Below are 57671 nucleotides of genomic sequence, written 5' to 3'. Positions count from 1 at the left end.
GTATAACAAACGATTAATCAAGGTTTCGGCATGTGGTAAATGTTCGGAACATTCAGATAATGATTTGGTGAGTCAAATATTTACTCAAGACGTCAATGAGGAAAAAGGAAAACATGATCCTGAGACTGCGGCGAGTATTCAAGTGTTGATCCAAGGATTAAAAGGAACAACGGCCAATTAAAAAAAGAAGAACTGTAGGGACTACAGGGATAGCCTAGGGCATATAAGATAGATATAGCGTTTAGTCGATCATTTGTCTTTTTCTAGGAAATTTCTAGTTAAATAGAGATAGTTCACTAATTATTAGTTGATGAAAAATAAAAAATCGAACTTTATTCTACTCGTTTAAACAAGAAATTGTTTAAGATAGAACGGAATAAAGTTTTTTGTTCGTTAAAAAAGTATAGTACAATAAATAAGAAGAGAAGATGAAAAAGGGGAAAGCTATGAATAACTACAGAGCACTTGTTTTCTTTGATTTGGATGGAACGTTATTAGATGCTGAATCAACTATATCTAAGGAAAATCACCAAGCAATTTTGCAATTGAAGAAAAACGATATCCTGCCATTGATTGCTAGTGGCCGATCTCCAAAGGAAATCCAACAAATCACAAAAGGCGTAGCAATCGATTCTTATGTAAGTTTAAATGGACAGTTTAATGTTGTTGAAAATGAAGTTGTTTCAAAACATGCAATACCATTGAAACAGATTCAAGAATTGATGGCGCTTTCTGAATCATTTGGTCATTCCTTGGCATGTTATACAGAAACTGAATATGCTGCTTGTTATTCAACTGCGAGCATGGAAAAATTATATCGCTTAGATCACGCACCATTGCCGAAAATTTCAGCAGAGTTTCATAAAGATCATGAGATTTACATGGTTTATCTTTTTTCAGAGGATGAAGAGAAAGATTCATTATATCGAGAAAAATTTGCGGATATATTTACTTTTTTCAGAGATAGTCCTTATTCAATGGCAGTTGTGTCAAAGGGACAGTCAAAAAAAGCAGGCATCCAGGAAATAATTAAGACATTGGATTTGGCTCATGTACCAACATACGCATTTGGTGATGGAAACAATGATTTAGGGATGTTTGAAGCAGTTAATACGGCAATTGCGATGGACAATGCTTCACCTCATGTAAAAAGCCATGCTGATTATATTACAAAATCTCATCTGGAGGATGGTATTTGTTTTGGATTAAAACATTTTGAATTATTAGACTGAAAGGAAGTAGAAAAATGACGGTAAAAATGATTGCAGTAGACATGGATGGAACGTTTTTGAACAGTCAACAAGATTACGACCGAGAAAGATTTAGTCAATTGTATCAAGAGATGAAGCAACAAGGGGTTCGTTTTGTTATAGCTAGCGGCAATCAATACTATCAACTTAAATCTTTTTTTCCAGAAATTGAAAACGAATTATCGTTTGTAGCAGAAAACGGAGCGTATGTTGTTAGTGAAGGAAAAGAAATATTCACAGGCGAAATCGATCCAGAAGTCATTCACGACGTGCTTACTATTTTAGCTGAGTTCAAACAAGGACATACGATTCTTTGTGGGAAAAACAGCGCTTATGTAGCTGAAGAAGAACCAGATTCTTTTATTGAACATGGTCAGAAATATTACCATCGATTAAAAAAAGTTCCTAATTTGTTTGACGTAAAAGACGATACGTTATTCAAGTTTGCTTTGAGTTTTCCTGTTGAACAAGTGCCAGAAGTGCTTGAACAGCTGCATCAAACGTTAGGAGACAAGGTTATTCCGGTTTCTAGTGGGCATGGTGATGTTGATTTGATTATTCCCGGAATCCATAAAGCGCACGGCTTGATTAAGTTACAAGAGCTGTGGGGGATAAAAAATCATGAAGTGGCAGCTTTTGGTGATAGCGGCAATGATCTGGAAATGTTAAAACATGCGAAATATAGCTATGCCATGAGTAATGGACAACCACAGGTCAAAGTAGCAGCTAAAGAAATTATTTTATCTAATGATGAAAATGGTGTGCTTCTTAAAATAGAGGAACTGCTTGGAAATTAAAGAAAAAAGTTTGAGACAGAAGCTCATTGTTCTATAATTAAGGGTTTCTGTCTTAAATTGGGAAAAAGCATTGACAAGCTTTTGGAAATATCGTATACTATTAAAGTTGAGAAATGAAAGCAGAAGCACCCGCTTCTCGCCTTAGCTGACAATGTCACTGGGCTAGATATAGGATTCTTTATATCAAATGATATGAATCTGAATCAATCGCGGGATCTGTGTACAGAGCCTGTTTTTTATTGTATTTTTTACAATAGCAGACTTTTGGAAAAAGAGTTTCAGCATTGATTTTCTCTTAAAAAACTTGGAGGTGAATGACCATAGCAAAGGATATGATGGTGAACGACGGCATTCGTGCACGCGAGTTACGTTTGATCGGACAAGATGGGGAACAATTAGGTGTAAAAACAAAAGTGGAAGCACTACAAATTGCTGAAACAGCCAACCTAGATTTAGTTCTAGTAGCACCTACTGCGAAACCGCCTGTTGCGCGAATTATGGATTACGGAAAATTCCGTTTCGAAACGCAAAAGAAAGAGCGTGAAGCTCGTAAGAAACAAAAAGTGATCAACGTAAAAGAAGTACGTTTAAGTCCAACAATTGATTTAAATGACTTCAATACAAAACTTCGTAATGCACGTAAATTCTTAGAAAAAGGGGATAAAGTGAAAGCTTCGATCCGTTTCAAAGGCCGTGCCATTACCCACAAAGAAATTGGTCAGAAAGTTCTTGATCGCTTAGCGGAAGAAACTGCAGATATTGCTACAGTGGAACAAAAAGCGAAAATGGACGGACGCAGCATGTTCCTAACGCTGGCACCGAAGAATGAAAATTAAGCTAACAAGCTGATAACTAGTTAATGAAAATTTTTGAGGATGCTAGTTCAACTTTTTCAACTAATTTAGTTGAACTGTATGCGAAATGAAAATGTAGGAGGAAAATTAGTCATGCCAAAACAAAAAACACACCGCGGATCAGCAAAACGTTTCAAACGTACTGGTAACGGCGGGTTAAAAAGATTCCGTGCGTTTACAAGTCACCGTTTCCACGGTAAAACAAAAAAACAACGTCGTCAATTGCGTAAAGCAGGAATGGTTTCATCAGGCGATTTCAAACGTATTCGTCAACAATTAGCAAGAATGAAGTAAAACAGCTTTTAGGATTATTCCTGAGGCGACTAGTAACAAAGCTTGCTGAATTTGAGAATGAACTCATTCATGCAACAACTTAGCAATTAAAATAACTCATAGAGATAACAGATATTTAGGAGGAATTAACCATGGCACGTGTTAAAGGTGGCGTAGTAAGCCGTAAACGTCGTAAAAAGATCCTTAAATTAGCGAAAGGCTATTACGGATCAAAACATACTTTATTTAAAACAGCAAAAGAACAAGTAATGAAATCTTATAGTTATGCATACAGAGATCGTCGTCAAAAGAAACGTGATTTCCGTAAATTATGGATTGCTCGTATCAATGCAGCGGCTCGTATGAATGGCTTGAGCTATTCTAAATTAATGCACGGTTTGAAATTAGCAGAGATTGATATCAACCGCAAAATGTTAGCTGAATTAGCTGTTAACGATGCAGCAGCATTCACAACTTTAGCTGACCAAGCTAAAGATGCATTAGCTAAATAATGATTGAATAAAAATGTTCCTTTCGTAAGAAAGGGACGTTTTTTTTATATTAATAGGTAGTTATTATCAAGTACTTTGATCCATTCAAATAATAATAAAAAGAAAGTTAGTTTTTGAGTGAAAAAGAAAAAGTTTGGGGTAACTGTTCTTTTTTACTATGTTTTTTTATTAGAGTGAAAACTGAGGTAACGTCAATCAATTATTTACTACTTGGTTCCTAAATTTAAAAATCTATGGTGATATAGGTTTTAGTAGAGATGAACGATTTAGAACGATTAATATGATGAGATAGGAAATAGCTCTTCATAAAATTAAAAGGAACAGAAGAGAGGTTATTCACGTTCAAGCCTATTTTACTCTGTAGCTGTAGTCTGATAAGATAAAGTGGTATACAAGAAATTTATTTTATAAAAAGGAGAGTACTGGGATGGTGTATGTTAAAAATTTTTTTATTTTAGTTGGTTTGTTTCTGGTAAGTCAAATTAGCATGACAGCATTTGGTGTGGCTAAAGGATTTTCATTAGGGATGGGAGAAGCAAATCTGTCTTTATTTGCATCGATTATGTTGATATTACTGGTTATAGGGAATATCTGGTTATTGATATTTTTAGGGAAAAAACTAGGATTATCAAACTTAAAATGGGATTTTTTCACTAAGAAAAATGTTGGAATCATTCTAGGTGGTTTTATTTTAGCAAGAGTGATTGCTGTTGGAGGAACTCTGTTACTAAATAATCAAGGATCAGAAAGTACTGCAAATGATGCGGCGATCCAATCTATGTTCACTGGAGAAAATCCTTTATTGATCATATTATTAATTGGAATTTCTGCACCAATAATGGAAGAAATCGTTTTTAGAGGTGGAATCATTGGTTTTTGGTTGGAAAAATTTCCGATAGTTGGCATCGCAATTAGTTCTATTTTATTCGGTTTGATTCATGGTCCGACGAATCTAATCAGCTTTTTAATTTATGGTTCGATGGGTCTGATTCTTTCTATGGCGTATTATAAAACGCAGCGTTTAGAGATTAGTATATCTATTCACTTTTTAAATAATATATTTGCTGCAATCGTCATCGCATTTGGACTGATCTAGTTTAATAGAAGAATAAGCAAAAAGCGAAAAATCGAGGGAGGATTTTTCGCTTTTTTATTCATAATTAGACTTTAAGCTTCCTCTAGGATTGCTGTCTCACGAGTTGTTTCATCTTCTGTCTCGATTCGATACGCTTTTAAATCTTCCATCTTGAAGAAAGGATAATACAATCCAAAGCTAAGCAAAATCTGAACGATCTGTAAAACAGCTCCTCGCCAGCCGCTAACCATCAATCCTGCAATAACAGGTGGCATGGTCCACGGTAAATTTACGCCGTTCGCTAAGGGAACAATTCCAGTTGCCATTGCAGTATACGCCAACAGACACATCAAAAGTGGCGCAATGACAAAGGGAATCAGCATCATTGGGTTTAACACGATTGGAATACCAAAAACCAAAGGTTCATTGATATTGAAAATGGCTGGCGCAAATGAGAGTTTCCCTAAAGTTTTAAACTGAGAGGATTTTGCGAAAAATAGACAAGCGATAGCTAAACCAATGGTGGCGCTAGATCCACCAAGTTTGACGAAGTTACTATAAAATTGATAGTTCACAATATTGGGTAATTTTTCTCCTGTAGCGAAAGCTTGGGCATTTTCTACCGTCAGCGCGATCCAAATCGGCTGCATGACAGCACCCACAATATTTGAACCGTGAATACCAAAGGACCACAACAACGCTTCAAATAGTAAGATGATCAATGTTGCAGGAAGTGAACTGCCTAAAGCCAAGAGCGGTGTTTGCAGAACTTCAAAAATAAAGTTTTGAGCAGTTTCATAAGAAGTGAAGGTAAAACCAATACGAATCAAGTTAAAAACGATCACCACGAAAAATCCCGGAATCAATGCTGAAAAAGATTTTGCAACGTTGGAAGGGACAGAATCAGGCATTTTGATGGTCCAGCCTTTTTGCACGACCCAACGAAAAATTTCTGCCGCTAGAATAGCTGTGATCATACCGACAAATAGACCAGATGCCCCAAAGTTTCCCAACGGTAAAAAGGAACCGTTATCCGTTGCCATGATCGGTGTTAGTACTAGAAAAGCAACTAGAGCAATTGCCTGAGTTGACCCTCGATCAACAGCGTAATATTTTGCCATCTCACTAGCAATCCCTAATATCACAAATAGGGTCATTGCATTCATTGTCATATCGTTGACTTGTAAAAATAGTGACATCCAATTTTCCCCTAAAATAGACGCCATAAAATTAGTATAGGGTTCTATCGGTAGTTGTGTGACTAATAAAAACATAGAACCAATGATCAACAAGGGCATCGCGACAAAGAACCCATTCTTGATTGCTGAAAGATAACGATTAGAATCAAGTTTATAAGCGATTGGACCTAACTTTGCTTGTAACTTATCTAAAAAAGTATTCATGTTGTTCCTCCTTTTTTTGGAAACCCTTACATTTTTAAATTAATAAAGATGTATAAATTTATTTTATAATATGTATTTACTAAAATCAATACACTAGAGTCAGTTTATTTTGATTAAAAGATTGATTTATTTTTGGTGAATGCTTAATAATAAAAAGTCATCCTAGCACCCAATCCATTGAGTATCCAATAAATTTGAATGCAAGGATGATTCAAAAGGAAATAAAAATTACAATATTCCACGTACAAGGATAAGTAGAATCATGTGTAATGGATAAAATAAATAAAAACCCCATTTGACCCAATTTGGAGAATAACCACGTTTCCCATTATAATTTAAAAGTAGCGGAATGGTTCCCAGAATACCAAGTCCTGATAGAAGTTCATACCAGGGGACTGAACTAGGTGAAATGAAGTACACAACCAACATCAATAAAAATAAAAATGCAGTGGCATAAATTGGTGGCAAGATTTTCTTAAGTTTAACATTTTGAATATGATAAAATCCAAAAATAATCAAGACGCCAATTAAATTCCAGTCAGACATTACTGTTGTAAGTGAAAAAATAATAACGAGCAAAACATGGAGTGCTGTATTTTTAGTTTTATCATACAGCGTAATCAAAATAAGCCCCATTAAAAGAGTAAAGAAAATATTATTGACTAACTCTGTCGGACTAAAAGGATGATCTTGATAAAATAAGGCATGAAAGGGATAAATCGAAATGATCCAAAAAAAGGCGAGTCGAGCAGCATATTTTTTTACATTTCGGGTATAATGAAACCCCTCAACTAATAAATAGGCCATTATCGGAAATGTCAGTTTACCAATAAATTCGGTAAAGAAAAATAATTGATCTGAATACTCGAACAACCTAAACCCACTGCCTATATGGTTTAGTAACATAGCAACAATTGCAATAACTTTCAAGTGAAATGCATCTAATTTCTTGTTCATATATGAATTCCTCCAAACGTTCTAATTCAAAAATAACATAAGTAATATACAAAAGATTGGGACTTTAGTTGCATTTTTCACTCAGACTTTTTACTTTGATTCTAAAAAAAAGGAGCCCAAGTGATTGACAGATATGACTTTCTTCCAGATTTAGATTTTTACATCATCTTAAAAAAATGTTATATTATTCTTATAATGAAAGAATAGCGAATGTCTTGAGATAGACTGATGCAATTGCATTGAAACGAAGGGAGAAAAAAATGAAAGAGGAACAGAGATTTGGAATCATGAAAAAATACGTTAATTGGGTGTTAGATATCGTTTTAGGAGTACTTGCCTTACTTATTTTGATTTTTATGATTCGTCAATTGATTGATATTGCTACATTTATCAACAAACCAATGACACCTAAAAATTTATCGATCGTGATGCAAGAAGTGGTGGCATTTTTCATGTTATTTGAGTTTATTATGATGGTGATCCGCTATATTCAAGAAGGTCATCATATTCCAATTAGATATTTGATTCTGATTTGTATTACGGCAATCTTAAGACAGTTAATGGTATTACATGGTGATGCAGTTCAAACATTATTATTATCTGTATCGATTTTATCATTGGTTATTGTGTTGTTTGTTCTTAATTTAAGTGGGAATAAATCCTACGTTGGATTTAAATCTCATACAGATGATAGTCAAAAAATAGATAAATAAAATCAGTAAAAAGATCACTCAACGAAAATTTGAGTGATCTTTTACTGATTTTAAATTAAATTCTTAATAAAGAAATCAACGCGATAGCTAAAATAACTTGAATAAGCCCGACTGATAATCCATAGATTAAGAAACGTTTTCCTTCTTTGAAGAATTTTTGGAAATCTAAACGTAATCCGATAGCAGCTAGTGCAGTGATTTCAAACCAACCACTAAAGAAATGAGCAGTCTCACTTAGTTGTGCGGGTAAATGAACCAGACTATTGATAACACAAAATAAAACAAATCCCACAACATACCAAGGTAAAGCGCCGTTTTTTTTCTTAGGGGTTGCTTCTACAGTGGAAGAGAACGCAAACCTTTGTTGTTTAAATTTACCAAAAAAGTAAACAACGACCACAAGTAGCATGATGCGCATGATTTTAAATAGCATAGCAAGCTCGACAACTTCTCCGTTGACCATACTGGCACTTGCAACAACTTGTCCCACAGATTGCAGGATACCGCCGATCAAAGCGCTTTTGGTTAGAATGTCACTGCCGTAAATAAGGGAGCCGATAATAGGCAATAACAACATTAGGATGGTTCCAAGCAAATTGACCAACGTAATGATCTGCCCTTTTTCTTCTTCTTTTGCGTGAATGGCAGGAGCGATCGAAGCCACCGCAGATGAACCACAGACTGCGTTTCCGCCAGCCATTAATAACGACATATTATCTGAAAACTGCATCTTTTTACCAAGTACATACGAAGCTATAATCGTCAAACTCATTTGTAAAAGGACAAAAATACCACCTGAGACACCAATTTGAGCGATGGTTTGGAATGTAACGGTTGCACCCAATAATACAACTGAAAATTCTAATAGCTTACCTTCAGCCACTTTAGTTCCTTTTTCTAAAACTGGGTTTTTCAAAAAAGTGTTGCCCAGTAAAATCCCTAATAAAATCGCAATTGTCGCGGCGCCTAAGGTCGGCAGCCAGATGGCTACAATTTTACTAATAACCGCTACGATAAAAGCCGTAATCAGTCCAGGTAAAATGATCATGGCCTTTGTTAAATAAGAATGTTTTACATTATTGTTTTCCACTAAATCATTCATCTTCTTTCTTTGTTTGTCTATCTATAAATCTAGTATAACGAAATAATTTGCATTTGAGAAATAAATAGTTAAAATGATATCTATAACGAAAGTGAATGGAAGGGGTCTCTATGTTTAAACTACTGAAAACATTTCGTGCTGTTTATGAAACAAGAAACTTTTCAAAAGCGGCGGAACTTTTATATATTTCACAACCGGCCGTTTCTAATCAAATCAAGCAGTTGGAAGAAGAACTTGATATTCAGCTATTTGTTCGTAATGGACGGCAAGAATTTATTACGACGAAACAAGCTGATATTTTATATCATCATTTGCTTAATTTATCAGATGATTGGGAAGATACACTACATGCGTTGCGGATCCAAACAATTCCAAAAGAAACATGCAAAATTATTGCTTCAAATACGTTTGCAGTGTATTATCTCCCAGAATTAATGGAACAATTAATTAGAGAATTTCCTGAGGTTTCATTCATTTTAGATATGGATAATTCTGAACAAGTGTTGGATAGTATCGAAAAGCATCAAGCACATTTTGGGTTTATTGAAAAACCGTTGATAACAGATGCCATTATACGGCAAGAGATTTTATCGGATGAACTAGTTCATGCAGGTGATTTTTCTCAAGGGCTATGGTTGGTTCGTGAAAATAATTCTGGTGTTTTTCATTATACCGAGCGATACTTTTTAGAACATAATTTAACTCCTCAGAAAATGATAATCAAAAATAATGAAATGATCGTCAGATGCTTGGAACAAGGGATAGGACAATCAATCATATCAAAGAGAGCGTTGAATGAAAAAATAAAATGGCATTCATTGAACCAAGACTATCAGAGGAAGTTTTATTTTATCAAGAGACAACATATTGAATCTTTTCAATTACGAGCAATTGAAAAGTATATCAGTCAATACTATCAGCAAAATAAAGTGCAATGACTTAAAATTGATAAAAAATGGAAAAAAAATAGAATATATTTTAAATATGTTAATAAAATAGACATTTTAATGGAAAAAAATAGGTAGCTTGTGCTATCTTAATAGAAGATAAATTAATAGTGACAATAATAACAGAACTAAATTGCTTTTATAGCGTTTTTCATTTTACGTTTTGGCAGGAAAGATGATTAGAGTAACTATAGGACGGGAGGGAATAATATGGAAGCATTTTTATGGAATGTGGAGCTAAAAGAGTATATCGAAACAGTAGATCAAACAATTAATATTGACCAAGAGTATATCGATTATTATCATGATTTAGCAGAAGAAGCCAATCAACTAGTCAATAAGATAAATGCAACAACGTTAGCGTCTATTTTACCAAAATTGATGGCTATTGACGAAAAATGTACCTTGGTCATTTTTTATATTTTTAATGGGTATGCCTTAGAAAATGACTCGGCAGGTGATACCATCCAACTGATTGAGCAAGAATACAAGAAGACACATAGAGAAAAGTACATTTTTGATATGCCAGAATATGAAACGTGGTCTATTTCTCAAAGAATTCATTGATCTGTAAAGTAATAACTACATAGATGCTCAATGAAAATAGCAAAAAAATCCTTACTTCAGAAAAAATTAAGACAATTATTAGGATTGATCTATAAAATAAACACGACTAGAGAGCGATGCTAGTCGTGTTTATTTTATGTAATGATATCGAGTTGATGCTTTTTTTTTATGTCAAAGGCTTTATTTCTATAAATTTTACGTGATACAATAAAATAGAAGTCTATCAGAAAGGAACTTAATAATGGAGTCATTGGATTATCTAACAAAACTAGTAAGTAAAATAAGCGATTTACCGTTAGAAGATTTTCAAATTGAAGAGCAAAATAAAGAGTATGAAGGAGCTACTTTTTCGCTAGGAAAACAAACATTTAGAAGTAGAAAAGCAAAAAGAACACCGAAAAAAATAGGCTATTTCGTTTCTTTTTGGGAAAAGGATACTGAGCGTAACAATCAACCTTATCATTCTACAACAGCACCTGATAAATTAGTCATCACTGTATTGGATCAAGAAAAAAGCGGGCAATTTGTGTTCCCTAAAAAAGTTCTAATAAAAAATGGGATTTTAAGACATGGAGAAGTAAGAGGAAAGATGGCACTACGAGTATATCCTGACTGGATTCAGGCATTGAACAAAACAGCTACGGCCACACAAAACTGGCAAAGGCCATTTTTTATTGATCTAACTGATGAACTTGATTTGGAAAAACTAGAAATGCTTTATTTTAAGCAAGCTGATTTGTTATCGAAATAAAAATAGACTAGAAATAAGCAATCAAGCTTATTCCTAGTCCTAATAGTCATCAATAAAGAAAATACAAACAATGATATTCATATAAAAGGAAGTATTGAAAAAGGTTGTGTTGATTTTTGATCATTGTGTTTTCTTAATGAATACTTGGGAGTAGTAATGTGACTATTATTTTTTAAGAATCGCTGCTTACTCCCTAAATCATCCAGGAGAATGGGTAAAAGACTGGTTGGGATCAGCTTTTAATATAGTCAATGGTTGGTTGACAGTTATATGTTATGATTTAAAAAGTAAGCAAGCGTTCCTTCATGATAGAAACGAATACATAAAAAAATGGCGTTGGACACACATCCAACGCCATTGTAAGTTCAATAAATAAGCATAAACATTTCCAAGTCAGAAAAAAACTAGTATAAACCTCTAGAAATTTCTGTCAAAATTGAGTAAAATGGAATATGTCAATGTATAAATATTGGCTTAAGCAACTTGATTGGTCAGGTGTTCACTGACTGTTCAGGGCTTCGTGATTTAGTTGGTAGCTAAATCATGAAGTGCTTTTTTTTATCCTATTCGTTTCTATCTAACATCCATTTTATAGGAAAACCCTTTTAGGGTCAATAAAGGGTTGGAAAAAAATTACGTGAATTGTTAAATTGTTTTAAATATGTACGGAAAATATATATATCAAAAAATAAAATAAATATATCATGAGAGGTATATAAATAGAAGAAACACAAAAAGGAATTTAAAAATAAAGCCAAGTATGATAATAGCGCTGTCGGGTGTAATGAATATCCAAATGCTTAACAAAGTGAAATCACTATCTCAATATGCTGGGTCGATTAATATAAGTGAAAAGTGAGTGAGAATAAACGACGGGTGCAAAAGTAATTTCTTCGGAAATAAGCTGAAATTGCTGTAAAACACAATGAATATAATGAACTGATGTTGCACAGTAATTACTTGGTTCTCAGGATTAAACAGTTCTGTCCCATCCTCTTGTTGTATCCGCTATGAAACAACGCAGATTCCAGTGAAGATCTAAAAATATAACTTTATATAAGAAACCCTATCATATGCACTTTCCGTGATCCCTTGATATAATTAATCTGTGTTGTACTGTTTGTATTAGTTTCTTTGTTGATGCAACTTAAATAAGTTAAGAAATAAAGGAGGATGCTACAATGGAACATTTTGATGTAATTATTATAGGAAGCGGACCTGGCGGTATGGCGGCAGCTTACGATTTAGCTGCTGCTGGGGAAAAAATTGCTGTAGTAGAAGCTGATTTATGGGGCGGCACGTGTCCTAATCGCGGTTGTGATCCAAAAAAAGTTCTTTATGGAGCAGTTGAGGCTAGGGATATGCTTAGCCAATTAAAAGGTAGTGGTTTTGATGTGATACCAGAAGTTAATTGGAGCGATCTGATGGCGTTCAAGGAGACTTTTACCCAGTCGGTACCTGTTGAACAAAAAACGGGATTAGCAAATGCAGGGATTCGAACAATCACTGGATTTGCTCGTTTTAACGATAAACATACGATCACAGTAGAAAATAAAAATTATCAGGCTGACAAATTTATTTTAGCGACAGGACAGCGATCCGCTATTTTAGATATTCCAGGAAAAGAAAATTTTGGTACGAGTACTGATTTTTTAAATATGAAAGAGTTACCTAAAAAAATAGCCTTCGTTGGTGGAGGATATATTTCTCTAGAACTTGCTAATATTGCTAATAGTTGTGGCAGTGAGGTACATTTACTGCATCATAATGAACGACCTTTAAAAGGATTTGATGAGGCGTTGACAAAAGAGTTGATCGAAAATCTTAAGCTCCGTGGAATTCATTTTCATTTTAATGACTCGGCTGAAACGATTGTCAAGAAAGGTACACAATTTGAAGTAGCCCTAACCAGTCAGGGAACATTAGTGGTTGATCGTGTCTTTTGCGCAACAGGTCGGATTCCTAATGTGGAAGGCTTAAACTTAGAAAAAATAGGTGTCGACTTTACCCATAAAGGCATTAGCGTAAATGAGTATTTGCAAACAACTGTAGAAACGATTTACGCATTAGGAGATTGCTTAGACAAAAATAAACCCAAGTTAACGCCTGTTTCTAGTTTTGAAGGCAGCTATCTTGCAAAATGTCTTAGCGGAAAGTCGCAAGAAACCATTAAATATCCTGCACTGCCAACCATTATTTTTAGTTCGCCTAAACTAGCGCAAGTTGGTTTAACAGATCAAGCAACTTTAGAGGATAAAAAATATAAAGTGCAAGATTTAGATTTAACTCAATGGTTTACTTACAAGCGTCTTAATGAGCCTTTAGTAAAAGCTAAAATTGTGACTGAAAAAGCAAAGGGTCTATTAGTTGGTGCAACAGTCTTAGGGAATGAGGCCGATCAGTTGATCAATCTGTTTACTCTGATGATCAACCAAAAATTGCCAGCTGATAAAGTCAATGACATGATTATGCTTTATCCAACGGTTTCTAGTGATTTAAGTTATCTATATTAAAATAAGCTGTAAACGAAATTTATAAGATTTCGTTTACAGCTTATTTAATTATTTATTTATAGAAGAAATTAAACGTTGACTTGCAGCTAAGTGTAAGTAATAATAGGATAATTACTTACATTATAGAGGAAAGTAATTGATAAATAATATTTATCAATTACATAAAAATAAAGCATTAGATATTATAGACGATTCTTTTTAAAATATAGATAGTGAAAAACTGAACAAAGTTAATTTTAAACAGCTAGGAGAATGGCAATGGAAACAACCAAAAAAAATTACACCCCTTTGATCGGATCATTATATACAAATTTTATTTTTCAGGGTATGGCAGCAATTATTTTATCCCAAAATCTTAATGCTTTGATGGATAGTTGGCAGGCAACTGTGCAACAAGTAACTTTAGTTATTAGCGGTATCGGTTTGGGACGCGTGCTGATTTTGTATTTTGCTGGTTATTTTTCGGATAAATTTGGACGTAAAAAAACAGTACAGTTAGGGATCATCAGTTACTTGATTTTTTTCCTTGGAATCTTAATTAGTCAAAATTATTTACAAGGTCTCTTTTTTGCCTTGTTTGCTGGGTTTAGTAATGCCTTTTTGGACACAAGCACCTATCCAACCTTGATGGAAGCTTATCCAAATGAAAAAGACAATAGTTCTCTTAGTGTGCTGAACAAAGCGTTTATTTCTTTAGGGCAGTTTATCTTACCATTGCTAACACGATTTATGTTGAATCATGGAATTTATTTTGGACTTGTTTTCATTGGATGTGCTGTAGGTTTATTTCTTAATTTGTTGTATATTTCTAAACTGGGATTTCCAGAAAGAGCAGAAATAGATGTGAGCATACCGCAAATGATCAAAGAAGAAGTAGATGCTAAGAAAAAACAACCGTTGTTTAAAGTAGAAGGATTAGCATTATTAGTGTTTAGCTTTACTTGTGTATCTACGTTCAATATTTTTATTTTGTGGGTTCCATCTTTTGCAGAATCATTAAATCTTATGAACCATTCAAATAGTTTGGTTTTAGTTAGTGCATATAGTATTGGTTCATTTGCATCAGTATTTTTAACGTCATTGATTGTAAAACGTGGAGTTGCACCAACGTTGTTATTAGTCTGGTGTACGCTGATTTCATTATTCTTACTGGTTGGCATGACACTGTTTCCAAGTATACCGATGTTTTTGATTGGCTCGATCGGTATCGGTGTTTTTGCAGCAGGAGGAATCTGGCAGTTGGGACTGGCTGTATTGCTAGAGCTATTTTCAAAAGGGAAGGGACGAATCACTAGCTATTATTCGATTGCGACCTCTGTGTCTGTGATGATCATCCCTTATATAACAGGGCAACTTGAAAAAATCAATGTTTCACTGATTTTTGGATTAAACATTGTTCTGACTGCGATTGGTTTTGTTGCCGCAATAATCATTCGGTACCGCTATAAAAAAGTAACGAGTGAGTGGAAAGAACACGATAAAGAAATGATTGAGTTAAAAGGAATCGTTGAGTGATAAATCTAAAAAAGCGTGGGACAAAACTAAAGAACAGTTTTGTTTCGCGCTCTAAATCCGAATAAACGGCGAGAAAAAAGCAGCTCCTTCGGAAATAAGCTGAAATTCACAAAAATTTGAAAAGTAATTTTCGTGAATTTCCTCTTATTTCTCGGAGCTAAACGCTTTTTATACGAAAACTAATACTGTAAAAAAACAAAAAAAAGCTACCTCCTACTGAAACCGTAGTTAGCTAAAATTGGTCTAGAACGCTTCAACAGTTATTTGTTAGAGTGTTCTTTCTATTTTGTAAATAACTTCCTCCAAGTTCATTATAGCGGGACTGATCGGAAAACATCCGATAAATGATACGTATTAATAAATGAACGGTCGCAACAACCGATTTTTTATGTCCAGCATTTCTTCTTACCCGAAAGAAAAATGCTTGGATTCGATTGGGTTTCCCTTGGGAAACCGCTAGTGCTCCTTGCGCTAAGACCTTCTTTAGATAAGAATTTCCTTTTCCTACCCGTTTACTTCGATTCTTTCCAGCACTTTGATTGTTTCCTGGACTCGCTCCTGCCCATGAAGCCAAATGTCCAGATGTCGGGAAAACAGACATATCTATCCCCACTTCTGCGAGTACAACTGCCGCTGTTCTTCGATTGATTCCTGGGATTTCCTCCAAACGTTCTACGTATTCTTCATAAGGAACGAGATAGTCGTTGATTGTTTCTTCGACTTCTACTAGTTGTTTTTCTAAGCACTCAATTTGAGTGAGATGAAGAGCTAACATTTTACGATAATGAGGTGTCATAAATCCTTCTAGGGATTCAAGCAATTGAGGCACTTTTCTGCGTAAGGTAGTGTACACACACTCGAGAATGAGTGACTCTGTGATTGGTTTATTTTCAATTAAGGCATAGAGTAAGGCTCTGCCAGATTTTCCATAGATATCTTTAATCACTGAGGTTAATTTGATTCCAGCATTCTGCAGGACCATGTGCCCCCGATTTTTTTCTCGATTCAAATCTTCTACTAAGTGCTTGCGATAACGTGTTAAGTCTCTCAATTCCTGAATAGGTTCTGGTGGAACAAAACTTGTAGGAACGACTCCTAATCGAGTGAGACGAGCAATCCATTCCGCATCTTTCATATCCGTTTTTTTTCCTGGAATATTTTTGATGTGGCGAGGATTCGCCAACTGTAAATCAAAATGATTTTGTAAAATTCGCCAGACACATTTCCAATAAACACCCGTGCTTTCCATGCTTATGTGTGTGACTTCGTAAGAAGTCAACCAATCAGATAAGTCAAAAAGACCACGAGTTGTCGTATCAAAACTACCAAAGAATTTTTCTGGGCGTTTTTTTCCTTCAGCAGAACGAATAATACACGCAACAATTACTTTTTGATGGATGTCTAATCCAGCACAACAAGAACGAAGTACATCTTCCATTTTCAACATTCCTCCTTGAAAAAAAGTACAGAAGAGGCTATTCTACTTATAGAAACAAATTTATTTTTATACGCAGGTTCTATGACCTAATGATTGGTACAAATAAGTAGAATGATCTAGTTTGTCCCTCAAGGTTACTTGGAGAAGAACCTCAATAAGCGATCGACCTACAAGCCACTTCTGTCATCTCTAGTATGACAGGAAATAGCCTGTAGGTCGATCACTTTATTTTCATTCTGTTTGGTGAGGGCGGTAGCCCTCATGAGTGTTTGTCTCGGCCTCTTTTATGTTACCCAATCAAATTGACTAAAATCCCTGTAATGAAAACAGATGTAATCGTTACGGTAGAAAAACCAGCGATAACCATCTTTGGTAGAATTTGTCCTTCGATCAGAGCAATTTCTTCAGGTGTGCCGTTGATACTTTTCGCTGCTTCCTGACTCAAAATCATTGTTCCAGGGAAACCATATAATGAAGTTAAACCGATCGCAATCGACATAGATAAACTATAGCCAAGAAACTTGCCGGCAATCGCCGCAAACAATACATTTCCGGTTACACCGACTAAAAACGAAAGTGTCAAAGGTAAAATCAATTCGATCAAATCATGTATAGAAATCGTTGCTAAAGGACCAAAGATAATAATCAAAATAGCTAACATCATCAATCCATACGCATCAATCCCATTCAAGATATTTGGCTTAAAAATATTTAACTCTCTTAAAGCAATCCCAAACAATAAGCAGAGAATGAATGTGTTGATCATGCCATTCGTTAGATTATTAACAAAAGTAGCAAGTAAAACAGTTACTCCAACAACAAATAGTGTCCCTGCTGTTGTGTGGAAAAGTTCTGGTAAACGTGTCTTTTTTTGTTCTTTTTCTTCTACTTTTTCAGCTTTAGCAAAAGCATCAGGATTTTCTTGGTATTCTTGATGTAGACGGTTGGCTTCTTTTCTTAAAATTAAAGAAGTCAATGGAAAACCAATCAACCCTTGAAAGGCTGAAATCAAAACAGGTAAAACAGCAACAGACAATAAACCTGCAGCGATTGCGGCATCTTGAACCATGATGATTGAAATTGTACCGCCAGAAATCGCCCCGATTGCAGCAATTGCATAACTTTGATCTTCGAATAATGGACCAACTAATAATAATGCTGCAACAATCCCAAGAGTTGCGGCTACTCCAATCAAGAAAGTTCGCCATTGTTGTTTAAATTCTTTTAAACTGATTGTTGTTCCCAGGTGGACTAAAATAAACCCAACAACAGTTGTTCCTAAAGCGAGTAACGAAGAACTAGGTAATAGATCCTCTGGAAATAAGTTTGTTTTAAAACCAATCAAGAAGATCAATGAGGCAATCAATAAGGTTGACAGCAGCGACTTGGTTTTTTTAGAAATATAATCACTAACCGTCCAAACAAGCATAATAATCGTAAAAGCTAACACAGAATTCATAATTTTCGCTCTCCTTTTTCTAAGTGGCTATTTTTTATTGAATAGGATGGTAAGTAAATCCTAACCCGTGAACCTCGGCAACATTTGAAACAATCACAAACGAAGTGGGATCGATCTGGTCGATAATTCGCATGACTGTAGGGTACTCATTATTTGAACTGACGATCATCAACATTTGATTTTCCTGCTCCGTTTTGCCACCGGTAACGTTGAAAAGAGTCACACCGCGATTAACTGTCCGAAGTAGTTCCTGTTTGATTTCAGATGTTTTATCCTGACTGAAAATCAAAATAGATTTTCTTCGTTTTACGCCTGTTTCAATATAGGTCATGACAATAGACGTAATGATGATCGACAATATCGCATATAGAAACGATTCAACACCAAAGATAAAAACATTCAGTAAAACGATAAAAGCATCTGTTACTAAGAGGCCGGTTGATGTATTGATGTGCCAATATTTTTGTAAAATAAGTGGTGGAATCGTTGTTCCTCCGCTAGAGGCGCCGATTTTATAAAGAATCGCAACACCGATCCCAAAAATTGCACTGCCGAAAAGAACAGAAAGCAAACGATCTGAGGTGACCATGATTTCAGGGACGATTGCTAAAAAGAATGGAAACAATAAACTACCGATCAGTGTATTGAAGAAAACTTTTTTACCTAAAAAGAAGATCGTTAAAAGCAACATCAAACAATTTAAAACCAAAACAACGATCGACCGATCAATCGAAAAGGCCGCTTCTGCCAAAATACCTAATCCACTTACCCCACCTGCCGCTATCTGATGAGGACCTAAAAACATATTAATAGAGATACTCAATAGTAGGACAGCTAATATGATTAGCAAGATATTTTGACCTTTACGTAGCGCAGTCATTTTACTGACCTGCTTGAAATGGTGCTGTCTGGCATTTCATTGACGATAGCCAAAGCTAATTCAACTGACTTTAGCATTTCATCAATTGGGATATATTCATTGACTGTATGGATTTCTTCATATCCAATCGATAAATTCAATGTTGGTTTACCTTGTGCATTAAAGATATTAGCGTCACTGCCGCCACCACTAATTTCAGGTATAAAGGTTCTGCCGATTTTAGTTGTTGCCGCTTTAGCGATTCTAACAGGGGCAGAATCGTCAGCTAAATGAAAACCAGTAGCTTTTTGATCCACCGAAAGAGTGAAGTCACCGCCGTGTAAGCTAATAGCATTTTTGAATGCTTGTTCTAATGTAGCAAGAAAGTCACTCGCTTTTTCATTCGAGATAGATCGTACTTCCCCTTGTATCATCAAATGTTCCATTACAACATTAACTCCTGCGCCACCGGAAATTTTTCCGATATTTGAAGTAGTATGCTCATCAAGTCTACCAAACGGAATTCCTTCTAAGGCCGTTTGAGCGATCGAAAAGGCTGAAATGCCCTTCTCTGGTTCTAAACCAGCATGAGCCGCTTTTCCTGTAACGTCAATATCAAACATATAGAGGAAAGGACTAGCTACGATCCCATTACCAGCGGCCCCAGAATTATCAAATACATAGCCAAATGTTGAGTCGATCAATGACATGTCCAATGCGGCTGCACCAATCAAACCAATTTCTTCCCCAGGAGAAAAGACGAGCTCAATCGGTCCTGTTTCGATATTGTTATCCAAAATCGTTTCCATCATTTCTAAAAGAATCGCAATACCCGCTTTATTATCTGCGGCTAAAATTGTTTCACCTTTCGAATAAAGAATATCGTTTTTTTCAACTACTTCAATGCCTTCACCTGGTTCTACAGTATCAACATGACACGAGAAGAAGATTGGCTCCTTCGCTAAATTTCCAGTGTATTTGGCAATCAAATTGTTTGAGCCAAGTTGTGTTGTTTCCATTGAATCATCTTCTATGACGGTCAACCCTAATGAAGTTAATTTGGTACTTAATAATCGTACAAATTCCCCTTCTTGACGTGAAACAGAAGCGACTTTTACCAACTCAGTAAATGTATCAACTAATCTTTGCTTATTCATATAAAACATCCTTTCTTGTTAATGATTATTTATTCAGTGACCATCCAGACTTCATCGACGAGTTTGATTTGATGCAATTTAAAATCTTGCAACAAAGAGATATGAGAAATAATTTTTTCCATGGCGATTTCTTCATTAGGTTCCATTGAAACAAATTGCTTTGTGATCGATTCGCCATGTTTGTTCAATAATTTGGTTTCAAAAAGGTATCCATAAGAAAAGTACTGCTCGATTTTCATGATTCATCACCATCCATTCCAACTTACTTGTTTTCTATGTCACAAATTTAACATGTAGAGTTCCTAAAATGAATGGCAAAAAAAGGACTGAAATGACATTTTCTGTCATTATTGTGTTTTATTTTAAGCATAAGTCAATAGGGACAAGGGCTTAGCTAGAATAGTTCGTTTTATCCGGCAATGTTTTCCTTTAAAGTGAAAAAAATGCCTGTATTATTAGATTTTTATCCGTTATTATAATGAATAAACAAGTTTTTTATAAAAATAAATCTACAGTTGTTATAGTAGTTTTATAAAAAAACTTTAGTTATTTTAAGGAGGATAAATATGAATCAGACGTTACGCCAATTTAGTATGGTTTTGTTTGTTACTATAATCACATTTTTATTGATTTTTATTTTTTTACCACAATTTATTTGGATTATATTTTCATTTTTTGAACTGATTTCTATTTTATTAAGTATGTACATTGTTTTTAGACGCAAAGATGTTACGAGCGTCAAAGTAGCTTGGGTGCTGACGTTATATTTTGTTCCAGTCGTTGGTCTATTTTTATATCTGTTCTTTGGGCGCAGTAATTTGAAAAGTAGTGCTGTTCAAAGGCGAGAGCAGGATAGACTGATTCGCTATGTAAACTTGAATACAAAGCCTTTGAAACCCTTGAGTCGTTTGGAAGACAAAAATGAGCGGTTATCGAAAAAATCGGTAGTAGGAGGTAATCAATTTGTGGTGCTGAAAGATGGTGAAGAGACCTTTTCTGCTATTTTTGCAGCATTGCACGAAGCTAAACATCATATCCATTTGTTTTATTTCATAATCAAAGAGGATGAACTTGCAGATAAGCTCAGAAGAATTTTGATAAAGAAAGCTTCCGAAGGGATCAAGGTTCGTTTTGGTGTGGATGGGTTAGGTTCAGTGAAGTTATCGGATGAATATCTTGATTCTTTAAAAGCAGCACAGATAGAGGTAGAAATTTTTAATCCGATCCAATCGTTTTACCATATTGCTAGGGCAAATTGGCGCAATCATAGAAAAGTGATCGTCATTGATGGAACGCTTGGGTTTGTGGGTGGTTTAAATATCGGAAATGAATATTTAGGTATAACCCCAAAATTTTCTCATTGGCGCGATACACATTTGCAAATAAAAGGTCCTTTAGTAACACAGTTACAAGAAAGTTTTCTCTATGATTGGCTATATATGAAAAATAGTGCTGGAAGTGCTAGTGAGTTTATGCTGGAAAGTTATTTCCCTACAGTTGAGGTAGGTAGCGATGAAGGTCAAGTGATATACGGTGGTCCTTATGATAAAGAACGATTGGTTCGCGATGTTTTGTTTAATTTGATCGATTCAGCGAAAGAAAAAATTTCTATTGCCAGTCCGTACTTTGTTCCTGATGATGAATTATTGGCATTATTAAGAAGAGTTGCTCGTAATGGTGTGAGTGTGGAGATCATCATTCCAGGAAAAGGGGACAGAAAACTTTCTTATTATGGAAATGACTTTTATTTGGAAGATTTAATTAGTGCTGGAATTCATGTTTACAAATACGATGATACCGCTTTTTTACACTGTAAAGTAATGATTATTGATGAGCAAGTTGCAACGATTGGTTCGACAAATTTTGATATTCGTAGCTTTGATATCAATCATGAAGTGTCGGCTATTTTATATTCTGGCCAAGCAATTCAAAAATTAGCCGATGATTTCAAAACGGATCGAACCAATGCAAAACGGATCACCGCTCAAGATTTAGCACAAAGAAGTACCTGGAAAAAAATCAAAGGTAAAATATGTGGTCTTTTTGCACCCCTTTTATAAAACTGAAAAAATCAAATCAGGCGTGTTTTGAAAGTGCTCGTGCTATACTAATATAAAGGATTTTAATGGAAAATAACGGCACATCCAAGGGGGAAAAACATGCGGAAATTGTATATAGATTTAGTAACAGATAAAAAAGCAATTCGATTGATCAATCTAATTTATTTTTTAGCGGATACCTCTGATTTACTAACAATGGAAGATGTGGCAACCAACTTAGGTGTGACAAAAAAGACGTTAAAAAGTGATATCGCTCTATTACAAGAATACAATCCGGTGATTGATGGATTTGTACAAGTAAAAAAAGAAACCATTATCTTTAATAGAGATAGCACCTACACGATTGAAGAGATTTTATCGGATATTATCGATCAACAGCCGCTTTTTACTTTGTTGAGCGCTCTGTTGGACGGGGAAGAATATTCAATTGAAACTTGGTGTGAACGGATTTGGCTATCAGAACGAACCTTAAGACGCTATTTACCTCATCTAACTGAGGTGTTAGAGCGATACAATTTAACCTTACAATTATCGCCATTTCTAGCTCTGATTGGAGAAGAAGCAGATATTCGGTATTTGTATTTTGATTATACGAGTCAACGTGGTTGGAGAGACGAAGATGTTCAATTAGATGAAATGGTTCAAAAGTTTTATTATGAATTTCAAGAAGCCTTTCTAAAAAAATATCAACGAGTGTTGACACTGGATGCTAATCGGGCAAAAATGTGGCACCATGTTATTTTGCAAAGAGTCGGCAAGCATTTGTACATCCCTAAAAAGCAAGAAGCAAATAAGAAATATGGGATGACAGATCGTTTTGAAGTGTTTTCTGAAATCTATGATCAATTGATGAAAAAGTATTTTTCAATAGAAAACCTCCCTTATGAAGAACATATCTATGCTTATATCACAACCTTAGCAACTGTCATTTATTTACCTCCAGAAGGGGAAATTTACTCAATCAATCTGACACGGAAATCCAATTACGACAATCAGTATAATACGCTCTTTGATTTTGGTGAAAGCATTCCTTTGGATCCTACAAGAAGAAAAGAAATGTATCATTGCTTGAATTCATTTTTAGAAAATCTTAGCTTGCTATCTAGAGTTACGTCGTTATTTCAAAGAAACTCATTTGAGCTGAATCAGTACGCTAAAAGCGAATTTCCGACGATTTACCAAGCGTGTTTGGTAAAATTAAAACAAGTCAAATTAGCTCATGATGCGCGATTAGTATATCCGGAAGATGTAGCAACGAATTTGAGTTTGTTGCTTAGTTCCTATTTAATTGATACGACAATTGAAAATAATAAGAAAATTCTTTTAAGCATTTCGGGTGAAGCCTGTTATGTTCAGCATCTGATTGCTATTTTAAAGAAAAGAATTCCTGGTAATTTTGATGTTATCTGGGTTTTTAATGAAAAGATTACTGAAGAGTATATAAAAAGAGAAGGAATTGACGTGATTATTTATAACCATGTGATGCTAGTACCAATTGAAGGCTGTTTAAGTATTAAGGTTTCGCAGTTTCCTGCAACAGGTGAGTTGGAGAGACTGACGAAAAAGTTATTTGAGCTTTGAGTAGAATCCTAAACAATAGAAAAAGCCGAAATGAACTTTAGTCTGTTCATTTCGGCTTTTTCTATTGTTTAGTTTAAAAATTCTTTTGCAATGTTTTCATTGATCGTGATCATTTGGTAAAAGTCATTGATGTTCACGAATTCATTTGGCTGATGCGCATATTTAGTTTCACCAGGTCCTAAAATTAAAATGGGGAACTCTTTTTTTACACGCTCAAATTGAGAGCCATCAGTATAGCCTGTCATACCGAACGTATTCGCTGCTTTACCAGTAACCTCAGAAACAACTTTTTGAGTTAATACAGTAAATGGATCGTCAAGTTCAGTTTTCATTGAAGGTAAATCATTGATGAACTCGATTTCTGCTTTAAAATCAGGGACGGTTGCGGTTAATTTATCCAGCATATCGCTAAATTGTTTTTTTAACTCTGAATGATTTTGCGCTTTGATTGTTCGGATGTCGATTTCTACTGTACATTTATCGGGAACGACATTGGTTCCATTACCGCCGTTGATAATATCTAAACTGGAAGTCGAAGCACCCACTAATTCGTCTACAGATTGAGAAAAATCAAAGGTTTCTTTAAAGGCATTTAAGACTAAAAGCATATGCTCGATTGCATTTACTCCTTGATCTGGCATTGAGCCGTGAGCTGTTTTTCCGTAAGTTGTGATACGTGGCCATAAGGCACCTTTATGAGCCACACCAATCTCAACGTTTGTAGGTTCACCAATCACTAAGGCGTCTAAATCATCTGCATAGCCTTTATCAACTAATTGACCAGAACCGATAGCGCTTGTTTCCTCTCCTACAGTAGCTAAAAGTTTGATGGTTCCTTTAAAGTTTGAACCAGCTTCTTTTAAACGAATCATCGCAACAACGGCTGCAATCAAGCCTGATTTCATATCACAAGTTCCACGTCCATAAAGTAAACCGTCTTTTTCAATTGCTGCAAAAGGATCTTCATCCCAAGGGATTTCTCCCACAGGAACCACATCCATATGACCAGAAAAACCTAGGACAGGTCCTGCTTCAGTACCTTTTAGAGTCGCAACTAATTGATTTCGTCCTTCGCTATATTCTACTTGTTCACAAGGGATGTCATACTTTTCAAAAAGAACCTGCAGTTTATCTGCAACTAATTTTTCTTTTCCTAAAATACTTTTGATTTGAACAACTTCTTTTAATAATTGTAATGCTTCTTGATTATCCATGAATGCTCTCTCCTTATACTTGTTTTTCTTTTGGAATAATAAATACGATTGAACCTAAGGCTAAAACACAGAAAAGAATATTTGTCAGTAAGCCAAATGTTGCACCTTGTGTATAATTACCACCAGCACTAAATCCATTGTAAACCGCAGCAGAAATCGCAACACCTAATGCTCCTCCAAGAGAACTGGCCATTTTGTAAATACCAGAAGCCACTCCGGCTTTTTCATTTGGCACACTGGAAATCGCTGTATCTGTAGAAGGTGTTGCATACATGCCAAGTCCCATTCCAAATAAACTATAGCCAATAAAAACTAATACGAAATAGGCAGTGCCAGTAATCATGGTTAACGCCATCAAACCAACACCCGTGCCGGAAAGAATCGTTCCCCATAACATTGGTTTTTTCGCTCCGATTGTTTGCAATAATTTTTCGCCGATTCGAATCGTGATCAAAACTAGACACAAGTAACCAATCGATAACATACCCGTTTTAGCAGAAGAAAGGCCTCGGCCTTGTTGAACATAGGTATTGATAACAATCAAAGTACCTGCAACAGCATTCAATAAGAAATTAGAAATCGTTGCACCAAGATAACCGCGGTTTTCAAATAAAGCAAACTCAACAAAACTATTATCGATTGCTTGTTCCACTTTATAAAAAGCAATCAGCCCTATGATAACGACTACGGCTAAAATAAGCACGATCGGACTTGTCCAGCCGAGTTCAGAGCCTTTCGAAACAACTACGTTTAAAGCAACCATTGAAACGATAAATAAAAGCAACCCAATTGAATCGAATTTACTATTACTATCGCTAGCAACCTTACTTTCAGGTGTACCAAAAATCAATAATGCACTACAAATTGAAACAATAATCGAAAAAATAAAGACATAACGCCAGCCTAAAGAACTAGCAATGGCTCCGCCAAAGAATGAACATAAACCAGAACCACCCCAAGAACCGATCGACCAATAACTTAGCGCTCGTTGACGATCTTTGCCTTCATAATATGTTTTGACTAGCGCCATCGTTGCAGGCATGATACACGCAGCTGATAATCCTTGTAAGATGCGACCACCCACAAATAATATAGGTCCATGTGCAACCACCAAAGCTGCTGAACCGATAACACTTAAAATAAGTCCAATATATGTTAATTTCATTCTGCCTAATTTATCCGCCAATCCGCCAGCTACGACGATAAAAATACCAGAGAATAAACCAGTCATGGAGATTCCTATGTTTAAAACGCCAGAAGAAACACCTAAGTCACTTTGTACGGCTGGCGCCATATTTAGTAAAGATTGGGCAAACAACCAATAGGTTAATACGCTTAAAACGATGCCTATCAGTAATTTGTTTGTCCCTTTATATGTTGCAGCATCTGCTGTATGTGTTGTTGCTTTCATGATTAAACTCCTTCAGATAAATAATGTAGAACAGCTGCACCCATTGATTTTGCAGCAATTAATAAACAATCTTCATCAATATAAAATTTTGGATGATGATGTGGATACATTGGTGTTCCTTCTTTATGCGCACCTACGAAAAAGAAACAGCTTGGTCGTTCTTTGGCATAATAAGCAAAATCTTCAGAAGGGGTTTGTGGTCCGCATTCGACCAATTGCTTCACTTCGGGAATTTGCGCTTCAGTCAATGCTTTAGCAACCATTTCAGTAGTTTTAGCATCATTGACACAAACTGGATAATCATTGGCGTAATCAAGCTCATAGCTGATGCCGAATGTCCGACAGATGCCGTCTAGAATTTGTTTGAATTCTTTCTCTACGATGGCGCGTGTTTCTTCTTTCATGATTCGTACATCACCTTCTAATGTAACAGAATCTTTGATAACGTTAGCCGAACCTTTACCGTCAAATGAACCAATCGTAACGGTTGCTGTGTCAAAAGGATTGATTCTGCGACTGACGATGGTTTGAACGGCTGTAACGAATTGAGAAGCCGCTACGATCGTATCGTTGGCATCTTGTGGTGTTGAACCATGCCCGCCTTTTCCTTGCATTACAATTTTAAAAGTTGCCCGACCAGTGTGAACGGGTCCTGAATGATAAAGAACATCGCCAAGCGGCATCAAACTCATTACATGAATTCCCAGAACATGATCCACCCCATCTAAACAACCAGCTTCGATCATCCCTTTAGCGCCACCTGGTGGTACTTCTTCTGCTGGTTGATGAATCACACGAATCGTTCCTGCTAATTGATCTTTTAATTCAATCAGTGAATCAGCTAAGATCATCATGTATGCTGTATGGCCATCATGTCCGCAAGCATGCATAACACCAGCTGTTTTGGATGAGAAGGGCAGTCCTGTATCTTCTTGGATCGGTAAAGCATCGAAATCTGCTCGAATCGCTAAAACAGGTCCTTTTTTTCCACCATGAATATCGACTAAAATACCATTGCCACCGCCAATATTTGTTTGGAGAGTACAATCTTTTCCTGCATAAAAATCAGCAATATAGCGTGCTGTTTCTGTTTCATGAAAAGATAGTTCAGGGTTTTCATGGAAATGACGGCGAATTTTGATCATGTCTGATTCTTTTTGTTGAAGTTTTGTAAATAATTGCGTACGTAAATCGTTCATTTGATCTTCTCCTTTCAATTACAACTCATATTCTATGCTTAATTAAAAAGTTCACAATGCTAAGAATTTCTAAATTTCAGAAATCCCTTTTAGAATAGATAGATCAGAAATAAAAAGGTTATCGAACGAACGATATTTTCTTGTTTAAGTGTTATAATGAAATGAGAATAAATAAATGAGGTAAGTAAATGATTGTAAATGAAAATTATCAGATCAATTATCAACAATTACAGGCAGAACAAGCTATGTTTTGCAAAGAAACCACCATTTTGATCGTCTTAAAAGGAAGTATGTTTATTACTATAGAAGAAACAACGAATCAAGTAAGTGCAGGAGAAGTGTTTGTAGTCAATGCAGGGGATCATTTAATTTTGACTGCTGAGGCAACACAAAATTGTACTTATTTGCAATTAGGAATCAATAGTGTTTTCTTTGCGGCACAATTTCCCGCTTTTTTCTATACTCGCTTTGACTGTACGCCAATCCAAAAAGAACATGGGAAAATGCCTGCGATTGCAGCTTTAAGAAGGCAAGTTGCGGAGTTATGTTTAGTTGAATTAAGTGATGATCCTTCAAAAAGGCTCAAGATCACATTATTTTTAACTCAGATCATTTTGTCTCTGGTTCTTCATTTTCAAAAAGAAGAAGTGACAGAATATCATCCTTCAGACAATCAAAAATTAAGGGAGATTTTGGACTATATCGAAGAGCATTATCATGAAGGTGTTTTATTATCTGATGTAGCAGAATATTTTTTTATGTCGGATTCCTCTTTATCGAAGTTTTTTAAGAATGAAACTGGAGAGTACTTTTCTCATTATGTGCGGACGATTTGTGTGAAACATAGTTTATCAGAGTTGCTGTATACGAAAAAAAGTATCGAACAAATTGCTTTAGATAGTGGTTTTAGTAATAGCAAAACCTATCGTCAACACTTTAAAAAAATCTTTAATGATTCTCCAACTAGTTATCGTTCATCTCACTTAGAACAAACGAAAGCACCGCAGACAATCAAACAAGTTGCGCAAACAACAGAGCTTCAAATCAAAGAAATTTTGGTTCCATTATATAGTTATATTCAAACTGGTTTAGAAGAATCTCGTCCTTCAGAATTATCGTTAAAGACTAAACAGCTTCATATTACAACGGAACAATCCGTAGTCGATTATTTAAAAAAAGACGTGATCATTCATGTTGGTTCGTGGGAAGCGTTAGCCTCTAAGAAAATACAAAGCGAGATTTTGAACATAAAAAAACAAATTGGCATCAAGTATATTAGTATCCAATCGTTATTTACACAAGTCCCTTTATCTGTTCAGATCCATCAAGAAGCAGGTATGAATTCATTTCCTGCGTTTGAACAGTGGGACTACATTCTAACATTTTTAGAAGATGCTCGGCTGGAACTTCTTTTTCAGTTGTCACTTGTAGAATTTAAGCAACTTAGTCTTAGCTTGAAACAGATTTGTCGTAAATTTTTCCGACATGTTCAAAATAAGTTTGGAACAAAAATGACGGAGCAATGGAAGGTTAATTGTCTCTTTAAAGGTCAAAATCTTGCAGAATACTATCCAGAATTTCTAGAAGTAAAAAAATTACTAGTTGAGATCGCACCTAAAATAGCTGTAGGAGCAGAAATCCCTTCACCAGACCCGTTTTTTGAGCAAAAGGATCCAGAGCAAACGCGTTTTTTTTGTGAGACGATTGCAATAAAGTGTGAATTTCTGTCATTTTCTGCCGAACCTAATTATGTGTTTCAAAATTTGGATAGTACCTTTCCGGATTTAAAAAATTATCATCAATATGTGCTGAATAAAACCCTACATATCAAGCATATTCTAAAGGAATACGAAATCAAACTGCCGCTTTATCTTACTGAATGGAACACATTGACTGGGATGACAAGAAATAGTAATGGAACATTCTTTAGAGGAGCGATTATTTTAAAAGATCTTTTAATGTTAGATACATTGGTAGATGGGTTCGGTTTTTGGTTGAATATCGAGTTGTATGAGAAACAAACACAAGAACGCCCCTTAAAAAATGATGGATTGGAGTTATTTCATTTTTATAGTGGAAAAAGACCTGTCTATTTTTGTTTATGGCTAGCTAGAAGGCTGGAAGGGAAGGTTTTGGCACAAGGTGAAGAATATCTATTGACCTACATCAATGGCAAGTACCAGTTGTTGTTGTTTAATACGAATTATTTTGATCCTCATCTTTCTTCTGAAGAAGCTTTTCTTGAAAGCCAGGCTGTGACCTTTGAGATTGAATTAGCAACAGTTACACCAGCGCATTATCAGATCAAGCAAATTGATTTTAATCGGCACAATGGAGCGTTATTTTACACTTATGAAGAGTTCCGTAATGCTGAAGCACTTGATTTTGAAACGCAAAAATATGTTGTAGATAGTACTAGACCGAAGATCAAAGTTTTTGATACCCAAGTTGAGGATGCGTTTAATTATTATGTGACACTAGATACAAACGGCATCGTGCTGTTGGAATTGACGCCAATCATAGAATGAAAGTAAAACTCGTTTCCTTGACGAATACATTTTTACTAGTTAATATTTAACCAATACAGGTAATTGGAGAGGGAGAAGCAAAATGAGTATCTATGATTATCAAGTAAAAACAACAAATGATGAGACGGTTTCGTTGGAAGCGTATCGAGGAAAAGTGCTCTTGATCGTGAATACTGCAACTGGTTGTGGGTTTACACCTCAGTATGAAGGGTTGGAAAACTTATATAAAAAGTATCGTGAACAAGGCTTGGAGATTCTAGATTTTCCTTGTAATCAGTTTGGCCATCAAGCGCCTGGTACAGACCAAGAAATCAGTGACTTTTGTCAGTTGACGTATCAAACAACGTTTCAAACGTTTGGAAAAATCGATGTGAATGGCGAAAATGCTGATCCTTTGTATGATTTTTTAAAAGGTGAAAAAGGTGGTCTTTTAGGTGGCGCGATCAAGTGGAACTTTACTAAGTTTTTAGTGGATCGTGAAGGGAATGTGGTAAAACGTTTTGCGCCCACCGTTGAACCAGAGAAAATTGCTGGAGATATTGAAAAATTACTATAAGAAATACTTTTTTTATTCTTGATATCATGAATCATCTCACGATATAATGATCTTGCTAAGAAAAAATACAAAGAGTAATCCCCTGGATAGTGCGATATCCAGGGGATTTTTGTGGGCTAATGTTGCCACATCTACTGTTACTTCCTGTATTTGTTATTCAGCCAATACTCAAATAACGAGATTAGGATCCCAACAAGAAGCGTACAGACAAGTGCTACAGATCTCCATCCAGTCGCAGGACTGTAAGATAGGCGATGTGCAAAGCTGAAAGTGAATTCATTTTTTTCTGATGTTTTAGCATGGAATAAATTGAAACCCCTTACTAGTATAAAGATTGTATAAAGAACCAATCCTAACTTTAACACTATCTTTATATCAAATTTGATATCCTATTTTTATCAAATGAAGGAGAGGAATTTTGATGACGATTATTTCCGGAATTATTGCAGCATTACTGCTAATTTATTTATTCTATGAACTATTTTGGGGGGATCAACAGTGAGCGCTATTTTTATTCAACAAGCTATCTTTTTTATTGTATTGATCGGTTTAGCCGTTCCGCTAGGCTTTTATATTCATAAAGTGATGACAGGTCAAAAAACACTTCTGACTAGAATCATCAATCCAATTGAAAATACAATCTATCGTTTTTTAGGAACACCAGCTCAAAAAGAAATGAATGCAAAACAATATAGTTTTAGCGTATTGTTTTTTAGTTTATTTTCTCTGTTATTACTTATGGCAATGATGTTGGGACAACAGTTTTTACCACTAAATCCAGAAAAACTTCCAGGTACCAGCTTTTCATTGGCGTTTAACACAGCTGCAAGTTTTGTGACGAATACGAACTGGCAGGCATACGCTGGAGAGGATACATTGTCGATCTTTACGCAAGCTTTCGGGCTGACTGTTCAAAACTTTGTATCAGCGGCGGTCGGAATTGCTGTGTTGTTTGTTTTATTAAGGGGCTTTACGAATCGAACAACAAAATATATTGGGAACTTTTGGCAAGATTTATCAAGAATCACCTTATACGTTTTATTGCCACTTTCGTTTGTTGTTTCATTGATCTTGATTTCTCAAGGTGTCGTTCAAACATTTGCTGGTTCAGTTGAAACGACAAGTTTAGAGTTAGGACAAAAAATCTTCTTACCTTTAGGAACAGTTGCCAGTCAGGTTGCAATCAAACAATTAGGAACTAATGGCGGCGGTTTTTATGGTGGAAACTCTACGTATCCTTTTGAAAATCCCAATTTGATCAGTAATTTTGTGGAAAATATTTCGATTTTATTGATTCCAGCTGCTTTGATCGTTGCATTTGGCTTATACGTTAAAGAGTGGAAACAGGGCAGAACGATCATGATCGTGTCGCTTGGTTTTTTAATTGCTGCAATGATTGGTGTGACATTGAGCGAATATTATGGTCCACAGTTTAGTCAAGTGCTTGGACAAATGAACTTAGAAGGAAAAGAAATGCGTTTTGGCGTTGGTTGGTCTAGTCTTTGGGCGGTTAGTACAACAGCTGCTTCCAATGGTTCGATCAATGCCATGTTAGATAGTTTTATGCCATTAGGTGGATTGATTCCGATGTTCTTGATGCAATTAGGAGAGATTATTTTTGGTGGTACAGGAAGTGGTTTATATGGAATGATTGCTTTTATCTTACTAGCAATTTTTATTGCAGGTTTACTAGTTGGACGTACGCCAGAATACCTTGGGAAAAAAATCGAGCCTTTTGATATGAAGATGGTTTGTTTAGTCATTTTAACGCCGCTTCTTTTAACACTAATAGGCACAATGTTATTCATCTTAAATCCGCAAGCAATGAGTTGGTTGACGAATTCAGGACCGCATGCTTTTTCAGAAGTTCTCTATGGTTTTTCTTCTCTAGCCAATAACAACGGGAGTGCTTTTGCAGGATTGACGGCAGATACAACATTCTTGAATATTCTAGGTGGTATGATCATGATTTTTTCTCGGTTTATTCCAATGCTCGCAATCATTTATCTTGCAGCTAATTTAGGGAAAAAGAAAATCGTAGCAACTGGCTCAGGTACACTTTCAACAACCAATGCAACATTTGTGACAATGCTGATCATTGTGATTTTAGTTATTGGGGCATTAAGCTTCTTACCAGCAATGGCATTGGGGCCAATTGCGGAACATTTCATTACAAAATAAGTAAAAGAAGGGGATTCTTTTGAAAAATACGCAAAATAAGCGCAATGTTTATATGGATGCTTTTAAATCTTCTTTTAAAAAACTTGCGCCAAACATTCAAGTTAAAAATCCAGTGATGCTGGTGGTTTATACAGGAGCGATCTTAACAACGATTCTTTATGTTCTAACATTTTTTGGCCATACAGATGCAAACCCGTTTTTTATTTTAGTGATTGCCATCATTTTATGGCTGACGATTTTATTTGCTAATTTTGCTGAAGCAATTGCGGAAGGACGAGGAAAAGCGCAAGCAGAAAGTTTAAAACAAGCCAAAAAAGATGTTACAGCACATAAAGTGGATTCTTTAGAGGATGCAAAAAATCAAAAATTCACCCAAATCAAATCGTCTGAACTGAAAAAAGGTGATCTTGTCTATGTGGCTGTTAATGAACAAATCCCGATGGATGGTGATGTGATCGATGGAGCAGCTTCTGTAGATGAAAGTGCGATCACAGGAGAATCAGCACCAGTGATTCGTGAATCAGGTGGAGACCGCAGTGCCGTAACGGGAGGAACAACAGTAGTTTCGGATTACCTCGTGATTAAAGTTACCGCTGAAAATGGTGAATCCTTCTTAGATAAAATGATTTCAATGGTGGAAGGAACAGAACGGAAGAAAACACCGAATGAAATCGGCCTACAAATTATTTTGATTATGTTAACGATTATTTTCTTAGTCGTTTCGGCAACATTACTACCATTTACGAAGTTTTCAAGCGAATTAGTAGGAACAGGCTCGGCTTTATCTTTAACGGTAATTATTGCTTTACTCGTTTGTTTAGCACCTACTACGATTGGGGCATTGGTCTCTTCTATCGGGATAGCTGGAATGAGTCGTTTGAATAAAGAAAACGTTATTGCCATGAGCGGACGTGCAATCGAAGCTGCCGGTGACGTCGATATTTTGTTATTGGATAAAACAGGAACGATAACTTTAGGAAATCGCCGCGCTAGCGAATTTATCCCAGTGACTGGTATTAAAGAATTTGACTTAGCGGATGCAGCGCAACTGTCTTCTTTAGCGGATGAGACAGCTGAGGGACGAAGTATTGTAATCTTAGCGAAAGAGAAATTTGATATCCGTGGTCGGGAACTCAATGACGTCGAAGTCGAGTTCATTGAATTTACAGCCAAAACAAGAATGAGCGGTATCAATTATCAAGGAGATAAAATCCGTAAAGGTGCTGCAGATACAATGAAGAATTATGTAGAAGCAAACGGTAGTGTATATCCTGAAGAGTGTGACTTGATTGTTCAACGAGTAGCCAATGAAGGTGGAACACCATTAGTAGTGGTTAAAAACAACCAAGTTTTCGGTGTGATCTACTTAAAAGATATCGTGAAGAATGGTGTCAAAGAAAAATTTGATGATATGCGTAAAATGGGTATCAAAACCATTATGATCACTGGAGATAATCCGATGACGGCAGCCGCGATCGCTGCTGAAGCCGGCGTGGATGATTTCTTAGCAGAAGCAACGCCAGAAAATAAAATGAGCTTGATTCGTGAGTATCAAGAAAAAGGGCACCTTGTGGCAATGACAGGAGACGGCACTAATGATGCGCCAGCCTTAGCTCAAGCAGATGTAGCCGTGGCAATGAATACAGGTACACAAGCAGCCAAAGAAGCAGGGAATATGATCGATTTAGATTCTAGTCCAACTAAATTAATCAGCATTGTAAAAATTGGTAAACAATTATTGATGACACGCGGTGCTTTAACTACATTTAGTATCGCCAACGATATTGCAAAATACTTTGCGATCATCCCGGTGTTGTTTTTCAGTATTTATCCTGCACTAGATGCGTTGAACATTATGAGATTGACTAGCCCGACTACTGCAATTTTGTCAGCGATCATCTATAATGCGTTTATTATTGTAGCCTTGATTCCATTGGCATTAAAAGGTGTATCATATAAGGAAAAACCAGCTAGTCAGATTTTACGCCACAATTTATTGGTTTATGGATTGGGTGGTGTCGTGGCACCATTTATCGCAATCAAATTGATCGATATTTTCTTGACATTGATTTTGTATTAAGTGCGTTGAAAGATGTCAAAAAATATAGGATTTTCTAGAAAAACGATGGGTCATTACACTTTTAGATTAGGAGAGAAAAATAGTGAAAAAAATTATGATTGCATCATTAAAAAGTATTTTAGTATTCACTTTACTGTGCGGTGTAGTTTATACAGTTGCAGTCACTCTTGTTGGTCAAGTTGTCTTTTCAGCTCAAGCCAACGGTAGTTTAGTCAAAAAACAAGAAGCTGGGAAAACTGTAGTGATTGGATCTAAATTGATTGGTCAATCATTTGTTGGAGAAGGATATCTTCATGGACGCCCAAGTGAAGTGAGTCAATTATCACCTGTTTCAAAAGAACAAAAAGAACGAGTTGAAAAACGAGTCGAAAAAATCGCTGCAACAGATATTCCCGTTGATTTAGTGACTGCTTCAGCTAGTGGTGTCGATCCTGAAATTTCAGTTGAAGGGGCGCTTTTTCAAACCGAACGAATCGCTGCTGCCAGAAATATGAAAAAAGAGGATGTCCATGCTATAATCAAACAAAACATCATCGGCATGAAAATTGGTGGAATCACGTCGCAACGTGTGAATGTTTTAGGTGTTAATCACATGCTAGATGAGTCTGAATAAACGGTGGAATCAAATAAACTCCTTCTTAATGCTGTAAAACACAATGAGGTACGAGTTGATGCTTTCTTTTCAAAGGCTCAGAGCAGATAAACAGTGTTGCACAGTGCTTAATTGGTTCTTGGAGTTAAAATTTTCTGCCTCAACCTAGGAATAAAGGATGGAACGACAAGTGGAAGAAGAACGTTTAGATCCAGAACAACTTTTAGCAAAATGGAAGAAGAACGAACAAAGCCTGAGGTCTGGTAGACTGAAGGTTTTCTTCGGTTATGCGGCAGGTGTGGGGAAAACCTACGGAATGCTCAAAGAAGCGCATGAACAACAAGCAGAAGGAAAAAATGTGTTGATTGGTTATGTGGAGCCACATGCACGTCCAGAAACACAGTCCTTAGTGAATGGGTTACCGACTCTATCCACCAAAACATATGAGTATAAAGGGATTCAGATCAATGAATTTGATGTGGATGCGGCACTAAAAGAAAAACCAGATATTATTTTAGTTGATGAATTAGCCCATACAAATGCTATTGGTGCTAGAAATAGAAAAAGATATCAAGATATTGAAGAACTATTGAAAGCTGGCATTGATGTTTATACAACGGTCAATGTGCAACATATCGAAAGTTTGAATGATGTTGTTGAGCAAGTGACAGGTATCCATATTTCAGAAACAGTTCCGGATACATTTTTTGAAACAAGTTCGCTAAAAGTCGTTGATATTGAAACGGATGAGTTATTGGATCGATTGAAGCAAGGAAAGATTTACCATTCTGAAAATGCTAGAAAAGCGATGGCAAACTTCTTTACCTCCGACAATTTAACGTTATTAAGAGGGCTTGCCATTCGTAAAGCTTCAGATCATATCAATACGACAAATCAACAGGAAACGCAAAAAAGTACAGGGATCCATTCCAAATTACTAACGATTATTGATGAAAAAAATCCGGATATGACCAAAAAATGTTTGCGTTGGACTGCTCGTTTAGCTCAAGCTTTAGGGGCAGAATGGATCGCATTAGAAATTTTGGAAGACACATCGGAGCATACCGAATCTGAAAATTCGAAGTTAGCAACAAAATTAGGTGGCGAAGTGGTTACTTTAGAGAGTGACAATCAACGAGAAACGATAATTCAGTATGTGAAAATGCGAGGCGTTACGGATTTAGTCATGGGTAAAATCATCAAACGGTCTCGCTTTCTTCGTTTGTATCGCCCTGATTTAGAAGACGAGCTAGTCGCGTTCATTCCAGATGTAGATATTCATTTAGTTCCTTATCAATCTAGTAAGTACTTATTGAATAAATACGCTACAAAGAAAAAGAATCTGAAAAGCATCTTCACTTGGCAAGATTTTTACATGACATGTGGACTACTTACTGTGGCAACGATTCTTTCTGAGTTTGGCTCTTACTTTCATATTGGTGATCAAAATTTGATCTTGATCTATATTCTTTTTGTGTTGCTAGTTGCTCGATTAACGACTGGGTATCTTTGGGCAGCACTGGCATCGATTGCCAGTGTCTTGATGTTTAACTGGTTTTTTGTTGAACCGTTATATTCGTTAACCGTATATAAACAAGGATATCCAGTTACGTTGATCTTTATGCTGTTAGTCGCGTTATTAGTGAGTAATTTAATGATGCAGATCAAAAAACAAGCATTTTATGCCATGAAACGAGAGCATCAATTAGAAATTCTATATGAGCTGAATAAAAAGTACTTAGTTACCCATGATCAAAAGGAAATTTTAGCAACGACTGCTGAATATCTCTCGAATATGCTAGACCGAGAAGTTGTATTATATGGCGAGGAAGAACTTAAAAATCCGACAGGAGCGCCAATCAAAGGACCACTTAGAAGCTTAGAAGAATTGGCTGTTGCCAATTGGGTCTTTGTTAATCAAAAAGAAGCTGGTTATGGAACAGACACACTGATGGGGGCAAAAGCGCTATACTTACCTGTTTTATCAAATGGTGTAACTTTAGCTGTTATTGGGATTGAAAAAAGCAAAGAAGATCCAATTACAGATGAAATCATTACCTTTATCGAATTGATTTCTACACAGCTTTCATTAGCAATCGAGCAAAATAACTTAACCTTAGAACGACAACAAATTTTATTTGAAAACGAAAAAGAGCGGATGCGTGGTAATTTATTACGAGCTATTTCTCACGATCTTAGAACTCCATTAACAGGGATTTCTGGTTCTGTAGAAACAGTTTTAGATGACCACGAAGCAACTAAATTACCGGAAGAAACGAAAAGAAAACTGCTTGTAGGTATCAAAGAGGATGCAGATTGGCTGATTCGTATGGTGGAAAATTTACTGTCGATCACTCGGATCAATGAAGAAACAATGAAAGTTGCCAAAAGCAAAGAGGCAGCTGAAGAAGTTGTTTCATCAGCCATTCAGCGTATCAAAAAAAGTTATCCAGAAAGCGAAATCAGTGTTACACTTCCAGACGAATTTATTCTGGTTCCGATGGATTCGATTTTGATTGAGCAAGTCTTATTCAATTTGATGGAAAATGCAATTCGCCACTCCAATTGTCACTCACCAATCTTTGTGAGCGTTACAGCTACTGCTAAAGAGGTTACATTTGAAGTCGCTGATCAAGGGAAAGGTTTAACTGGGGAGCAAATCAAATTGTTGTTTGATGGCATGAGTAAACAAAATACACCAGTTGATTCTAAAAGCGGTATGGGGATTGGATTGTCTATCGTTAAAACAATCATCATGGCGCATGATGGAACGCTTAATGCAGGAAATCGACCACAAGGTGGGGCGGTCTTTACCTTTACCTTACCGCTAGAGAGAAAGGAGCAAAAGTGATGGCAACGATTTTGATTATTGAAGATGACGATGTAATCGCAGAATTTATGGGTGCTGTTTTAGAAAAAGAGAAACACACGATTCACATAGCTCACTCGGCATTAGAAGGACTATCAACTTTTCGCATGTGGTCCGTGGACCTGATTTTGCTTGATTTAGGTTTGCCAGATCAAGATGGAATTCAAGTATTAAAGAAAATTCGTGAAACATCCCCTGTGCCAGTGATCATTATTTCTGCTCGTGATCATGAAAATAATAAAGTTGAAGCGTTAGATTTAGGGGCAGATGACTATATTACGAAACCCTTTGGCACACCAGAATTGCTTGCTAGAATCAGAACAGCATTAAGACATGCTGTAAATGGAGCCAAGTTAAGTGAAGCAAAGAAAATTATCAATGGTGAATTATGCATTGATATCGAACATCATACAGTGAGTAAAGGCGGACAAGTGATTCATTTAACACCGAACGAATATAAGATCATTCAAGTTCTTGCTGAAAATGTCGGCAAAGTGTTGACCCATACCTATATTTCTCAAAAAGTTTGGGGACCTTATAGCAATGAAAGCCAAACGTTGAGAGTAAATATGTCCAATATTCGTAAAAAAATCGAAGATAATCCAGTCGAACCAGACTATATTTTAACTGAGATCGGGATTGGTTATCGCATGTTGGAGAAATAAAGAAGTACATCATTCTTGAAAAGAGGGGCAAAAATGAAGATATTGACAGCGATTGATTCTATGAAAGGCTCTTTAAGTAGTATTGAAGCGAATCAAATCATTGCGGATATTTTTACGAAAGAAGGTCATCAAGTCCAGCAAGTCGCGATAGCCGATGGCGGCGAAGGAACGGTTGATGCTGTTGTAAAAAATAATAATGGTCAAAAAATTGCTGCGCACGTTCAAGCATTAGATGGAAAAAAGATCATTGCTCATTTTGGCTGGTTTGAAACTGAGAAATTAGCGGTAATCGAATCAGCAGCAGCTTCAGGTATTCAATTTTTAAATGGAACAGTGATGACACATCCTAAAAATACTTCCTCATATGGTACTGGTCAGTTGATCTTAGCTGCAATTGATCACGGTGCCCAAACAATCATTATTGGTTTGGGCGGAACCGGAACAGTTGATGGCGGTATTGGGTTATTGAATGCATTAGGGATCGAATTTTATGATAAAAATCAGCAAAAATTATCAGCTAAAGGCAGTAATTTGGCCAACATTCACAGTTTCTCAAAAAAACGATTGGACCCTAGAATCGCGAAGATCAACTTTCAAATCGCAGCGGATGTCAAAAGCCCATTAACAGGAGCAACTGGAGCTGTAAAAATGTTTGGGCAACAAAAAGGTATTAGTCAATCAGAGTTAACCGACTATGAATTAGCCATGAAATACTACCAAAGGCTTTTAATCAAAGAGGAACAATCAGTACCTGGAGATGGTGCAGCTGGAGGATTAGGTTTTGCCATCAGAACATTTTTGCATGGGACTTCCCGTTCCGGTTTGGAGTTTATTTCAGAGCAAACAGATTTAGAAAACTTGATCCAACAAGTTGATTTAGTAGTTACTGGTGAAGGGAAAATGGATAAGCAAAGTCTACAAGGAAAAGTACCTGTAGGCATTGGCAGAATAGCTAAGAAATATGGTGTACCTGTTATTGCTTTTGCAGGGACGTTCTCAGGAGATGAGGCTCAGTTTCAAGAGGAAGGTATTTCGGTAATCATTCCAATAATCGACCAAATTACGACATTAGAAGAAGCGATGAATGGTGCAAGAGAAAATTTAAGACGTACTTCAAAGCGTACGATTCGTTTAGTAACATTATTCAATTAATAAAAAAACAAGATTATCTGGTTAGAAAACCAAGTAATCTTGTTTTTTTATTGTAAGCGGATTATTAACTTAAGTCTAATAAATAGATAGGTCTTAAGTACCATGACAATCAGTGTGAATTCCTTCAAAATGAATAAGTGTAGAAGGGAGTAAAATGAAAATAGGGTTGTAAATAATTATATAACGAAAAATAAGTGAATAGAATCAGTGGAGGGGAAAACATGTCTGTAATTGAAGCAAGAAATATAAAGAAAAGTTATGGCCGTAATGAATCGAAATTTGATGCATTAAAAGGTGTTGATCTAAAAATAGAAGAAGGTGAATCCGTTGCGATTATCGGAAAAAGTGGATCGGGTAAATCAACGTTCATGCACATTTTGGCCTTATTAGATAAACCAACTTCTGGAGAAATTTTATTAAATAATCAAGATGTAACGAGCATCGGTAAAAAAGAACTAGACAAAACAAGAAACAAACAATTCGGTTTTGTGTTTCAGCAATTTTTCATGAACTCTAAAGATACAGTATTAAATAATGTCATGTTGCCGCTAAAAATCGGTGGAATTTCAAATGGTAAACGTAAAGAAATGGCACTTGAAGCACTAAAAGCAGTTGAATTAGAGGATAAAGTCAATAATAAAGCCAATAACCTATCAGGTGGCCAAAAACAACGTGTTTGTATTGCACGTGCATTAGTCAATAACCCTAAGATTATTTTTGCGGATGAACCGACAGGAAACTTAGATTCCACAACGGGTGAGAAGATTGAGCAGCTGCTATTTGATTTGAACAAAGAAAAAGGGATCACACTGATTATCGTCACTCATGATCCAGAACTTGCGGCACGTTGTGATCGACAAATCCATGTGCGTGACGGATTAATTGTGGGAGGGGATGAGTAGATGAAATTTAGTGATATTTTAAAATCAGCCAGTTCAAATTTAATGCGCAATAAAGGGCGGACGATTTTAACCATCGTAGCCATTTTTATAGGAGCATTTACCATTTCATTGACAACAGGAGTGAATATTGGTGTTAATGATTACATCGATAAACAAGTGGGAAGCGTCGGTGGACAAAATCAAATCATGATCCAGCCAAAAATGACTGGAGGACCTAGTGAAGATGGTGAACCACAAAAATATGATGAGAACAAAAAAACAAGCTCAATGCAGCAACAAGAAGCGTTAGATAGTAAAGACCTTGATAGAATCAAAGAAATCAAAGGAATCAAAAACGCGGAAGCAATGAAATCCGTTTCAACAAGTTATATTTCTGGAAAGAACAATGAAAAATATGTCTTTTCAGGAATGCCGATGGTGGAAGAATTGAATGTAGATCTTGAAGCAGGTAAAAATCTTGATCAAAATAGTTCAGAATTCCAAATCAATTTAGCACCAGAATATGTGAAATCTTTAGGTTATAAATCAAGTGAAGAAGCAATTGGTAAGACAGTCAAAATCGCAGCACCTTCTACCGCTACTGGAGAAGAAAAAGTAGTGGAAGCGACTATCGTTGGCGTAAGAAATACAAGCTTGATCCAAGGTGGAATGTCTTTATTGAATCGTTCTCTTGTTGATGAAATCTCAAAAATCAACGAAGCAGGTTTACCAGAAACGATGACTGGACAATATGGATTGATCATGGGTGAAATGAGCAAAGATGTGACAAAATCAGAAATTGCAGATGTAAAAGAACGTTTAGATAAAGCAGGCTATATGGGGCAAACGGTTGAAGATCAAATCGGCATGATTCGAAACGTAATCAATGCAATCACAGGCGTCTTAACAATGTTTGGTGCCATTGCATTATTAGCCGCAAGTTTCGGAATCATCAACACATTGTATATGTCAGTACAAGAACGTACAAGAGAAATCGGCTTAATGAAAGCAATGGGACTTAGCAGTGGTAAAGTCTTTACGATTTTCAGTGTGGAAGCGGCGTTGATTGGATTTTTAGGTTCTCTTTTAGGTATTTTAGGAGCTGTCGGTGCAGGTGCGTTGATCAATCAAATCGCAGCTGATTCATTCTTGGAATCATTGACAGGCTTTACCTTGATTCAATTTTCAGCTTCTTCCTCTGCTGTAATCATTTTGGTAATTATGGGAATCGCATTCCTTGCAGGAACATTGCCAGCACGTAGAGCAGCGAAATTAGATCCGATTGAATCATTACGTTATGAATAAGCGTTAAACTATAAGAACAAAGCAAGTTTGCTTTGTTCTTATTTTTTGTAAGCATATTTTTTACCTAAATAAAAAATAAGGAGTATACTAAGTTCACATTTTGTTTAAAAGACGGAGGAATCATAAATATGAAAGCAGTAGTTATCAATCAATATGGCAGTAAGGAAGAATTAACTGAACAAGACGTTACTTTACCTGAATTAAAAGGAAACCAAGTACTCGTAAAAGAACGTGCAACATCCATCAATCCAATCGACTGGAAATTAAGAGAAGGCTATTTAAAACAAATGTTTGACTGGCCGTTTCCTATTATTTTAGGCTGGGACGTGGCGGGTGTCATAACAGCAGTTGGTAGTGACGTAACTGACTGGAAAGTTGGAGATAAAGTTTTCGCTCGTCCAGAAACAACTCGTTTTGGTACGTATGCAGAAGAAACTATCGTGGATGATAATCTATTAGCGAAAATCCCTGAAAATGTTTCTTTTGAAGAAGCAGCGGCTGTTCCTTTGGCTGGTTTAACTGCTTTACAAGCACTATTTGACCATGGAAAACTTCAAAAAGGTGAAAAAGTATTGATCCATGCTGGAGCTGGCGGCGTAGGAACTTATGCAATTCAACTAGCAAAACAAGCGGGTGCTTATGTCATCACGACAGCGAGTGAAAAAAATCATGAGCTACTTAAAAAACTAGGGGCAGATGAAGTAATCGATTATCATACAACTAATTTTGCAGATGTTCTAACAGATATTGATCTAGTATTTGATACGATGGGCGGAGACGTTCAAAAAGCAAGCTTCTCTGTTCTAAAACCAAATACTGGACGTTTGATTTCAATCGTTGGTATTGCAGATGAAGAGTTGGCGAAAGAAAAAAATATTAAAGCCGAAAGTATCTGGCTTCAAACAAACGGAAAACAATTACAAGAAATTGCAGATCTAATGGCTTCAGGCAAAGTAATTTCAGTGGTTGGAGAAGTTTTTCCTTTCTCTAGACAAGGTGTTTACGATGCCCATGCATTAAGTGAAACTCACCATGCTGTAGGTAAAATCGTCATCAAAATGGCTGACTAAATAAATAGGAGGCCGAGACAAAAGCGTTTAGCTCCGAGAAATAAGAGGGAATTCACGAAAATTGCTTTTTCAAATTTTTGTGAATTTCAGCTTATTTACGAAGGAGCTGCTTTTTTCTCGCCGTTTATTCGGACTTAGAGCGCGAAACAAAACTGTTCTTTAGTTTTGTCCCACGCTCCTATTCGTTTGTTTTTCCCGCTCTAAAGCGGATCAGTTCTATTAATCCAGGCAATTCTCGTTGGATGTGGTCTTGATTTAAAACATATGTCTTAGTTGTCCCAATTTTGATTTCTTGAATCAGTTGAGCGTCCTTAAGCAATTTTATGTGGTGAGATAAGGTGGATTTTACAATATTGTATTTTTCTGAAGTAATCCGTTTTTCACCATCAAGTAATAAGCAAGTAAGGATATTCAAACGAATGGGATCGCTGACTGCTTGCAACGCTTGAAGAACAGGGTCGTTGTTGTTATCGGTCATTTTATTTTTCATAAACAGATTATAACATAAACATTCTACTTTACATATTGCTTAGGTAGTGATATATTTTTAATGTTCGAAAATAATCGAACGAAAAGAAAGATGAGGGATATTATGGAAAACACATATAAAGAAAATAATTTTGACACGATCATGAAAGGCAGAAGATCGATTCGCAATTACGATCCAACAGTTAAAATTAGTCGTGAAGAGATGGAGCAAATCATCAACGATACTGTTAAAGCACCATCTTCAGTGAATATGCAACCTTGGCGCTTTACAGTTGTCGAAAGTGATGAAGGAAAAGCAGCGTTAGCACCTCTTGTTCGTTTTAATAAATTACAAAATGAAACGTCTGCTGCGATGATCGTGATTTTTGGTGATTTAAATAGCTTTGAACATGCTGAAAAAATTTACGGTACGGCTGTTGAACAAAACCTAATGCCTCCAGAAGTGAAAGAGCGTCAATTAGAAGCACTGAGTCCTTTGTTTGAGCATATGCCCACAGAAGATAAAAAAGAAATGGCCATTATCGACGGAGCCTTAGCTGCAATGAATTTAATGTTAGTTGCTCGTGCTTATGGTTATGATACCAATCCTATCGGCGGCTTTGAACGAGAAAAAATTGCTGAAGCGCTAGACATGGATAAAGAACGTTATTATCCAGTGATGATCGTTTCAATTGGTAAAGCAAATGAAGAGGGATACCCTTCATATCGATTACCAGCAGCTGATATCACAACGTGGAAATAGGAGGAGAAGACCATGCATATTGTTCCTTTAGTTTTAGCTGTGATCGTTGCAGTTGAACATTATTACATTTTATATTTAGAAATGTTTCAAACGGCATCTCCTGCAGCACAACGTAGCTTTGGTTTGGATAAAGAATTTTTGGATGATCCAAGAGTTCAAACGCTATTCAAAAATCAAGGACTATATAACGGCTTTTTAGCTACAGGAATTTTATGGGGTGCTTTTTTTGCAGCAAATAGTTGGAGTGTGGTAACATTTTTCATCATTTGTGTAGTTGTTGCTGCCGTGTATGGTGGACTGACTTCATCCAAATCAATTTTGATAAAACAAGGGTTGCCAGCAATTATTACGTTAGTAATGTTATTTATTTTTAGATAAAGAGAGAAAAGTTTGAGACAAGAACCTCCTTGTCTCGGGCTTTTTTTTACTTTCAAAAAAAACTTATAAAAAGTAAGTCAAATCTCTTTACTTACTTTTAGTAAGACGATATACTAAGAAAGTAATCTAAAAACTAATTCGAATCGAAAAGGAGCAATACACATGACAGAATTTATTCAAGCATTAAAAAAACGCCGTTCAATCTACTCTTTAGGAGATAACTTACCACAATCACAAGAAGAAATCACAGCTTTAGTGAAAGAGATCGTTAGAGAAAGTCCAACATCTTTTAACTCACAAACACAACGTGTGGTTTTCTTATTCGGCGACGCACACAAAAAATTATGGTCAATGACAGAAGAAGCATTGAAACCTTTAACACCTGCAGAAGCTTTCCCAAATACACAAGCGAAATTACAAAGCTTTGCAGCAGGATATGGCACATTGCTTTTCTTTGAAGATATGGATATTGTTAAAAACTTACAAGAACAATTTGCCTTATATGCAGATAACTTCCCAGTTTGGTCAGAGCAAGCAAGTGGTTTAACACAAGCAAATGTTTGGACTGCTTTGGCTCAAGAAAACATTGGTGCAAACTTACAACATTACAACCCAGTAATCGATGAAGCAGTTGCGAAAGAATGGTCTATTCCAAGCCAATGGAAATTAAGAGCACAACTTGTTTTCGGTTCAATCGAAGCAGAAGCTGGCGAAAAAGAATACATGGAAGATAGCGCACGTTTCCTAGAATTTAACTAATAACGAGCAAATGGAGGAGAAATGTATGGTGTATACATTACCTAAAGAAACAATCGCAAAACAAGTAAAATTAAAAGTAGAGAATCTGGATGAAATGACAGAATTTTATACACAAATGATTGGACTTGTCTTACTAAAAAAAGAAGAAAATACAGCTTTCTTAGGTGCACAACAGTCTTCTGAAGCAATCCTAATTTTGGAAGAACTTGTTGATCCTGTCGTGAAATACAATACAACAGGCTTGTATCACACAGCGTTTCTCTTACCTACTCGTAAAGATTTAGGCAATACCTTGTTATGGCTGATGCAAAACAAAATTGAAATTGGCGCTGCTGATCATGGTTACAGCGAAGCTATCTATCTAACGGATCCAGAAGGTAATGGTATCGAAATCTATTGGGATAAACCGATGTCTGAATGGGATATTCGAGCAGACGGAGAAATCATTGGTGTGACGGAAGAGTTGGATGGAGATGGCGTTGTCTCAGAAGCGGATGGAACGTGGTTAGGTATGGCACCAGGCTCAAGAATCGGTCATGTACATTTACAAGTCGCGGATTTAGAAGAAACAGAGAAGTTTTATGAACCGCTTGGTTTTTCCTTGAAGTCTAATTTTGGCAGTAGAGCTAAATTTTTTGCGGCAGGGGAATATCATCATCATATTGGGACGAATACTTGGAATAGCCGAAATGCAGACTTGATTGGTGAAAATCAGTTGGGGTTGGCTTGGTATACATTTCAGTTGCCGTCTAAAGAGGTATTTGAGTTGTTTGTTAAGCAGCTTGATGAAGCCGCTGTGGAGTATGTGAATGAAAATGAACAAATTACGATTCAAGATCCAAACGGGATGCAGATTAAGTTTGGGTATTGAGTTGGATAAGTCAACTTCTTAAAGGAGGTTGGCTTTTTTTTTGATTTTGTAAAGTAGTGATTTGTTTGTTTAGGGATAAGGGGGAGATATTAAAAATGACGGTTTATGGGAAGGAGAATTTTAATGGTTCATGAACTAAAAATTGTGCCTGAATATTTTCAGGACATACGAACTGACTTGCGAAAAAAGTGGGTACGTTTAACTAGGTATTGAAAATACTTCAAAACCCATATATTTATAAATCAATTGGAAAGGATAGAATTATCCTTTCAATGTAACATTATAGTATAGTCAAAAGTGATCTCATACAGCTGCTACGAGATTACTTTTGTGTCGTAAATTTTAAATGAAAATAAGGTCAGAGCTATTTTACTCTGACCCAGAACACTTATAATTTTCTTTTTTCTTTCTCTTTCTTATCAATAACTGATGTTTTTTAGGAAATATTACTTCAAGATCATTGCTTTTATCTAAAAAAAAAAAATCATTGTTTTCTTTTTGAATTTGAACGGGTGTGGCATTTTTATTTGCTGGTTCTGGTGTTGGTGCTGGAGAATTGTAGTCGTTATTCATATCATGACCTCCTGTTTTTTTTTTATAATTTTATATCACAAATTCTTGTTAAAATAAAGTTATACATTATGATGAATATAATTTAAAGAGGCGTATACAATGATTGTCGTGCATGCTATTATAAATACATAAAATAAATTAACAAAGGAGATGTTTAGTTTTAAAAAAGTTTTGTATGTTGTTACTAGTGTAATGTTTATGTCTATTGGTGTAGTATTGTTATCAAATGATTCTTATGCAGCGGATATCAGTAACATGAGAGATGGGGAAATCATTGTAAATGATGATAAAGGGAATGTGATTGAAGGAATTGAAGTAATTCTGGAGTCAGAAGACTACACACTTCAAAATGAATTGTTACAAAGTCGCGCTGTTGGCCATATGGTTTATCGTAATATTAAAGTCGTTCAAAACAATGGAACAGGTATTTTTGCTGGACCAATGTATTATTCTAAAAAAGAACCAGAATATACAACGCCATTTACAGGAACTTTATATCGAGAAAGTGCTTGGAGTCAAAACAACGGTTCTTGTACTGTCTACTATGCTAGATTTTCTGGAACAGTTGCAGCATACTTAGGCTAATATTCTTACAACTTAGTGGAGGTGTACCATGAAAAATAGATTGTATGTACTTTTTCTTTTGATTAGTTTAACTACACTTTATGGTTGTACACAAAATAATAATAAAGAAACATCAAAATCTATTGATAGTACAACGCCAAGTGGTATGATATTTTTGAGCTCAGAAGAAATTTTTGATGGAGATTCAAGCGAATATTTTACTAAGGACTATACAAATTATAAAGAAATACCAGAAGAGATTTCAGAAAAAGGAAAATCAATGAAACTATACGTTGTAACAAAGTATGAAAATAAAAAAAGATACACTGCTTACTACAAATGATGTTTAAGTGAAAAAAACTAGGTGTTGTTTTAAATAATTAACTGGAGTTTTACAAACTATAATCAAATTTTGAAAAATTGAAGTGAAAAGAGAATCTGACACAAGCACGTTGAGTCAGGTTTTCTTAAATATAAAGTCCTAATGAAAGTTATTATTTCTTTTAACGCTTTAAATATAACTAATAATTAAAAATAGATTTCAATGCTGTTTCTATTCACTTATTATTATTTATAGTACAAATTGTACTGATAATAAATATAAGGAAAATTAATGTATAAAAAATTTATTTTAGAGTTAGCAATTTGTTGTTCAATCAGATTTGGAGCAAACGTAGTTTACGCGAATGAGGTTGTTAGTGAAGTTGATTATGGTATGGATATGACACTTGGTGAAATTGAAGATGTTTTAGTGACATATTTAAGAGAGCGAGGGTTAAACTACTTACTTCATTCTAAAGATTTTTCCGACTATCTATATGATCAATTAACTAGTTCAAGTGAACAGGAGCTAACTAAATTAAACAAAATATGATAATATATTTAGAAAAACTTCCTGCGGAAGAAGGGGAAGTCTCAACGATTGAAGAGTCGTCTGATATGACGTTAGCTGATGTTAAAGAAATTGTTGATGAAGAAAACTTAGAGGCTTCACAAACAGCTTCTGAACAAGAAAATAGTGTGCCAATAATTCCACCTTGTAGAGTCTGGTAAAATAACCATGTCACTAATTATGGAGGTGGAGATTGTACAAATTTCGCTTCACAAGCACTTAGAACTAGAGGAGCTAAAGGTGGAGTAACAGGTTATCTAGGTTATATTGACCGATCAAGTAAAAGAACTAGTCAAGGATTAAAATATTCTGCTGCTTGGATAAATACAGATGTGTTCAGACAATACTGGGAAGTAAAAGGGCGTAGTGTACGAAGATATTCAAAAGCTGTAGTCGAAAATGAGTATAAAGAGTTTTTGACTGTAGGTAGACCTGTAATTTTAACTTTTTATCAAGAGATCTCTGATAGAGTTCTTAAAGACTATTCCGAGGACTATAAAAAAGATTTAATTGTTCTAAGTTCCGATATTAGAACTAAATTATTTTCAGGCTCACTATCGCCATCATCACTTTATAAAGATAGTAAAGAAATCATTTTAGGATTAAACTTAACTTTAAGTAAATGATACGAGAAAGAAGGATTAAAATGAAATTTAAACAAAAAACAATATTGTTTTTGTCTTTGTGCGTAGTTATAGTGAGCGCTTCCGGGTGCAAGAATTTAAATAATAAAGTAACAGATAGTACTATTGACAAATCAGACTTAGTCTTACCTCAAGACACACAAAAAGAAGGAGATGTTATTTCTCCTTCTTCGAAATAATATACATTTATTATGCAATCATCGAGTAAACATAAGTAGTTAAACTATGCCTGTAAGCGTTCGCGTGTCTTTGAGCTATGGTTTTGTTACCAATAACATGAAAACCGCAGCTTTTACATTTATAGCCATAGGTAACACCAGCTGCAGCCTCCACAGTGTTGTTTTCGGTGGGAATAATTGGTGCAAGCAAAACAAGTGACAAAGCAACAAAATAAAACATACCTTTAAATTTCTTCATAATAATAAACCCCTTTCATTTTTTTATATCGTACCATATGATCGTTTATATATATCGATATGTTTATTAAATATTACCTTGTTTTAAAAGACTATAGTATTAGAATAATTCTGACGCAAACTGATTGTGCCAGATTTTTTCAACATAGGTTTCCCAAAAACAGTCATTTTTAGGTCAAGAAGGATAATTCCCATTTATCCTTTAATATTTTAATTTACCTTCCCAAAACTTACAACATATTCAATGTGTCAATAACTCCCGTTTATGATGTAATTTTAGTGGGAGTGATGACATGAAATACACTTATGGTTATACACGAGTAAGTACAAAGTCTCAAGAACTAAATCGGCAACTTGATATTTTAGAAAAATACAATTGTGATGAGATTTTGACTGAAAAAATTAATGGGACAAAAGCAAGTCGACCGCAACTAGACAAATTAAAAGAATCTGTTCGAGAAGGTGATACTGTAGTGGTAGAAAGTTGGAGCAGACTCGGACGTAGTACCAAAGATCTTTTGGAATTAGTTGATTTCTTTTCTGAGAAGAACGTACAAGTGATCAGTGACAAAGAAAAATTTGATACGTCAACACCACAGGGTAAAGTGATGTTAACTGTATTTCAAGCTTTTGCAGAATTTGAGAGGGACTTGATAGTTGAGCGTACTAGAGAAGGACTTAAAAGTGCAAGAGCAAGAGGACGTGTTGGTGGACGTCCCAAAGTGTCAGATAAAAAAATTCAGCAAGCTATTAGTCTATATGATACAAAACAGTATTCAGGAAAAGAAATACATGAAATGACAGGAATTTCTTCTTCTACTTTGTATAGATACCTTGAAAAAAGAAAATACAGTAATTAGAGAGAGGCTCTAAGAGCGTTTGTGCTATTTACTTTGGGTAGTTTTTTCACAAAATAGAAAGATTGAGGAATAGGAGATTAGACATGTTAAGTAATAAGTTAGGTATTACAAATCAAGTTGAACTTGCAAGAGTTGAAGAAAAAATAAGTAAGTCAAACGCAAAGAAATTATACGATACTGGTGATATAAATAAGTTGGAAGTGGGAACATACAATGGACTAGCAGATATTCATAGGTACCTATTTTCGGATATATATGAATTTGCAGGGAAAATTAGAACCGCCAATATTGCTAAAGGAAACTTTAGATTTGCACCAGTTATGTATTTAGAAGTTTCTCTACATCAAATTGATCAAATGTCACAATCGACTATTGATGAAATTATCGCAAAATACGTTGAGATGAATATCGCTCATCCTTTCCGTGAGAGGAATGGTCGTAGTACAAGAATATGGTTAGATTTGATCCTTAAGAAAGAACTCAAAAAAGTTGTTGATTGGAACTTGATTAATAAAGAAGATTATCTTTCTGCTATGGAACGTAGCCCTGTAAACGATTTGGAGATAGCTCATTTACTAAAGAAATCTTTGATCTCTTTAGTAAATGATCGAGAAGTATACATGAAAGGTATCGATGTTAGCTATTATTATGAGGGATACACTGAATACAATATAGAAGATTTATGATGAAATAACTCTTTGGTCAGTCAAAAACGATCAGAAAGGATGATTGAATGATAAGGTTGTACCGTGGATAGTAGTAATTGTATTGCTTTTTATATTTATTAAACTGTTATCTGTTAGTTGGTTCTATTATGTTGTGTATGCTCTATTAGGAACATTTACAGTGGGTGTAAAAACATTAGCATTATTGGCAAAAAGAAAAAAGTGATTCCTAAAAACGATTAATAGTAAGAAAAATAATTTGAGAAAAGCTTTATTAGTAATTGATAGTCAAAGTAAAACAAGTAAATCACTGTATGATAAAGAACGATTTTTGAGAAGTGTTTGTCCCAACCTTCTCGTTTGTGCATATCTATAATCAAAAAGAAATTAATCTGTAGTTTGTAAATTAAAAAAATGATTGAATAAATACTGTGACAACAGACATTCAAGGACTCTAAATGAACTAACTGAAATTTGCATTTAAAAGAATCAGTTAATAAGGTGTTGAATGTGTTTTAGACTAAAAGCTTCCAAAAAATAATCTAGGAGGTTTAGAATGAATAAGAAAGCTAAAAAATTGGTCCATGAATTGTATAATACCATAGGCGACAAACAAGGGAAAAGTTATTTAGAACTAAAAGAAGTGTTGTTAAAAGTCTATAAAAAGTTGGACAAAGAAACGAATGATGATTTTTTGATATCTAGGCTTATCAACTATATCTATTTCAAAAATTTAACTGAAAAGATAACCTTTACTGAAAAACAGAATCAATTGATAATGGAAATGAGTCAAATAGCTAAAACTTCTGGTGTAAATAATAATTATAGAGGATACTTAGGCAGTGTCTCTCAATTTGATTAATATTCAATGGAATTCCCAAAATTAATCAGAAGGACTTTAAATGTAGTGAATATAATAAATACAAGCAAACGGTCAGAAGATATAGTTAAACTGATTTTGACGTCAATATAATCAGAAAAAGTGAAAGGAGCATAAAATGATTTTAGAAGAAGAGTTGAAAAAAATCGCGAAAATTACCAATGGGTTCAAACCAATGGAACACTTAGCTGATTCACTTGAAAAAAAGCTAACAGAGAAGGAATTAGAAGATTTAGCATTTATGTTATACTCGTCTGAAATTTATCAAATACGAATGGTCGCTGTTTTTCTGTTTGGAAAGCTTGCACCAAAAAGGAATGCGGTATTAGATTTCTTGAAAAATAATGTTTCAAAAGATGACAATTGGCGAGTGCAAGAAATTTTAGGGATGGCCTTTGATCATTTTTGTAAAGAAATAGGCTATGAAGAAGCCCTAGTGACGATAAAAGAATGGTTAAACTCTGAAAATAGTAATACTAGAAGAGCTGTTTCAGAAGGGTTGAGAATTTGGACGAATCGTCCTTATTTTAAAGATAATCCTGATAGGGCTATTCATTTGCTGGCAACACTTAGAAATGATGATAGTGAATATGTTAGAAAATCATGCGGCAATGCACTAAGAGATATCAGTAAAAAATATCCTGAAAAAATTATGGAGGAATTATCGTTATGGCAAGCTAGTAAGGAAGAGCTTCAAATAGAAAAAATTATTTTCAAAAATAAACATTTAGGACATTTTCTTAATAACAATTTTGAATAGTTTTAGTCGACTTAATTCTAAAGGATATCAGGGTGTCTTTTCTATTTTTTTGCATTAAAAAAGATGCCGATGATTTCTCACCAACATCAGAAAGTATAGAGCCGCTATTATAAGTATATAGAGGTAGGTTCATAAAAATATACTAGTCTACAATAAAATTCGATTGGTAGGTTATGGATAGATTAAGAGAGGATGAGCACCTTATTGTGTAAATAATGAATTTGATGAAATAATCAAAACAAGCGAGCGCTTAAAACAGAGTTTTAAAAGTATAGATAAGCGTTTGCAGGACATTGAAATATCAAAGGAGAAAATCAAAAAATTATTCTCAATAAGTGATACACTTTTTTGAAACAGTATAATCATTGCCTTTTTTCAGGTAAAGAAAAGCTAGCGATAACAAAATTATTTTTCCATTGAAATGAGTAGGTTGTTTTTGGATACTGCTTTAATAGTTTGATTAAAATAGGGAGACCGTTACCCTGGTGTCCTTTTTTTGTTGTGAAATTATTTTTCAAGGCTTTTTCAATCAAAATTGGACCATTAGACTTATTTTTTACTTCTATATAAATACCAGTAGATCTATTTTCAAAATGTAAGCTTATTAGTGGTTTTTCTGTATTGATAGACGCTTCAAATGCATTATCTAATAAAATAGATAAACAACGAATAAAATCAACTAAGTGGATAGTTATATCAAAATCAGAAATTAATTGATCCACAAAAAAATGGACAGGTACATTTTCTTTAGAGCATTTTTCAAAAAAATTTAAGAGTAATCCTTGTATGGGCGGAATATTTATTTTTGAAATTTGGGTGTAATGATTTGTTTCAGTAAGGTCTTTGGAATAGTCAATAATAGTAGAAAGGTAGTTACGCGCTTGATCAAATTGCTCTTTTTCAAGGTACACATCTAAACTGAATAAAATATTTCGATAATCATGTCTAAATTCATTTGCTAAACTAATTTTTTGAGATTCTTGTGCCATTTTTTTTGAAAGTAGAAATATTTGTTGCTGCTGTTGATAAAACCGACTTATGATGTAAACAATATAACTAAAAGTACTTGTAAAAAAGAGTAAAAGAAAAGTTAATTGGAAAAATACAGTCAAATTAATATGTCTTATGCTAATCTGTCTCACCAAATTTAACGTAAGAAGTAACACTACACTAAAAATAGATTGAAAAATATATTTCTTTTTGAGCTGAGAAATAGAATTGAAAATTTCATAGTTAGTACTTATCTTCCTCATAAGAATCAATAATGAAAATAGCAGAAGCTGTTGAGCAACAATAGAAATTGGCTTTAAAATGGCAAAGGATGTATCACTCATTAGTCCTGTTTCATGAAAAAAATAGGTAAAATCCCATGTTACGAGCCAAGAGATAAGCATCAGTGAGTTTTGTAAAAGATAATACAAAGCGATTAATGTCCAGCTTTTTGTGAATCGAAGGATGAATATCGATTCTATTATTGCAAAAGGTATAAAAACTCTTAAACCAATTTCTCCCCCGACAAGGAGAGCTATAAGTACTTGTATAAATAAATAAGTAGACAAGAAAATAGTTTGCCTATAACTTAAATATCTTTTATATCCTATAATCAAACACATTTGGAAATAGTTAAAAGAGAACAGTATTGCCACTAAATGAACTTCCATATCTTTTCACCTCATCTAATAAATAGCTATAAAAATTTGTTTAGTTTGTCAATGATACTTATTCCAACTTCTAATTCAGAACCATTATCAAACGTAATTAGACCAACTGAACGTTGGATAGATGCTAAGTGATTTCGATTGATGATCAATGATTTTAATCCAGTATAAAGGTAGGGTTTATCAATTATCTTTTTCAGTTTATGAATTGTTCCCTCTACCATCTGTTCAGAATCTTTGGTATGTACTACTAAAGTATTACGCATAGTAGAAATAGAAGATATATAAAGAATGTCAGTATATTTTATATAGACTACTTCACCAAATTTTTTGAAAGACATATAGTTATCTTTATTTTGAATACGATTAATTATTTCTATTTTAATGGGTAAAAAAATACTTTCAACTTCTTGAATATCTAAATTAGTCCCTTTAATAATATAGGATTTTGGTTGAATGTCTTTGTTAATGATTTCAAGGGCCTTATCCTCAAGGTTGGTAAGAAAGAGAATAAAACAGTCTTTGTTTTGTTCTCTAATTTTTTTTGCAAGATCAATCCCTGAATAGTATGACTGTAAATCAATGTCAACTAAATAAATATCTGTATCTTGTATTTTATGAGTAGCTTCCGACAAACTGGAATAAAAGACATCTAATTTTTCTATCGAAATAGCTTCTAAAGAAAAATAGTTGTCAGATACGGGTAATTGTTGAATTAGTTCTTTTATTTTTTCACGAAAGATAAAATTGTCTTCGATGATGTAAGTGCGGATCATTAAATCCATAAAATTCACCTCATTTTCTTTCTAATAGTGTACAATTTTACGAAAATAAACACAAAAATAAAGAAAAAACGCACCAAATTAATTTGGAAACGTTCTAATCTGAGTCATGTATTTTTTTAATTTCATATACTAACTGTGTTGAAACAAACAATAATACATAGCATTATTTTCTTAGAATTATCCATTCTAAGATAGGTAATATTTCTCATTTTTATCAATTTTTAAAAAATAAATCCGACAACATAAGAAATATAACATAATTAAAAAAAGAAGTCTATATTAAATGAAGAAATTCATTACCTTTTTTTAGGATTTTTAATGAAAAAATAGGTTGTTCTTCTGTAATACCCGTCATTGTGGTGGTCAATTTTAATTGAAAGGAGTGAGTCACTATGCCTAGAAAAGGAGAAAATATTTATCAACGAAAAGATGGTCGTTGGGAAGGACGCTATCGAAAGGCTAGAGATTCACAAGGAAAACTTGTTTATGGTTCTGTTTACGGAAAGAAGTATATGGAAGTAAAACTGAAATTAGAGCAGATTAAAGCTCAGTATAGTAGTCAAAAAGCTTATTCAAAACTATTTTCAGGAACAACGACAGAATGGTTAAATTATTGGTTAGATCATTTAGTGATCGGACAGGTAAAAAAATCAACATTTGCTTCTTACAAAACCAAATTAAATAATCATATCGTTCCATATATTGGACATAAAAAACTAAGCCTACTTCAAAAGAAAGATATCCTGGAGCTTCTTTTTTACTTAGGAGATAAAGGACTGAGTACAACAACCATTCACAACACATTAACGATTTTTAAAGGTGCGTTAACGAAAGCAGTTGTAGAAAAAGCATTGGTTGAGAATCCTTTTGATGGAGTTGTCTTTCCTCCTATTAAAAAGAAAGCTATAACAATTCTTTCACTTGAGCAACAAAAAAAATTAGAAAGCATAGAACTTCAAAAGAAAGAATGTTCTCCTATTATTATCGCCTTATATACAGGATTACGAATTGGAGAAATCAGCGGATTAACCTGGGCTGATATAGATTTAGATAATCGAATTATTCATGTCGTTCGAACTGTACAACGGATATCTGTCACTGGAAAAACAGCAAAAACGGAGATTTTATTTGATTTACCAAAATCAAAACAATCCCTAAGGAAAATCCCAATAGCACAAAACCTATATACCTACCTATCACAAAAAAAGGAAGCCACACAAGGCAGCTTTGTTATCAACAATCATAATTCATATGCTGAGCCTCGTTTAATCAATTATCATTTTAGACGAGCAATCAAACAAGCAGAAATCACAGGCATTCATTTCCATGCACTGAGGCATACATTTGCGACACGTTGCATTGAAAATGGTATTGATATTGCAACTCTTAGTCATTTATTAGGTCACCAATCAATCAAACTGACTTTAGATACCTATGCTGGATCATTGTGGGAGACTCGTGAACAGGCAATGTCTGTTATTGATGCTCAGTTAAATCTGGCAGAATAGTTACTGTGATAAACATAAACCGTCAAAAAAATCGTCAACGTTAACATTATTGCTGTTAGAAAAAGGATAAGTCTTCCTTAACTTAGAATGGATAATTCTGAGAAAAAAAATTAGGTAGAACACATATAGTATTACTGACATTATACGTAATAAGTTGCAATCAATAAAGAAATATGAATTATTGATTGCTTGAAACTATCAAATTCAAAGGACTAGTCATAATTAATTTAATAAAAGTTGAAAGGATAAGTCACATGCATAAAATTAGTTTGGTATCTTCGTCTATCACTATGAAAAAATCTATAGAAGAGGCTTTTACGCGTGAAAATAGTATGATTCAAATATTTCCCAAAGAGATAGATTTGAATCAGTTGAAAGAGTCAGAAATCATTATTTTGGAAGAAAATAGTCCAGAAGACATCAGTTATCTTTGTTCAATTATTTTTTCAATCAAAGAACAAGCAAGTTCATTTATTTGGATATTATCGAATCAACGATGCTACATTAATGATCAAGTTTATCTTCAAATAGGAGTTGATGCCATATTAGATGGCAAATGGTTTCCGGAAGAGGTTGCCTTAACTGTCCGAAATACTTTTTCTCGTTTTAAAGAAGGAAAATCAAAGAAAATTATTTTAAGCCATAAAAGAAATAAGGACAGAAGTTACTTAGAAATGAGAATGGGAAGTCAAAGTGTGCTAGTGAAATCAATTGGGAAAGAAAAGGAAATAGAGCTAACCA

58 protein-coding genes and 1 pseudogene (2 of these 59 only partly in view) are annotated in these 57671 nt (G+C 35.0%); 43 read left to right on the top strand and 16 right to left on the bottom strand.

What is annotated here, in order from left to right:
• From IGJ02_RS13415 to IGJ02_RS13385, 7 genes are all read left to right on the top strand, one after another.
• Positions 1–181: the 3' end of an RNA-guided endonuclease TnpB family protein gene (locus IGJ02_RS13415; RefSeq protein ID WP_010762693.1), read on the top strand. It extends 944 nt beyond the left edge of the window; 181 of the gene's 1125 nt are visible here — the last part of the coding sequence; its start codon lies off the left edge, out of view; it ends in the stop codon at positions 179–181.
• Between the two features lie 265 nt (positions 182–446).
• Positions 447–1232: a Cof-type HAD-IIB family hydrolase gene (locus tag IGJ02_RS13410; RefSeq protein ID WP_430602346.1), complete on the top strand. Its 786-nt coding sequence runs from the start codon at positions 447–449 to the stop codon at positions 1230–1232.
• Between the two features lie 14 nt (positions 1233–1246).
• Positions 1247–2047 carry a Cof-type HAD-IIB family hydrolase gene (locus tag IGJ02_RS13405; protein WP_430602345.1) on the top strand — a complete coding sequence of 267 codons (801 nt, stop codon included), beginning with the start codon at positions 1247–1249 and terminating at the stop codon, positions 2045–2047.
• A gap of 314 nt (positions 2048–2361) precedes the next feature.
• On the top strand, positions 2362–2883 hold the full coding sequence (infC, locus tag IGJ02_RS13400) for a translation initiation factor IF-3 (RefSeq protein WP_010762696.1): 522 nt from the start codon (positions 2362–2364) through the stop codon (positions 2881–2883).
• A 111-nt stretch (positions 2884–2994) separates the two neighbouring features.
• Entirely contained in the window at positions 2995–3195 is a 201-nt protein-coding gene (gene rpmI / locus IGJ02_RS13395) for a 50S ribosomal protein L35 (RefSeq protein WP_010762697.1), read from the top strand.
• 131 nt (positions 3196–3326) lie between these two features.
• Positions 3327–3686: a 50S ribosomal protein L20 gene (gene rplT, locus IGJ02_RS13390; protein ID WP_010762698.1), complete on the top strand. Its 360-nt coding sequence runs from the start codon at positions 3327–3329 to the stop codon at positions 3684–3686.
• Positions 3687–4113: 427 nt separating this feature from the next.
• Entirely contained in the window at positions 4114–4782 is a 669-nt protein-coding gene (locus tag IGJ02_RS13385; RefSeq protein ID WP_430602344.1) for a CPBP family intramembrane glutamic endopeptidase, read from the top strand.
• A gap of 71 nt (positions 4783–4853) precedes the next feature.
• Here the strand turns inward: IGJ02_RS13385 and celB are convergent, their stop codons facing one another.
• Together celB and IGJ02_RS13375 are read right to left on the bottom strand one after the other, a co-directional pair.
• Positions 4854–6164, bottom strand: a complete 1311-nt coding sequence (celB, locus tag IGJ02_RS13380) for a PTS cellobiose transporter subunit IIC (RefSeq protein WP_430602342.1) — start codon at positions 6162–6164, stop codon at positions 4854–4856.
• 228 nt (positions 6165–6392) lie between these two features.
• Complete coding sequence (locus IGJ02_RS13375; protein WP_430602341.1) at positions 6393–7121, bottom strand: TraX family protein; 729 nt, start codon at positions 7119–7121, stop codon at positions 6393–6395.
• A 260-nt stretch (positions 7122–7381) separates the two neighbouring features.
• On the opposite strand from IGJ02_RS13375, the gene psiE reads away from it, so the two are divergent.
• Positions 7382–7834, top strand: a complete 453-nt coding sequence (psiE, locus tag IGJ02_RS13370; protein ID WP_010762702.1) for a phosphate-starvation-inducible protein PsiE — start codon at positions 7382–7384, stop codon at positions 7832–7834.
• Positions 7835–7889: 55 nt separating this feature from the next.
• Here psiE and IGJ02_RS13365 read toward each other — a convergent pair whose 3' ends face one another.
• Positions 7890–8936, bottom strand: a complete 1047-nt coding sequence (locus IGJ02_RS13365; RefSeq protein WP_430602340.1) for a YeiH family protein — start codon at positions 8934–8936, stop codon at positions 7890–7892.
• Between the two features lie 110 nt (positions 8937–9046).
• Between IGJ02_RS13365 and IGJ02_RS13360 the strand changes: the two genes are divergently transcribed.
• From IGJ02_RS13360 to IGJ02_RS13340, 5 genes are all read left to right on the top strand, one after another.
• On the top strand, positions 9047–9874 hold the full coding sequence (locus tag IGJ02_RS13360; protein WP_430602338.1) for a LysR family transcriptional regulator: 828 nt from the start codon (positions 9047–9049) through the stop codon (positions 9872–9874).
• 219 nt (positions 9875–10093) lie between these two features.
• Positions 10094–10450, top strand: coding sequence for a DUF7006 family protein (locus IGJ02_RS13355; protein WP_010762705.1), 357 nt, complete (start codon positions 10094–10096; stop codon positions 10448–10450).
• 241 nt (positions 10451–10691) lie between these two features.
• Positions 10692–11201: a MepB family protein gene (locus IGJ02_RS13350; protein ID WP_010762706.1), complete on the top strand. Its 510-nt coding sequence runs from the start codon at positions 10692–10694 to the stop codon at positions 11199–11201.
• Between the two features lie 1181 nt (positions 11202–12382).
• A complete protein-coding gene (locus tag IGJ02_RS13345) occupies positions 12383–13714 on the top strand; it encodes a dihydrolipoyl dehydrogenase family protein (RefSeq protein WP_430602337.1) in 1332 nt (443 codons plus the stop codon).
• Positions 13715–13972: 258 nt separating this feature from the next.
• Positions 13973–15229, top strand: coding sequence for an MFS transporter (locus IGJ02_RS13340; RefSeq protein ID WP_430602335.1), 1257 nt, complete (start codon positions 13973–13975; stop codon positions 15227–15229).
• A gap of 253 nt (positions 15230–15482) precedes the next feature.
• Here the strand turns inward: IGJ02_RS13340 and IGJ02_RS13335 are convergent, their stop codons facing one another.
• The 5 genes from IGJ02_RS13335 to IGJ02_RS13315 all read right to left on the bottom strand — a co-directional run bounded on the left by IGJ02_RS13335 (position 15483) and on the right by IGJ02_RS13315 (position 20381).
• On the bottom strand, positions 15483–16667 hold the full coding sequence (locus IGJ02_RS13335; RefSeq protein WP_430601783.1) for an IS110 family transposase: 1185 nt from the start codon (positions 16665–16667) through the stop codon (positions 15483–15485).
• Between the two features lie 289 nt (positions 16668–16956).
• The gene (locus IGJ02_RS13330) at positions 16957–18126 is read right to left on the bottom strand and encodes a hypothetical protein (RefSeq protein ID WP_010762709.1); all 1170 of its coding nucleotides are present in this window, start codon (positions 18124–18126) and stop codon (positions 16957–16959) included.
• 34 nt (positions 18127–18160) lie between these two features.
• Complete coding sequence (locus tag IGJ02_RS13325) at positions 18161–19006, bottom strand: YitT family protein (RefSeq protein ID WP_010762710.1); 846 nt, start codon at positions 19004–19006, stop codon at positions 18161–18163.
• Entirely contained in the window at positions 19003–20142 is a 1140-nt protein-coding gene (locus tag IGJ02_RS13320) for a M20/M25/M40 family metallo-hydrolase (protein ID WP_430602333.1), read from the bottom strand. The genes IGJ02_RS13325 and IGJ02_RS13320 overlap by 4 nt, the downstream gene beginning before the upstream one ends.
• A gap of 29 nt (positions 20143–20171) precedes the next feature.
• Complete coding sequence (locus IGJ02_RS13315; RefSeq protein ID WP_010762712.1) at positions 20172–20381, bottom strand: hypothetical protein; 210 nt, start codon at positions 20379–20381, stop codon at positions 20172–20174.
• 327 nt (positions 20382–20708) lie between these two features.
• On the opposite strand from IGJ02_RS13315, the gene cls reads away from it, so the two are divergent.
• Together cls and IGJ02_RS13305 are read left to right on the top strand one after the other, a co-directional pair.
• Positions 20709–22202, top strand: a complete 1494-nt coding sequence (gene cls, locus IGJ02_RS13310; protein ID WP_430602331.1) for a cardiolipin synthase — start codon at positions 20709–20711, stop codon at positions 22200–22202.
• Between the two features lie 99 nt (positions 22203–22301).
• Complete coding sequence (locus tag IGJ02_RS13305) at positions 22302–23783, top strand: helix-turn-helix domain-containing protein (RefSeq protein WP_430602330.1); 1482 nt, start codon at positions 22302–22304, stop codon at positions 23781–23783.
• Between the two features lie 68 nt (positions 23784–23851).
• Here IGJ02_RS13305 and IGJ02_RS13300 read toward each other — a convergent pair whose 3' ends face one another.
• Genes IGJ02_RS13300 through IGJ02_RS13290 form a run of 3 tightly spaced genes read right to left on the bottom strand, consistent with a single transcriptional unit; the run spans position 23852 to position 27607 of the window.
• Entirely contained in the window at positions 23852–24997 is a 1146-nt protein-coding gene (locus IGJ02_RS13300; RefSeq protein WP_430602328.1) for an ArgE/DapE family deacylase, read from the bottom strand.
• 13 nt (positions 24998–25010) lie between these two features.
• Positions 25011–26408, bottom strand: a complete 1398-nt coding sequence (locus IGJ02_RS13295) for an MFS transporter (protein ID WP_430602327.1) — start codon at positions 26406–26408, stop codon at positions 25011–25013.
• Positions 26409–26410: 2 nt separating this feature from the next.
• Entirely contained in the window at positions 26411–27607 is a 1197-nt protein-coding gene (locus IGJ02_RS13290; RefSeq protein ID WP_430602325.1) for a M20 family metallopeptidase, read from the bottom strand.
• A gap of 188 nt (positions 27608–27795) precedes the next feature.
• Between IGJ02_RS13290 and IGJ02_RS13285 the strand changes: the two genes are divergently transcribed.
• The 12 genes from IGJ02_RS13285 to IGJ02_RS13230 all read left to right on the top strand — a co-directional run bounded on the left by IGJ02_RS13285 (position 27796) and on the right by IGJ02_RS13230 (position 43486).
• Positions 27796–30135: a helix-turn-helix domain-containing protein gene (locus tag IGJ02_RS13285; RefSeq protein ID WP_430602324.1), complete on the top strand. Its 2340-nt coding sequence runs from the start codon at positions 27796–27798 to the stop codon at positions 30133–30135.
• An 82-nt stretch (positions 30136–30217) separates the two neighbouring features.
• Complete coding sequence (locus IGJ02_RS13280) at positions 30218–30691, top strand: glutathione peroxidase (protein ID WP_010762719.1); 474 nt, start codon at positions 30218–30220, stop codon at positions 30689–30691.
• 421 nt (positions 30692–31112) lie between these two features.
• Positions 31113–31193: a K(+)-transporting ATPase subunit F gene (gene kdpF, locus IGJ02_RS13275; protein WP_069635352.1), complete on the top strand. Its 81-nt coding sequence runs from the start codon at positions 31113–31115 to the stop codon at positions 31191–31193.
• Positions 31190–32872, top strand: coding sequence for a potassium-transporting ATPase subunit KdpA (gene kdpA, locus IGJ02_RS13270; RefSeq protein ID WP_430602323.1), 1683 nt, complete (start codon positions 31190–31192; stop codon positions 32870–32872). Before kdpF ends, kdpA begins: the two co-directional genes overlap by 4 nt.
• A gap of 19 nt (positions 32873–32891) precedes the next feature.
• Positions 32892–34952 (top strand): potassium-transporting ATPase subunit KdpB, encoded by a 2061-nt coding sequence (gene kdpB / locus IGJ02_RS13265; RefSeq protein WP_430602321.1) that lies wholly within the window; start codon positions 32892–32894, stop codon positions 34950–34952.
• Between the two features lie 82 nt (positions 34953–35034).
• Positions 35035–35565 (top strand): potassium-transporting ATPase subunit C, encoded by a 531-nt coding sequence (locus IGJ02_RS13260; RefSeq protein ID WP_430602320.1) that lies wholly within the window; start codon positions 35035–35037, stop codon positions 35563–35565.
• Between the two features lie 157 nt (positions 35566–35722).
• Complete coding sequence (locus tag IGJ02_RS13255; protein WP_430602319.1) at positions 35723–38395, top strand: DUF4118 domain-containing protein; 2673 nt, start codon at positions 35723–35725, stop codon at positions 38393–38395.
• Positions 38395–39078, top strand: a complete 684-nt coding sequence (locus IGJ02_RS13250) for a response regulator transcription factor (RefSeq protein ID WP_430602317.1) — start codon at positions 38395–38397, stop codon at positions 39076–39078. The genes IGJ02_RS13255 and IGJ02_RS13250 overlap by 1 nt, the downstream gene beginning before the upstream one ends.
• A 33-nt stretch (positions 39079–39111) precedes the next feature.
• The gene (locus IGJ02_RS13245; protein WP_430602316.1) at positions 39112–40230 is read left to right on the top strand and encodes a glycerate kinase; all 1119 of its coding nucleotides are present in this window, start codon (positions 39112–39114) and stop codon (positions 40228–40230) included.
• A gap of 221 nt (positions 40231–40451) precedes the next feature.
• Complete coding sequence (locus IGJ02_RS13240) at positions 40452–41132, top strand: ABC transporter ATP-binding protein (protein WP_430602315.1); 681 nt, start codon at positions 40452–40454, stop codon at positions 41130–41132.
• A complete protein-coding gene (locus tag IGJ02_RS13235) occupies positions 41133–42416 on the top strand; it encodes an ABC transporter permease (protein ID WP_010762727.1) in 1284 nt (427 codons plus the stop codon).
• A 128-nt stretch (positions 42417–42544) separates the two neighbouring features.
• The gene (locus IGJ02_RS13230; RefSeq protein WP_430602314.1) at positions 42545–43486 is read left to right on the top strand and encodes an NADP-dependent oxidoreductase; all 942 of its coding nucleotides are present in this window, start codon (positions 42545–42547) and stop codon (positions 43484–43486) included.
• A 178-nt stretch (positions 43487–43664) separates the two neighbouring features.
• On the opposite strand, the gene IGJ02_RS13225 is transcribed toward IGJ02_RS13230, so the two are convergent.
• Positions 43665–43964, bottom strand: a complete 300-nt coding sequence (locus tag IGJ02_RS13225) for an ArsR/SmtB family transcription factor (protein WP_244264856.1) — start codon at positions 43962–43964, stop codon at positions 43665–43667.
• 114 nt (positions 43965–44078) lie between these two features.
• Between IGJ02_RS13225 and IGJ02_RS13220 the strand changes: the two genes are divergently transcribed.
• The 4 genes from IGJ02_RS13220 (at position 44079) to IGJ02_RS13205 (ending at position 46725) form a co-directional block, all read left to right on the top strand.
• A complete protein-coding gene (locus tag IGJ02_RS13220; RefSeq protein WP_010762730.1) occupies positions 44079–44717 on the top strand; it encodes a nitroreductase family protein in 639 nt (212 codons plus the stop codon).
• Positions 44718–44729: 12 nt separating this feature from the next.
• On the top strand, positions 44730–45095 hold the full coding sequence (locus tag IGJ02_RS13215; protein WP_010762731.1) for a DUF1304 domain-containing protein: 366 nt from the start codon (positions 44730–44732) through the stop codon (positions 45093–45095).
• 162 nt (positions 45096–45257) lie between these two features.
• Entirely contained in the window at positions 45258–45854 is a 597-nt protein-coding gene (locus IGJ02_RS13210; RefSeq protein ID WP_010762732.1) for a nitroreductase family protein, read from the top strand.
• Between the two features lie 25 nt (positions 45855–45879).
• Positions 45880–46725 carry a VOC family protein gene (locus IGJ02_RS13205; protein ID WP_430602313.1) on the top strand — a complete coding sequence of 282 codons (846 nt, stop codon included), beginning with the start codon at positions 45880–45882 and terminating at the stop codon, positions 46723–46725.
• A 369-nt stretch (positions 46726–47094) separates the two neighbouring features.
• Here the strand turns inward: IGJ02_RS13205 and IGJ02_RS13200 are convergent, their stop codons facing one another.
• Positions 47095–47298 (bottom strand): hypothetical protein, encoded by a 204-nt coding sequence (locus IGJ02_RS13200; RefSeq protein ID WP_430602312.1) that lies wholly within the window; start codon positions 47296–47298, stop codon positions 47095–47097.
• 198 nt (positions 47299–47496) lie between these two features.
• Here IGJ02_RS13200 and IGJ02_RS13195 point away from each other — a divergent pair, with 198 nt between their 5' ends.
• The 6 genes and pseudogenes from IGJ02_RS13195 (at position 47497) to IGJ02_RS13170 (ending at position 49577) form a co-directional block, all read left to right on the top strand.
• On the top strand, positions 47497–47883 hold the full coding sequence (locus IGJ02_RS13195) for a hypothetical protein (RefSeq protein WP_430602311.1): 387 nt from the start codon (positions 47497–47499) through the stop codon (positions 47881–47883).
• Between the two features lie 28 nt (positions 47884–47911).
• Positions 47912–48205, top strand: coding sequence for a hypothetical protein (locus IGJ02_RS13190; protein WP_010762736.1), 294 nt, complete (start codon positions 47912–47914; stop codon positions 48203–48205).
• Positions 48206–48475: 270 nt separating this feature from the next.
• Positions 48476–48736 (top strand): hypothetical protein, encoded by a 261-nt coding sequence (locus IGJ02_RS13185; protein ID WP_010762737.1) that lies wholly within the window; start codon positions 48476–48478, stop codon positions 48734–48736.
• On the top strand, positions 48733–48915 hold the full coding sequence (locus IGJ02_RS13180; RefSeq protein WP_430602310.1) for a hypothetical protein: 183 nt from the start codon (positions 48733–48735) through the stop codon (positions 48913–48915). The genes IGJ02_RS13185 and IGJ02_RS13180 overlap by 4 nt, the downstream gene beginning before the upstream one ends.
• 24 nt (positions 48916–48939) lie before the next feature.
• A pseudogene (locus IGJ02_RS13175) lies at positions 48940–49380 on the top strand (amidase domain-containing protein); the annotation flags it as partial.
• A gap of 20 nt (positions 49381–49400) precedes the next feature.
• Positions 49401–49577, top strand: coding sequence for a hypothetical protein (locus tag IGJ02_RS13170; RefSeq protein WP_010762739.1), 177 nt, complete (start codon positions 49401–49403; stop codon positions 49575–49577).
• Between the two features lie 10 nt (positions 49578–49587).
• Here the strand turns inward: IGJ02_RS13170 and IGJ02_RS13165 are convergent, their stop codons facing one another.
• Positions 49588–49815, bottom strand: coding sequence for a hypothetical protein (locus IGJ02_RS13165; protein WP_430602309.1), 228 nt, complete (start codon positions 49813–49815; stop codon positions 49588–49590).
• Positions 49816–50107: 292 nt separating this feature from the next.
• Between IGJ02_RS13165 and IGJ02_RS13160 the strand changes: the two genes are divergently transcribed.
• From IGJ02_RS13160 to IGJ02_RS13145, 4 genes are all read left to right on the top strand, one after another.
• Positions 50108–50674 (top strand): recombinase family protein, encoded by a 567-nt coding sequence (locus IGJ02_RS13160; protein ID WP_430602308.1) that lies wholly within the window; start codon positions 50108–50110, stop codon positions 50672–50674.
• 83 nt (positions 50675–50757) lie between these two features.
• Positions 50758–51360, top strand: a complete 603-nt coding sequence (gene fic, locus IGJ02_RS13155; RefSeq protein WP_430602307.1) for a protein adenylyltransferase Fic — start codon at positions 50758–50760, stop codon at positions 51358–51360.
• Positions 51361–51895: 535 nt separating this feature from the next.
• Positions 51896–52201, top strand: a complete 306-nt coding sequence (locus IGJ02_RS13150) for a bacteriocin immunity protein (RefSeq protein ID WP_430602306.1) — start codon at positions 51896–51898, stop codon at positions 52199–52201.
• A gap of 136 nt (positions 52202–52337) precedes the next feature.
• Positions 52338–52979 (top strand): DNA alkylation repair protein, encoded by a 642-nt coding sequence (locus IGJ02_RS13145; RefSeq protein WP_430602304.1) that lies wholly within the window; start codon positions 52338–52340, stop codon positions 52977–52979.
• 362 nt (positions 52980–53341) lie between these two features.
• Here the strand turns inward: IGJ02_RS13145 and IGJ02_RS13140 are convergent, their stop codons facing one another.
• Together IGJ02_RS13140 and IGJ02_RS13135 are read right to left on the bottom strand one after the other, a co-directional pair.
• Positions 53342–54640, bottom strand: coding sequence for a sensor histidine kinase (locus IGJ02_RS13140; RefSeq protein ID WP_430602303.1), 1299 nt, complete (start codon positions 54638–54640; stop codon positions 53342–53344).
• Between the two features lie 26 nt (positions 54641–54666).
• Positions 54667–55422 carry a LytR/AlgR family response regulator transcription factor gene (locus IGJ02_RS13135; protein ID WP_430602302.1) on the bottom strand — a complete coding sequence of 252 codons (756 nt, stop codon included), beginning with the start codon at positions 55420–55422 and terminating at the stop codon, positions 54667–54669.
• 392 nt (positions 55423–55814) lie between these two features.
• Between IGJ02_RS13135 and IGJ02_RS13130 the strand changes: the two genes are divergently transcribed.
• Together IGJ02_RS13130 and IGJ02_RS13125 are read left to right on the top strand one after the other, a co-directional pair.
• The gene (locus tag IGJ02_RS13130) at positions 55815–56930 is read left to right on the top strand and encodes a tyrosine-type recombinase/integrase (RefSeq protein ID WP_430602300.1); all 1116 of its coding nucleotides are present in this window, start codon (positions 55815–55817) and stop codon (positions 56928–56930) included.
• A gap of 254 nt (positions 56931–57184) precedes the next feature.
• On the top strand, positions 57185–57671 hold the 5' portion of the coding sequence (locus IGJ02_RS13125) for a winged helix-turn-helix domain-containing protein (protein ID WP_430602299.1). The gene runs 230 nt beyond the window's last position; 487 of the gene's 717 nt are visible here — the first part of the coding sequence; it begins with the start codon at positions 57185–57187; the stop codon falls past the right edge of the window.

The organism is Enterococcus sp. DIV0724b (genome assembly GCF_050531475.1).
GTDB lineage: Bacteria > Bacillota > Bacilli > Lactobacillales > Enterococcaceae > Enterococcus_L > Enterococcus_L haemoperoxidus.
Note: the sequence above shows the minus strand (reverse complement) of the source record. Positions and strands in the feature narration are given on the sequence as shown.

Bases quoted from the DNA above. Each gene is read 5' to 3' on its own strand.
- IGJ02_RS13410 (WP_430602346.1), top strand. From the start codon at position 447: ATGAATAACTACAGAGCACTTGTTTTCTTTGATTTGGATGGAACGTTA.
- IGJ02_RS13405 (WP_430602345.1), top strand. From the start codon at position 1,247: ATGACGGTAAAAATGATTGCAGTAGACATGGATGGAACGTTTTTGAAC.
- infC (WP_010762696.1), top strand. From the start codon at position 2,362: ATGACCATAGCAAAGGATATGATGGTGAACGACGGCATTCGTGCACGC.
- rpmI (WP_010762697.1), top strand. From the start codon at position 2,995: ATGCCAAAACAAAAAACACACCGCGGATCAGCAAAACGTTTCAAACGT.
- rplT (WP_010762698.1), top strand. From the start codon at position 3,327: ATGGCACGTGTTAAAGGTGGCGTAGTAAGCCGTAAACGTCGTAAAAAG.
- IGJ02_RS13385 (WP_430602344.1), top strand. From the start codon at position 4,114: ATGGTGTATGTTAAAAATTTTTTTATTTTAGTTGGTTTGTTTCTGGTA.
- celB (WP_430602342.1), bottom strand. From the start codon at position 6,164: ATGAATACTTTTTTAGATAAGTTACAAGCAAAGTTAGGTCCAATCGCT.
- IGJ02_RS13375 (WP_430602341.1), bottom strand. From the start codon at position 7,121: ATGAACAAGAAATTAGATGCATTTCACTTGAAAGTTATTGCAATTGTT.
- psiE (WP_010762702.1), top strand. From the start codon at position 7,382: ATGAAAGAGGAACAGAGATTTGGAATCATGAAAAAATACGTTAATTGG.
- IGJ02_RS13365 (WP_430602340.1), bottom strand. From the start codon at position 8,936: ATGAATGATTTAGTGGAAAACAATAATGTAAAACATTCTTATTTAACA.
- IGJ02_RS13360 (WP_430602338.1), top strand. From the start codon at position 9,047: ATGTTTAAACTACTGAAAACATTTCGTGCTGTTTATGAAACAAGAAAC.
- IGJ02_RS13355 (WP_010762705.1), top strand. From the start codon at position 10,094: ATGGAAGCATTTTTATGGAATGTGGAGCTAAAAGAGTATATCGAAACA.
- IGJ02_RS13350 (WP_010762706.1), top strand. From the start codon at position 10,692: ATGGAGTCATTGGATTATCTAACAAAACTAGTAAGTAAAATAAGCGAT.
- IGJ02_RS13345 (WP_430602337.1), top strand. From the start codon at position 12,383: ATGGAACATTTTGATGTAATTATTATAGGAAGCGGACCTGGCGGTATG.
- IGJ02_RS13340 (WP_430602335.1), top strand. From the start codon at position 13,973: ATGGAAACAACCAAAAAAAATTACACCCCTTTGATCGGATCATTATAT.
- IGJ02_RS13335 (WP_430601783.1), bottom strand. From the start codon at position 16,667: ATGGAAGATGTACTTCGTTCTTGTTGTGCTGGATTAGACATCCATCAA.
- IGJ02_RS13330 (WP_010762709.1), bottom strand. From the start codon at position 18,126: ATGAATTCTGTGTTAGCTTTTACGATTATTATGCTTGTTTGGACGGTT.
- IGJ02_RS13325 (WP_010762710.1), bottom strand. From the start codon at position 19,006: ATGACTGCGCTACGTAAAGGTCAAAATATCTTGCTAATCATATTAGCT.
- IGJ02_RS13320 (WP_430602333.1), bottom strand. From the start codon at position 20,142: ATGAATAAGCAAAGATTAGTTGATACATTTACTGAGTTGGTAAAAGTC.
- IGJ02_RS13315 (WP_010762712.1), bottom strand. From the start codon at position 20,381: ATGAAAATCGAGCAGTACTTTTCTTATGGATACCTTTTTGAAACCAAA.
- cls (WP_430602331.1), top strand. From the start codon at position 20,709: ATGAATCAGACGTTACGCCAATTTAGTATGGTTTTGTTTGTTACTATA.
- IGJ02_RS13305 (WP_430602330.1), top strand. From the start codon at position 22,302: ATGCGGAAATTGTATATAGATTTAGTAACAGATAAAAAAGCAATTCGA.
- IGJ02_RS13300 (WP_430602328.1), bottom strand. From the start codon at position 24,997: ATGGATAATCAAGAAGCATTACAATTATTAAAAGAAGTTGTTCAAATC.
- IGJ02_RS13295 (WP_430602327.1), bottom strand. From the start codon at position 26,408: ATGAAAGCAACAACACATACAGCAGATGCTGCAACATATAAAGGGACA.
- IGJ02_RS13290 (WP_430602325.1), bottom strand. From the start codon at position 27,607: ATGAACGATTTACGTACGCAATTATTTACAAAACTTCAACAAAAAGAA.
- IGJ02_RS13285 (WP_430602324.1), top strand. From the start codon at position 27,796: ATGATTGTAAATGAAAATTATCAGATCAATTATCAACAATTACAGGCA.
- IGJ02_RS13280 (WP_010762719.1), top strand. From the start codon at position 30,218: ATGAGTATCTATGATTATCAAGTAAAAACAACAAATGATGAGACGGTT.
- kdpF (WP_069635352.1), top strand. From the start codon at position 31,113: ATGACGATTATTTCCGGAATTATTGCAGCATTACTGCTAATTTATTTA.
- IGJ02_RS13255 (WP_430602319.1), top strand. From the start codon at position 35,723: ATGGAACGACAAGTGGAAGAAGAACGTTTAGATCCAGAACAACTTTTA.
- IGJ02_RS13250 (WP_430602317.1), top strand. From the start codon at position 38,395: ATGGCAACGATTTTGATTATTGAAGATGACGATGTAATCGCAGAATTT.
- IGJ02_RS13245 (WP_430602316.1), top strand. From the start codon at position 39,112: ATGAAGATATTGACAGCGATTGATTCTATGAAAGGCTCTTTAAGTAGT.
- IGJ02_RS13240 (WP_430602315.1), top strand. From the start codon at position 40,452: ATGTCTGTAATTGAAGCAAGAAATATAAAGAAAAGTTATGGCCGTAAT.
- IGJ02_RS13235 (WP_010762727.1), top strand. From the start codon at position 41,133: ATGAAATTTAGTGATATTTTAAAATCAGCCAGTTCAAATTTAATGCGC.
- IGJ02_RS13230 (WP_430602314.1), top strand. From the start codon at position 42,545: ATGAAAGCAGTAGTTATCAATCAATATGGCAGTAAGGAAGAATTAACT.
- IGJ02_RS13225 (WP_244264856.1), bottom strand. From the start codon at position 43,964: ATGACCGATAACAACAACGACCCTGTTCTTCAAGCGTTGCAAGCAGTC.
- IGJ02_RS13220 (WP_010762730.1), top strand. From the start codon at position 44,079: ATGGAAAACACATATAAAGAAAATAATTTTGACACGATCATGAAAGGC.
- IGJ02_RS13215 (WP_010762731.1), top strand. From the start codon at position 44,730: ATGCATATTGTTCCTTTAGTTTTAGCTGTGATCGTTGCAGTTGAACAT.
- IGJ02_RS13210 (WP_010762732.1), top strand. From the start codon at position 45,258: ATGACAGAATTTATTCAAGCATTAAAAAAACGCCGTTCAATCTACTCT.
- IGJ02_RS13205 (WP_430602313.1), top strand. From the start codon at position 45,880: ATGGTGTATACATTACCTAAAGAAACAATCGCAAAACAAGTAAAATTA.
- IGJ02_RS13200 (WP_430602312.1), bottom strand. From the start codon at position 47,298: ATGAATAACGACTACAATTCTCCAGCACCAACACCAGAACCAGCAAAT.
- IGJ02_RS13195 (WP_430602311.1), top strand. From the start codon at position 47,497: ATGTCTATTGGTGTAGTATTGTTATCAAATGATTCTTATGCAGCGGAT.
- IGJ02_RS13190 (WP_010762736.1), top strand. From the start codon at position 47,912: ATGAAAAATAGATTGTATGTACTTTTTCTTTTGATTAGTTTAACTACA.
- IGJ02_RS13185 (WP_010762737.1), top strand. From the start codon at position 48,476: ATGTATAAAAAATTTATTTTAGAGTTAGCAATTTGTTGTTCAATCAGA.
- IGJ02_RS13180 (WP_430602310.1), top strand. From the start codon at position 48,733: ATGATAATATATTTAGAAAAACTTCCTGCGGAAGAAGGGGAAGTCTCA.
- IGJ02_RS13170 (WP_010762739.1), top strand. From the start codon at position 49,401: ATGAAATTTAAACAAAAAACAATATTGTTTTTGTCTTTGTGCGTAGTT.
- IGJ02_RS13165 (WP_430602309.1), bottom strand. From the start codon at position 49,815: ATGAAGAAATTTAAAGGTATGTTTTATTTTGTTGCTTTGTCACTTGTT.
- IGJ02_RS13160 (WP_430602308.1), top strand. From the start codon at position 50,108: ATGAAATACACTTATGGTTATACACGAGTAAGTACAAAGTCTCAAGAA.
- fic (WP_430602307.1), top strand. From the start codon at position 50,758: ATGTTAAGTAATAAGTTAGGTATTACAAATCAAGTTGAACTTGCAAGA.
- IGJ02_RS13150 (WP_430602306.1), top strand. From the start codon at position 51,896: ATGAATAAGAAAGCTAAAAAATTGGTCCATGAATTGTATAATACCATA.
- IGJ02_RS13145 (WP_430602304.1), top strand. From the start codon at position 52,338: ATGATTTTAGAAGAAGAGTTGAAAAAAATCGCGAAAATTACCAATGGG.
- IGJ02_RS13140 (WP_430602303.1), bottom strand. From the start codon at position 54,640: ATGGAAGTTCATTTAGTGGCAATACTGTTCTCTTTTAACTATTTCCAA.
- IGJ02_RS13135 (WP_430602302.1), bottom strand. From the start codon at position 55,422: ATGGATTTAATGATCCGCACTTACATCATCGAAGACAATTTTATCTTT.
- IGJ02_RS13130 (WP_430602300.1), top strand. From the start codon at position 55,815: ATGCCTAGAAAAGGAGAAAATATTTATCAACGAAAAGATGGTCGTTGG.